Below are 54,815 nucleotides of genomic sequence, written 5' to 3'. Positions count from 1 at the left end.
ACGCACTCGCCGGACTCGCCGACGACGCCCCCAACCGCGGACTGCGACAGACCTGCATCGACGTCCTGTGCGCATACCTACGCCTCCCATACACCGCCGAATCCGACCTACCCGCGAACGACGCGGAGGCCCGCCATGCTTACCTGGCTTTGCGGGAAGTCCGTCGCACCATCGTCAGGCTCATCCGCGACCATCTCCGCCTACCCCTCCGCCATCACCACTCGTGGCAAGGCCATGACTTCGACTTCACGGGCGTCATATTCAGCGGCGAGGACTTCAGCGAGTCGGTGTTCTCCGGCGGCACGGTCGACTTCGGCGGGGCGACGTTCTCTGGCAACGCGGTCGACTTCAGCGAGTCGGTGTTCTCCGGCGGCACGGTCCGCTTCGGCGGGTCGAGGTTCTCAGCGGCCGACTTCAGCGGGTCGAGGTTCTCCGGCAGCGCGGTCGACTTCAGCGGGTCAAGGTTTGCCGACGGCGCGGTCGACTTCGGCGGGGCGACGTTCTCCAGCGGCACGGTCCGCTTCGGGGCGTCGGTGTTCTCCGGTGGCGCGGTCGACTTCGGCGGATCAACGTTCTCCGGCGGCCAGGTCCACTTCAGCAGGTCGACGTTCTCCGGCGGCACTGTCGACTACGTTGCGTCGACGTTCTCCGGCGGCGCGGTCGACTTCGGCGGGGCATCATTCTCCGGCGGCACGGTCCGCTTCGGCGGGACGGAGTTCTCCGGTTCCACGGTCCACTTCGATGGGTCGGCGTTCGCCAGCGGCGCGGTCGAGTTCGGCGGATCAACGTTCTCCGGCGGCACGGTCCACTTCAACAGGACGACATTCTCCGGCGGCACGGTCCAGTTCCGCGGGACAGCGTTCTCTGGCAGCGGCGCGGTCGAGTTCAGCGGGTCGACGTTCTCCGGCGGCACGGTCCACTTCGGCGGATCAACGTTCTCCAGCGGCGCGGTCGACTTCAGCAGGTCAACGTTCTCCGGCAGCACGGTCGACTTCAGCAGGTCGAGGGGGGTCGCCCCGCCCGGCCTACTTCCGGCAGCAGGCTCTCCCCTGCCGTATGGGCTCATCCTGCCAACGGCGTGGCAACCGACAGGTCCTCCCGTCTGAACGCACCCTTCTCCTAGCTCCTCGGGAAGCGGCGCATCCACGCCCGCAAGTCGTGAGTGGTAGTGCGGAGCCGTCGGACAATCGCGAGAGCTGTTCGGCCAGTTACTCAGCGAGGCGGCCCAGCTCACTTCTTTGCGCCGGTGTCCTCGGGCGCGGGTCCGAGCCTTGGGCTGTTGGCGTTCATGACGGCTCCTCGTGCTCGGCGAGTGCGCGGTACAGGGTCGAGCGGCCCACCCCGAGATCCCGCGCGATCTCGGTAACGGGCTGGGGCGGGTTCCGCCGGCGGCGGGCCAGGAGAACGGCAAGGGTGTCCTCGTCGACCGCGCGGGGGCGCCCGCCGAACCTGCCGTTGGCCTTGGCCGTGGCCAGGCCGTCGAGCCTGCGGTCCTGGATGAACTCGCGCTCGGCCTCCGCGAACGCCGCGAACACGGTGAACACCACCCGACCGGGGCCGCGCGGGTCGTACATCCCGGCGAGCGGCCCTTGTAGGATCTCCAGCCGGTTGCCCCGGTGCTCGATGTCCTGGGCGCTGGTGATCAGTTCGAGGGCGTTCCGGCCCAGCCTGTCCAGCATGGTGACCGTGAGAATGTCGTTCGGCCGGAGTGCGGCCAACGCGTCCTTGTACCTGGACCGCTCCGCGTGGCGGGTGCTGACCGTCTCGACGTAGAGCGGCTCGATGCACCCGGCCGCCCTCAGCAACCGCTCCTGTGTTTCGAGGTCCTGGCCGCGTCCGGAGACTCGCCCGTACCCGATGCGGTCGCCGGGCCGGTCGACGGCCGTCGGCTGCGGGTCGAGGTGCGGGACCACCCGCCAGGCCTTGCCCGGCTGCCGGTCCTTCGGCACCCGGATCGGCGGACCCGACCGAAGTACCGGCACCGTGTAGTACCTCACCGAGTGGTACACCGTGGCGACGGTGCCCATCCGGGTGCGGCACGGCGAGCCGGGCGGGACTCTGCAGCGCGGGCACTCCTGCTGCTCGACCAGCGTGGCGCGCTCGGCCTCGCCCAGCTCTTCGCGGTTCATCGCTCCGCCGAAACGGCCGTGCGCTTGCCCATCAACGCCTTCCCTGCCGGGCACGGCTCCGGGCCGGCGATGAGGGCTCGTAGGTCGCCGGCTCGGGGCACGGCTTCAACCAGTCCTTCACCAAGTCCAGCTTGTCCCTCACCACGCCCATGAACCGGAATGCCCGTTCGCTTTGCTCGGGAGGTCCGTACAGCGCGGTCAGCACAGTCGCGGCCGCCAGTGTGATGGCCGTATAGGCAGCAACCGCGCCCGGGCCCGTGTGGGTGCCTGCCGCACGTTGGTCTGCGGTCTCCATCGCAGTCCTCTCCTGTCATTTGAGTCAGCCCTGGTGCTGGGAGTTGCTGATCATCTCCGCGGGCACGACCGGGCCGGGGGCTCCGGACATCATCCCAAAAACCTGTCCCGATTGCTCCGGAGTCGACAGAGTTTCGGGACGGGTTTTGGGACACTATTCCCCGGCGTGTCGCCCGCCCGGCTCGACCGTCCCAAAACCGACCGTTTCGGGACGGCTTAGCGTGCACACGCGAACGTGGAGCTCTTGACCGAACGCAACGGATTCGGAACATCAGATTCCGGGAGGCGGCACGTAGGACTGGCTACTTAAGGAGAGCGTGCAGGAGCCCCATGGCTGCGATGCCCACCAGGAGGGCTACGCCAAGGCTGGGGTATAGGTAGGCCAAGTACGTGGCACCACCTCCCGCCAGCAACAGCACCAACGTGCGCAGATCGAGGTGGCCATTCATCGCGCTTCGCCCTCCCAGGAATGACAGCTTCCGCATGCCCCGTCTATCGGGCCATGCGTGCACCTACTGGGAAGCGGGCAACTCTGAGCACGCCTCGCCATTAGGAAGCAGCGCTCAAAACCGCAGGCACAAAGAGTGATCGGGGCTGGGTTGGCACGTCAAATTCAGGTCTGCTTTTATGCTAGTGACGCAGATCACACCTGGTCACACCTGACTGACCTGGGGAAACGGGCGCAAACGACTCGCCGATGATCGAGATTTCACCGGCTGGAAGCGGACTCGACGGGCACCTGAAGCGTGGTGCGGTTTAGCTGAGTTCATGGACATTCCCGTACGAGTTGCTCTGGCCAAAGCCGCCACGGCGCTGCCGACTGGTAGGGGCTGGTGGTACGAGCCGAAATTTCGACGGTCACCGGGCCGTACTGGTCCGGGACTCTGACGGCGTCCGGCTGTTCTCGCGGTCGGGTCGGGACGTCACGGCTGTGTGGCTCGATGTCGCGCTGGCCGGGATGGCCCTGCGGCCGGGCACAACGGTGGACGGCGAGTTGGTGATCTGGCGGGGCGGGGCGCTGGATTGGGGTGCGGTGCAGTCGCGGGCGGCTTCGACGCCGGCGCGGGCCCGCACCCTCGCCGCAGAGCTGCCCGCCAGTTAACTGGAGTACGCACGGGTTCCTGAGCGGACCCCAGGGGTGCGATCGGCTGAAGTCACCAGGTAGGACACCGGTGTTCGAGGTGTCCCACGAGGGTGTGAGATTTTCGCAATCACTCGCAGATTCTGCGAGTGATGCTCGTAATCTGCGGGTTCATGGGGGAATCCGAAACCCGTTCCTTGGCTCCTGGGCGCGATGCGGTCGGTCTGGCGGAGGTCTTCTCTCTCCACACGTATCGGTCGAGCCGCTCGGGTCAGCGGGATGAGCGGTCGTACTTCTTTGACACGCTCGCGGAGTACCAATGGGCGCGGGACGCGGCAGGGCTGATGCCGGCGTCGATCGACCAGCTGGTCAAGCCGGTGATCGAGCTGTGTGAGCACTACGACGTCGTGCCGTGGCAGCTCACGCCGACCGCGTTGGACCGGTACTTCGCGGGCCCTGGCAAGCGGGCCCGACCGACGGTTCTTGCGAAGATCAACAAGATTGACGCGTACTTCGCGTTCCTGGAGCAGCGGTACGCCGGGGAGATCCACCGGCTGTTCGGCGTGGTCGTGGAGTCGCCGGTCGATGTGTTCAACCGGCCCCGTCACCGTGGCGACTTCGGGCTGCGGGTGCCACCGTCGCAGCGGGCGATGCGGGAGTTCTTCACCGCGTGGCGGGCTGCTCTGCCTCAGTCGCGCAAGGAGGCGGTGGCGTGCCGGGACTACGTGATGGCGAAGATCGCCTATCTGTCCGGGGTCCGGGCGGCGGAGCTGTGCGGTGTGGCGCTGGGGGACGTGCACTGGGAGTCGGGCCGGTGGGGCCGGTTCGTTGTCCAGGGAAAGGGAGCCCGCGGGTCCGGTCCAAGGCCGAGAGAGGCGTTCCTGTTCGAGGAGGGCCGCGAGCTGTTGTGGTGGTAGGTGGAGGAGGTCCGTGGCCTGTTCCGGGATGATCCGGAGCATCCTGCGGCGCCGTTGTTTCCCTCCGAGCGGTTGCCGGGGCCGGTGGCCGCGCTGAACATGCCGGTCGCGCCGGAGGTCGTCCCGGCGACGTTCCGGCGGGCGCTGAAGGCGGCGTCGCGGCTGTATCTGCCGGGGCCGGTGCCCGAGCTGTTTCCGCATCTGCTGCGCCACGCGTGCGCCACCCACAACTACGAGCGCGGGATGACGTTGTGGGAGGTGCAGCGGATGCTCGGGCATATCTGGACGACTACGACGGTCAATTATCTGGCGACGGCCCAGGCCGATCCGGAGCAGGCGGATCGCTGGCGGGCGTCAGCGGCGCGGGCCGGGCAGCGGCTGGTCGCGGACAGGGGGAGTTTGCGGTGAAGTGGAATCTGCGCTGGGCGGCTGCCAAGCGTGACATCTGGCGGCCGGTCGACTTGCAGGCGGCGTTCGCGAAGGTGGGGTTCACGCCGTCGCTGAGCAAGGTCGCCGCTCTGTGGGGCTGCACTCCGGTGACGGTGCGGCTGGAGGACCTGGACAAGATCTGCGCGGCGCTTCAGTGCACGGTGGCCGACCTGCTGGAGGCCGAGCCGGTGGCCGCCGCGGCGGACCAGGAGGAGCGGGAGCGGGCGGTCGGCGGCGAGGCGGGGCCCGTACGGCCGGTGCCTCGCAGGGACGGACCGCGCCGGCTCCGGCCGCCGAATTGACGGCAGGCGCTGTGGTGTTGGTGCGGCAGTGCGGGTTGTGTCTGGACTGGGGCGTGCCCCGTCTGGTGAACGGGCTGTGCTGGAGTTGTCGTGGCTGGCTGGAGAACCGGGAGACGGCGCGGTGTCCGCGGTGCTGCCGGATCGGTGCGGTGGATGGTGACGGGCTGTGCCGGCCGTGCGTGATCGCGGTGCGTGAGGAGATCCGGGCCGGCGTCGACGCCGTCTTCCCCGCGCCCACTCAGGTGCACGTCTTCGTGCTGGGTCTGGGGCAGCAGGGTGCACGGAACCTGCCGCGTCCGCGGGGCTCGGCCGCTCCCTTTCTGGGGCCGCGCGAAGTGCGAGGTCTGGTCGACGATCCGAGGATCTGCCCCGCGGTGATGCGCGGGCAGCTGCCGTTGTTTCCGGTCCGGCGGCGCTTCGAGCGTGGCGATGCCCGGCGGATCAGCGGTCGCACGTGGCCGGAGGAGGAGGTCCTGCAGAAGCTCGCCGGGCAGCGGGCGGCGAGCGTGGGGCTGTCGGGGACGTGGCCGCAGATGGTGTTGCGGCTGATCCGGTGTGCGCTGGCGATCCGGGATGCCGAGGGGGAGGTCCTGGTCTCGGAGGAGATGCTCGATCAGGTGCGGTTGCCGCTGAAGGCTGCCGCCGGTGAACTGCTCGCCCAGGCAGGATTGTTGAAGCCGCGCACCAGCCCGCCGCCTGTGTCCTGGCCCGTGCGGTCCTGCGCGGACTGTGGGTGCTGGGGCGTGACGACGACCCTGTGCCGCGGCTGTGACGAATGGCGCAAGAACCGGGATCGCTACCGAGTGGGCCGGTGCTCGCGGTGTCGGCGGGACGGGCTGCCGCTGCACGCGGGGAAGGACTCGTGCCGCGGCTGCCTGGCGTATGTGCACGAGATCGGCCCGCAGGCGGCGGCGGCGTCATTCACGCAGCTCGCTTTCGCCGGGCCGCTCGCGCACCAGCTCAAGCGGCGGGCCGGGGAGCTGGGCTTCGTGGTGCACCCGCGTTCCGGTCCGCTCTCGCGTGCACGCGCCCGGGCCCGCGAGGTGAGCGCCCCGGCCGGCCGGGCAATGCCGGTGCTGGTCGTCGCGGGGCAGCTGTCGCTGTTCTCGATGCCGCGGACCTGGCGTCGCGAGTTGCACGCCCCCGTCCTCTCGCTGCCCCCGCTGCCGGCTCCGGCACAGGAGTTGTTCGATACCTTCACCGCTGGCTATCCGCGGGCCTGGCTCGCCGACAAGCGCAACGTGCCCGGTGGTGCGGCCCTGGTCCTGCATACGCTGCTGGCCCGGCTGGGGGCGCACGAGCCGATCCCCGAGCGCGACGTACGTTCCCTGGCCGGGACCGTCGCGGCCGGTACCGCCGCCACCTGCCGTGTGATCTCCTTCCTGCGCGCGCACGCCCTGCTGGAGGCCGATGAACTCTTCGAGACCCCACGGCAGCTGCTCGCCGACGTTCAGCGCCAGGTGCACCCGCGCCTGACGGACATGGGCCAGGAGCGGCGCGATCGGCACGACGAGAAGGCCCTGCACACGCGGATCGCCCGGCTTCCCGCGCCGATGGCCGACCAGCTGAGCGCCTGGGTGCGGGTCCTGCGCGGCCAGGGCCGCTACCGGCATCCCCCGGCAGACTGGAGGCTCATTCGCCGATACCTGGGCATGGCCTGGCCCGTCCTGACCTCGTGGACGGCGGCAGGGCTGGACCTGCGGCAGGTCACCGCCGGTCACATCGAGAGTGAACTCGCCCGCTACCAGGGCAACGTGGCGCGGGGTCTACTCGGCGTGCTGCGCAGCATCTTCCGGGCCCTGAAGCAGGAGCGGGTGATCTTCCGCGACCCCACGGCCGGGCTGCAGCAGCCCGCCGGGGTACACCTGCCACGGCCGCTGTCCAGCGACCGCCTGGCCGGCGTCCTGGACCAGCTCGACGGTCCCGCCGCGCGGCTCATCGTCGGCCTGGTCGCCATCCATGCCGTGCGCGCCGTGGAGGTCGCCCGGCTCGGCCTGTCAGACCCTGACCTTGCCCGCCGGATCCTGAGAGTGCGGCGGGGCGAGCACACCCACCTCGTCTACCTCGGCGACCTGAGCACCGACCTGGTGGCCGACTGGCTGCGCGAGCGCCGCCGCCGCTGGCCCCAGGCCACCAACCCGCATCTGCTGATCACCGCCCAGACCTACCGGCACCCCGCTTCCCCGCAGGTCAGCTACTGCGCGATGCGGGCCGCGTTCGACCAGATCGGGCTGCTGCCAAGGCAGGTATGTGCCGACCGCATCCTGGACGAGGCCCGGGAGACCGCCGACCCGGTCCACCTCGTCCGCCTCTTCGGCATCCACCCCTCCATCGCCGTGAAGTACGTCCACGCCGCACACCCGGACAAGGCCCTGCCCCGGATCCGCTGACCGGGCGATACGGCCCCGCACACCCGACGCATGGCGGAAGACGTCGACCATGTCCTCGACCTGGTCTCTGCCGGATCCGATGCTCACCACTCCCACCGCCGATCCTGCGCTCGCGCCAGATCACGCGGCTGGGCCGAAGTCATAACAGGGGTTACTCCTGTGCGTTGTCCATCGGGCAGCGGGCCAGGCAGCGAATGCCGACTCGTCCATCGAACTCCTAAAGATTCGTCAGCTGCTCCCCAATGCGAGAAGGGCCGCTCCGGCGGAGGCCAGCGCGAGCACCACGAACAGGCTGGGGTATCCACCGAGCGGCCCGGCCAGGGCTGCTCCCGCGAAGGGGGCAAGAGCAGAGGCGATGGTGGCCGGGGCGGCCAGCAGTCCGGACAGGCGCCCGTAGTGGGTGGTGCCCCACCGGTCGGTGACGGCGGTGGCTTGGAGGAGGGTGAGGTTGCCTCGCACCATGCCGGCCGCGATCGCGATGCCCACGAGCAGGGGGAAGGGGCCGGAGACCATCGCGAACGCGGCGGTCGTGGCCCCGCCGAGTGCGATCAGGGTGACGGTGCGGGTGGTGACGCCGGTGCGGCTGGCGAGGGTGGCGTACAGGGTGCGGCCGAGGGTCTGGCCCGCGCCGCCCAGGCCGAGGGCCCAGGCGGCGGCGGTGGGGCTGGCGCCGCGTGTGATCAGCAGGGGTACGAGGGCGATGACGACGGCGTACATGGCGAAGCTGTTCAAGGTCATCGCTGTGGCGAGCATCAGGAACGGTCGGCTGCGGGTCACCGAGCCGCTGCTGTCGGTGTGCCGTTGAGACGGTGGCGCTGGGGCCGGTGGCCAAGGTCCTCGTAGGGCGAGGGCGTGGGCTGGGATGGTCACGAGGGCCAGGAGCACCGCGAGTACGGCGTACGTGCCGCGCCAGCTCAGGTGTTCGGCGAGTGTGGCGGTCAGGGGGGCGAAGGCGGTGGAGGCCAGGCCGCCGGCGAGCGTGACGATGGTGAGGGCGCGGATGCGGTCCTCGCCCCACCAGCGGGTGAGGGCGGCGAAGGCAGGCTGGTAGAAGGTGGCGGCCATGGCCACGCCGGCCAGCAGCCAGGCGGCGGTGAAGGCGATCAGGTTGGGCGCGGACGCGATGGCCAGTACAGCGGTGACGCCCAGGACGGAACCGGTGGTCATCACGGCGCGAGGGCCTCGGCGGTCGAGGATGCGGCCGACGGGTATGCCCGCGACGGCGGAGATCAGGAGCGCGCCCGAGAAGGCGGCGGTGGTGGCTGTGGTCGACCAGCCGGTGGAGGCGGTGATCTGCGGGTTGAGGACGGGGAAGGCGTAGTAGACGATTCCCCAGCTGGTGATCTGGGTGGCGCACAGGGCGGGCAGCGCGGCGCGGGGCCGTGACAGGACCCCCGTCCCGGTCACGGCCTCGCTGGTGCGGAGGTCGGTCATCGGCGGGTCAGCAGCAGCCGCCCGCGGCGACCGGTTCCTTCGCGTCGGTGTCGGCCTCGGCCGTGCCGGTGCAGCAGGTGCTGCCCTGCTGCTTGGCCAGGGAGTCGGCATCGGCCTTGACGACGTACACCTCCCAGGGTTCCTGGCCGGGGCCGTGGACCCAGACCTTGTCCTGAAGGGCGTAGCAGCAGGTGGTGTCGTTCTCGACGTCGGTTGTCAGTCCGGCCTCGCTCAGGCGGGCGGTGGCGGCGTGGACCGCTTCGGTCGTCTCGACCTCCACCCCGAGGTGGTCCATGCGGGTCGCCTCGTCCGGGGTGCCTTCGATGAGGACGAGCTTGAGCGGGGGCTCGGTGATGGCGAAGTTGGCGTAGCCGTCGCGGAGTTTGGCGGGCTCGGTGCCGAAGAGCTTCGTGTAGAAGGCGATGGACGCGTCGAGGTCGGGGACGCGCAGGGCGAGCTGTACGCGGGATGTCATGGCGAACCTCCTGGGGTGGGTGGGGTGTTCAGCAGCCGCCGGAGGTGGCGGCCGGGGCGCCGATGCCGATCTGGAGGGTGGAGGGCGCGGCGCAGCAGCCGCCGCCCTCGCTGTTCTGGGCGGCGTCGGGGTCGTCGAAGAGGCCCGCGCCGCCGCACACGCCGGTCTCCGGGAGGGTGAGTTCGACGCGCTCGGCGGCCTCCTGGTCTCCGGCGATCGCGGCGGTGATGGAGCGGACCTGCTCGTAGCCGGTCATGGCGAGGAAGGTGGGGGCTCGGCCGTAGGACTTCATGCCGACCAGGTAGACGCCCTGCTCGGGGTGGGAGAGCTCGTTCACGCCGTGCGGGTAGACCGTGCCGCACGAGTGCACATTCGGGTCGATGAGCGGCGCCAGGGCGATCGGGGCCTGGAGGCGCTCGTCGAGGCCGAGGCGGAGTTCGGAGAGGAACGACAGGTCGGGGCGGAAGCCGGTGAGGACGATGACCTCGTCGACCGGGTCCAGGCGGCGGCCGTCCTCGGCGACGAGGACGAGCCGGTCGCCGTCGCGTTCCACGGCCTGTGTGCGGAAGCCGGTGACCGCGCTCGCGTGGCCTGCGTCGACGGCCGCCTTGGCGCGCAGGCCCAGGGCGCCGCGCGCGGGCAGCTCGTCGGCCTCGCCGCCGCCGTAGGTGCTCGCGCCGATGCCCCGGCGCAGGATCCACGCGGCGTGGGTCCCCTTCTCCTCCTTGGCGAGATCGGCGAGGTAGGCGAGGGCGGTGAAGGCGGAAGCACCCGAGCCGATGACAGCGGTGCGCTTGCCCGCGTAGCGGGCGCGGACGGCCGGGTCGCCCAGGTCGGGGACCTGGTAGGAGATGCGGTCGGCGGCCGTCTTCTCGCCGAGGGCGGGCAGGCCGTCGGCGCCCATCGGGCTGGGGGTCGACCAGGTGCCGGAGGCGTCGAGGACGGCGCGGGCGGCAAGCAGCTCCTCGCGGCCGTCGGCGAGCTGGATGTGGACAGTGAAGGGCTGCTCGTCGCGGCCGGAGTCGACGATGCGGTCCCGGCCCGCGCGGGCGACGCCGGTCACCTGCGTGCCGTAGCGGACCTTGTCGCCGAGAACGTCGGCGAGCGGCTGCAGGTACCTCCCGGCCCAGTCACCGCCGGTGGGGTAGGCGGCGCCGTCGGGGCGGACCCAGCCGGTCGGGGCCAGCAGCTTCTCCGCGGCCGGGTCGGTGACCTCGGCCCAGGGGGAGAACAGCCGCACGTGCGACCAGGCCCGCACCGCGGTGCCGGCGGACGGTCCGGCCTCCAGGACGAGCGGTTCGAGGCCGCGCTCGATGAGGCGGGCGGCGGCGGCCAGGCCGACCGGGCCGGCTCCGATGACCACGACGGGCAGCTGGTCGGTGGTGGGCGCGTTCACGAGATTCCCCTTTGCTTCGACATTCGTCGATGGCTTGCGCGCCCCAGCATGGCACCTGTATTGATGGGCGTCAACATAGACATTCATCAAATCCAGGGGGTTGGGGTCATGGAACACGTCGACGTCGCGGTGATCGGGGGTGGCCAGTCCGGGCTGGCCGCCGCGCACGCTCTTCGCGGGCAGGGGCTACAGCCGGTGGTGCTGGAGGCATCCGTGCAGGCGGCGGGGTCGTGGCCGCGCTACTACGACAGCCTCACCCTCTTCTCGCCGGCCCGATACAGCTGTCTGCCCGGGCTGCCGTTCGGCGGCGACCCGGACCGCTACCCGCACCGCGACGAGGTCGTCACCTACCTGCTGCGCTGCGCTGACCAACTGGACGCCGAGATCCGCACCCAAACCCGGGTACGCGACGTCCGCCCCGGCGACGGCGCGTTCATGCTGGGCCTGGAGGGCGGCGGGCGGCTCGCGGCGCGCGCCGTGATCGCGGCGACCGGCACCTTCGGCCGCCCGTACCGGCCGGACCTTCCGGGGCTGGAGACCTATACCGGAACCCTGCTGCATGCCGCCGACTACCGCACGCCCGAGCCGTTCGCCGGGCAGCGGGTCGTGGTCGTCGGTGCCGGGAACTCCGCGGTGCAGATCGCCGCCGAGCTCGCCGGGCGGGCGCGGGTGACGCTCGCGGCGCGGCATACTGTGCGCTTCGCCCGCCAGCGAACTCTGGGCCGGGACCTGCACTGGTGGCTGGCCCGCACCGGTCTCGACACGCTGCCCGCCGGCCGCTTCCTTTCCGCGCCGCCGACCCAGCTGGTCATCGACGACGGCCGCTACCGGGCCGCCGTCACCTCCGGGCGGCCGGACCGGCGACCGGTGTTCACCGGCATCGACGGCGCGAAGGTCACCTGGACGGACGGCAGCACGGAGGAAGTGGACGCGATCGTGCTGGCCACCGGTTACCGTCCCGACCTGGGCTACCTCACCCCGCTCGGTGCCCTCGACACCACCGGGCACCCCCGCCACCGTGAGGGGGTGTCGCTGACGCATCCGGGGCTGGCGTACGTCGGGCTGGAGTGGCAGCGCAGCCTGGCGTCGAACTCCCTGCGCGGAGTCGGGCGGGACGCTTCCCGGGCCGCCCGGCACATCGCCGCCTACCTCGCCCGTACCTGAGGCGGTCCGGCCCTCGCCCACTGGTTCGACGTATGTCAACATAGATGTATGTCGAACACCAAGGTGCTGCCGCTGCTCGAACCCGCCGGCGAGGCGGTGGCGCCGTGCTGCCCGCCGCTGACGGAACGCCCCTTCACGGCGGAGGAGGCCGAGACGGCTGCGCGGATGTTCAAGGCGCTGGGTGACCCGGTGCGGCTGCGGCTGTTCTCCGCCGTGGCCTCGCACGAGGGAGGCGAGGCGTGCGTGTGCGACATCTCCGACGTCGGTGTCTCCCAGCCGACGGTCTCCCACCACCTGAAGAAGCTCAAGGAGGCCGGGCTGCTGTCCTCCGAGCGGCGCGGCACGTGGGTGTACTACCGGGTGGAGCCGTCGGTGCTGGCTGCGATGGGCAAGCTGCTGACCATAGCCCCGGTAGCGGACTGACCCGAGGCGCGCCCCGCGCCGAAGAATCCGCAACCCCCTGGGCGCTACCCGAGCAGGCCGGCGATCTCGCGGGCGGTCTCCCGTGCGGGGCGTCCGACGCCGATGAGGGTGGCGGAGGCGGGGCCGGTCCAGTCGCCGTAGCCGAGCAGGTGCAGGCGGGGTTCGCCGACCGCGCGGGTGCCGGTCGTGGCGATGTGTCCGCGCGGGCCGCGGAGTTGGAGCGGGACGAGGTGGGAGAGGGCGGGGCGGAAGCCGGTGCACCAGATGATCGCGTCGGCCTCGGCGCGGGTGCCGTCAGCCCACTCCACGCCGCCGGAGTGGAGCCGGGTGAACATCGGGCGCCTGGCGAGCAGGCCGCGGTCGCGGGCTGCGCGTACGGGCGGGACGGCGACGATGTCCCCGAGCGAGGCGACCCCGCCCGAATCCGTGCGCCCCTGATCGAGGGCGCGGCGGCGGGCCGTAGCGGCGTCGAACAGCGCGCGGCCGTCGATGTCGTCGGCCAGGAAACGGGGCGGGCGCTGGGTGACCCAGGTCAGCTGGGTGTCGTGCGCGAGGTCGGCGGCGATCTGGGCGCCGGAGTTTCCGCCCCCGACGACGATTACGCGGCGTCCGGCGAAATCCTGCGGACGCGCGTACTCGACGGAGTGCATCTGTCGGCTCATAAAGGCTGCGCGGCCGGGGACGGCGGGCAGGAAGGGCCGCCACCAGGTCCCCGTCGCGCTGATCACGGCGCGGGCCTGCCACATCCCCGAGTCGGTCTCCACCCGCAGGAACGCGCCGTCCCGGTGGACCCCGGTCACGCGGACGGACCGCTCGACGGGGAGTTCGTACCGCGTCTCGTATTCGGTCAGGTACTCCACCACGTGCCGGGCGTCGGGGTAGGTCTGGCCGGTCTGCGCCGGCATGAGGCGGCCGGGCAGCGAGGAGTACGCGGCGGGGGAGAACAGGCGCAGTGAGTCCCAGGCGTGCTGCCAGGCGCCGCCCGGTGTGGTCTGGGCGTCGAGGATGACGAAGTCGATGCCCAGGCGGCGCAGGTGGTAGCCGGCGGCGAGCCCGGTCTGGCCGCCGCCGAGCACCACCACCTGCGTTCGGTGGCTCATTCGGCCGATCGTCCGGGCATGAAGATGAGGGCCACCAGGGCCAGTCCGACCACGCCGCCGATGAGCTGCATGCCGATGAATCCGACGAGCGAGCTGGGGGCGATGCCCGCGAAGGTGTCGGTGAAGGCACGGCCGATCGTCACCGCCGGGTTGGCGAACGACGTCGAGGACGTGAACCAGTACGCGGCGCCGATGTAGGAGGCGACCGCGACGGGCGCGAAACGCAGCTGGTTCGCGCGGGCCAGGCCGAAGATCAGCAGGACCAGACCGGCCGTCGCCACGACCTCACCGAGCAGCAGATGCCCGGCCGAGCGGTCGTGCGTGGACCACTTCACCAGCGGCTCGCCGAACATCGCGTCCGCGAGGATCGCGCCCGCGATCGCTCCGACGATCTGCGCGGGCAGATACACGGCCACCTCGCGCGGGGTGACTCCGGGACCGCCGCGTCGGGCGGTCCACCACTCGGCGAGAGTGACGACCGGGTTGAAGTGGGCGCCGGAGACCGGGCCGAGCAGGAGGATGAGGACGCCGAGGCCGAAGACGGTGGCCGTGGAGTTGGCCAGGAGCTGCAGGCCGACGTCCTTGGTGAGTTCGGTGGCCTGGATGCCGGAGCCGACCACGATCGCCACCAGCAGGGCGGTGCCTATGAGTTCGGCGGCGGCCCGGGCGACCAGCGGGGTACGCGGCGGGGTGGCGCCCGGAGCGGGCGCGACGGAGGCGTCTTCAGCGGCGGCTGGCGCGGACTCCGCGGTCGGGGCGGCTTCGGCGGCGGTCATGGGCAGGCCCTCTTGTTCTCGGCGGCGGTGCGAGCGGACTCGGCCAGGTCGGCGAACTGCCCGGCGAGCGAGGCGAGGACGTCGGACTTGAGCCGGTAGTAGGTGAACCGGCCGCACGGCTCCGTCTCGACGACTCCGGCCTCGCGCAGCACTCTCAGGTGGTTGGAGAGGTTGGTCTGCCGGGCACCGGTCTCCTCCACGAGGTGGGTGGTGCACAGCATCTCTTTGGCGAGCAGGGTCACGATCTGGAGCCTGAGCGGGTCGGCCAGCACCCGGATCAGGTCAGTGTCGACTGACGTCATCATGGGCTGATACTGTCACATCAGTGGTGGCTGACACCACCGGGTGCTGACATCATTTGCACCTGATCCGGTCGTGAGACGAGAGAGACCTCTGATGTCCGACAAGCCCTCTGTGCTGTTCGTCTGTGTCCACAACGCCGGCCGTTCCCAGATGGCCGCCGCGTGGCTGACCCACCTGGCGGGGGACCGTGTCGAGGTCCGTTCCGCCGGCTCCAACCCGGGCGCGGGTGTGAACCCGGCCGCGGTGGCGGCCATGGCCGAGGTCGGCATCGACATCTCCGCCGAGGTCCCGAAGATGCTCACCGTGGACGCGGTGAAGGAGTCGGACGTCTGCATCACCATGGGCTGCGGCGACACCTGCCCGGTCTTCCCCGGCAAGCGGTACCTGGACTGGCAGCTGGAGGACCCGGCGGGCCAGGGCGTCGAGGCCGTCCGCCCGATTCGGGATGAGATCAAGGTGCTGATCGAGGGCCTGATCAAGGAGATCGCGCCGGAGCCCCAGGCATGAGCACGGCGGGGGACATACGCAACGTCATCGTCGTCGGCTCCGGCCCTGCCGGATACACCGCCGCCCTCTACACTGCCCGCGCGTCGCTGAAGCCGCTGGTCTTCGAGGGCGCGGTCACGGCCGGTGGCGCGCTGGTGCAGACGACCGAGGTGGAGAACTTCCCCGGCTTCCCGGGCGGCATCATGGGCCCGGACCTGATGGACAACATGCGGGCCCAGGCCGAACGCTTCGGCGCCGAGCTCGTCCCCGACGACATCGTCGAGGTCGACCTCACCGGCACCGTCAAGACCGTCACCGACAGCGCGGGCACGGTTCACCGGGCGAAGGCCGTCATCGTGGCGACCGGCTCGCAGCACCGCAAACTGAACCTGCCCGGTGAGGACGAACTCTCCGGCCGGGGCGTGTCGTACTGCGCGACCTGCGACGGCTTCTTCTTCCGCGAGCACGACATCGTGGTGGTGGGCGGCGGCGACACGGCGATGGAGGAAGCGACCTTCCTCTCCCGCTTCGCCCGCTCCGTGACGGTCGTCCACCGCCGCGACACCCTGCGGGCCTCCAAGACCATGCAGGACCGCGCCTTCGCCGACCCGAAGATCTCCTTCGCCTTCAACCGCGAGGTTGCCGAGATCCACGAGGTCGGCGGCAAGCTCGCCGGACTCACCCTGCGCGACACCGTCAACGGCGAGACCTCCCGCCTCCCGGCCACCGGCCTCTTCGTCGCCATCGGCCACGACCCGCGCACCGACCTCGTCACCGGCCAACTCGACCTGGACGGCGAGGGTTACCTCAAGGTCGCCTCCCCCTCCACCCACACCAACATCCCCGGCGTCTTCGGCGCGGGCGACGTCGTCGACCACACCTACCGCCAGGCCATCACCGCCGCCGGGGCTGGCTGCGCCGCCGCCCTGGACGCCGAGCGGTACCTCGCCGCCCTGGCCGGCACCGAGCAGACAGCCGAGCCGGACAAGATCACGGCTGCGGCCTGAACGACACCCGCACGAACCGGCAAGAGAAGGTCCCCATGGCCCTCAAGAACGTCACCGACGACTCCTTCGAGCAGGACGTCCTGGCCAGCGACAAGCCGGTCCTGGTCGACTTCTGGGCCGCCTGGTGCGGCCCCTGCCGCCAGCTCGCCCCCTCCCTGGAGGCGATAGCCGCCGAGCACGGCGACAAGATCGAGATCGTCAAGCTCAACATCGACGAGAACCCGGCCATCGCCGCCCGGTACGGCGTCATGTCCATCCCGACCATGAACGTCTACAAGGGCGGCGAGTTCGTGCAGAGCATCGTCGGTGCCAAGCCCAGGGCCGCCCTCGAACGAGAACTCGCCGACCACCTCGCCTGACACCCGACGCCGGTGAGGGCGCCCGCAGGGGCATCACCGAAGCCGTACGTCTGTGAAACCGATGCCCGTGCCGCAGGGCGGCACGGGCATCGCCATTGACAGGCGACATTGCCTCAATGAAAATTGAGTCAATGAACACTGAGTGGTCTGCATCGGTGGTGGCGCGAGCGCAACGGCACGCGGCACTGGGGGAACCCGCACGCCTGGCGATCATCGACCGGCTGCTGCTGGGCGACGCCTCACCCGGCGAACTCGGCCAGGAACTGGGCCTGCCCAGCAACCTCCTGGCCCACCACCTCAAGCTGCTCGACCAGGTCGGTCTGGTCGAGCGGTCCCGCTCCGAGGGCGACCGCAGGCGCACCTACCTGCGCCTGCGTGTGGAGACCCTGGCCGACACCGTGCCCGCACCCCTGCGAACGGCGCCCCGCGTGGTGTTCGTCTGCACCCACAACTCCGCCCGCTCCCACCTCGCCGCCGCCCTCTGGAAACGCCACAGCACCATCCCGGCCGCCTCAGCGGGAACCGAACCCGCGCAGCGCGTCCACCCCCGAGCCGTCGCGGTCGCACGCAGGCACGGCCTCTCCCTGGCTCCCGCCCGTACCTCGCACATCGACGAGACGCTGCGTCCGGACGACCTCGTCGTCGCCGTCTGCGACAACGCCCACGAAGAACTCGGCCCCCGCCTCCCCGACCGGCTGCACTGGTCGGTCCCCGACCCCACCCGCACCGGCACCGACGACGCCTTCGCCGACGCCCTGAGTGATCTCGCGAGCCGGATCGACCGGCTGGCGCCCGCCGTCCGCCCTCCTGGAGGCAGTGATGACTGAGACCGCGCCCGTCCCGCACCGCAACCTGAGCATCGACCAGCAACTCGCCCTGCGCACCGCCGCCACTCACCTGTCCCGCGAGTTCGACGGGATCTTCGGCGAGGAGACCATCGAACGCTTCCTGCACACCAGCTACGACCAGTTCGCCGGCCGCAGCACCATCCCCAACTACCTCCCGCTCATCGCCGAACGGTTCGCCCGCCAGCGGCTGCGCGCCCTGGCCAAGGTCGAGGGCCACCGCACCGACGGCAAGCCCGTCGTGCTCTTCCTCTGCGTCCACAACGCCGGCCGCAGCCAGATGGCCATGGGCTTCTTCCAGCACCTCGCCGGCGACAACGCCGTCGCCTGGTCCGGCGGCTCCGAACCCGGCTTCGAGGTCAACCCGTCAGCCATCGCCGCCATGGGTGAGCGCGGCATCGACATCTCCCGCGAGTTCGCCAAGCCCTGGACCGACGAGGTCGTCCGCGCCGCCGACGTCGTCGTCAGCATGGGCTGCGGCGACGCCTGCCCCGTCTTCCCCGGCAAGCAATACCTCGACTGGACCCTCGACGACCCCGCAGGCCGGACCGTCGACGACGTCCGCCCCATCCGCGACGACATCGAGCGCCGCGTCCGCGGCCTCCTCGACGACCTCGGCGTCCCGACACAGCACTGACCACGTGCACACGCCGTGCCGGGAGGTACGACAGGGCCGACGGGGGCTTCAGCGAGCACGGCCAGCGGTGTGACACTGGCCCCGTCAAGCCGCCGTTCCACCGTACGGCGAGTTCCCTGAGCCCAGTGGTCAGGTGGTGAAGGGCGGCGTCTCCTGCGGGGTGAGGTCATCGCGCAGACGAAGGAAGCGAACCGGGTGGCGGTAGCGTCCTGCGTCGACGGCGGTGTCAGCGACGAATTCGACGACCAGGTCCGGACGGACGGGGCGGTACTCCAGTTCGCCACGCGTTCCCCACCCGGCGCTGAAGTGCCGCCCATGCCAAGAATGTTCCGCTCCGGCCGGTGCCAGCCGCCGGCCCAGATCGCGCCGGGCCGCGGCATTCAGCGGAGTGGTGCGGGCGACCAGACGCAGGACACCGGCCTCGTCATAGCGGCCCAGCAGAAGGGTGAGCGGATTCTTCAGATGCCCGGTGACACCGCCGATCACCGCTTCGGACGTAGCCTGCGCACGCACCTTGATCCAGGCCCGTCTGCCCGGCAGGTAGGGCTGCGCAAGCCCCTTGAAGACCACTCCCTCGATTCCAGCCGTGCCCCAGGCCGGGTCCAGCCAGTCCTGTGCCGTAGCGCGGTCAGTCGTGTTCGGACACAGCGTAAAGGGGGCGCCGAGCACGTCGCGGGCGAAGAGGTCTTCCAGGACCGCGCGTCGCTCGCGATACGGCCGGGCCAGCTGCTCGGTGCCGTCGGCCTCAAGAACGTCGAAGACGATCACGTAGGCCGGACGGCGTGCGGCGGCCAGTGCGGCACTGGGGCCCCGGCGGCGCGCGCGGCGCTGGAGTTCGGGAAGTCCAATCGGCCTCCGTGGGGCACGACGAGTTCGCCGTCCAGGACGAGTGGCTTGCCCAGACCGGACGCCGCCGCGGCGATGTCCGGGAAGGCGGGGGTCAGGTCCGATCCCCGGCGGGACTGGATCAGCACCTGGCCGGGACGCGCGAAGAGAACGGCGCGGAACCCGTCCGCCTTCTGCTCCGCGATCAAACCGCCGGGCAGGGCCCCTTCCGGGGGCAGGGCCCGCCATGTCTCGGCAAGCATCGGCTCGATCGGAGGGGTCAGTGCCACACGGCCACATGTACGCGGCCTCACTGCAGTCCGCGCGCTGAGCGGCCCCGAACGGACGCAAGGGGATGGACTCCGGGACGTGACGACCCATCCGCCGCGCCACTGACGGCCGCGCCCGCGCGAACTCGTGGCCCGGCTGGGCAGAATGAACCGAACAACGGACGGGTTCGCGCACAGGGTAGTCCGGGAATCTGCGAACCTGCGCGCTTCGGTGTGGGACTGCATCAGCCACCCTGTCCACGGTGACCTGCGCGGACGGCCGTACGTCGTCCGCAGGGGCTGGCTCCTGGACGCGCTCGGCGATCTCGGGCCCCCGATTCAGGCGGTGCCCGCGACGGACGACGTGGAGACGGCCCGCGACTGGTACGAGAGCCTGCGGCCGCTGAACATCGAGGGCCTGGTCTGCAAGCCGGGGTCGAGCCTCTACAGGCCGTCCAGGGTATGGAACAAGGTAAGGCATTCGGAACCACTTGATGCGCCGGTGGTCGGCTACACCGGCCCCCGGTCGCGTCCGCGCGCGCTGGTGGTCGAACTGCCGGGCGGCCTCCGTGCCTTGTCGCAGCGGCTCACCGGGCCGCTGGCGGCGGATGCGGCCGCGCTCCTGGTCGACGAAGAGCCCCGGCATCTCGAAGCGACCCACGACGGCACCCGTTACGTCGCGGCCGGTCACGCTCAGGCGGAGGTGATGGCGGGCAGCACCCGGCATCAGGTCGTGACGGTCACCCGGCTGCGGCCTGCGGAGACGGACTAAAATAGAACGCGTGAGCGATACCGTGTCGGAGCCGAGGGAGGCGCGGCCGTGGCGCCCGGAGGACGGCCCGCACCCGGTGGTGTGGTCGTGGCCGCCGGGGGACCGGCCGGCGTTCTGGGTGTGGTCGCGGGGCGCCTGGCGGTGGTCGGCGGTGCGGGCCCGGCAGGACTGGCCGGACGGCCGGACCGCGTATCAGGTGCTCATCGACCTCGACGGATCGACGGCCGTCATGGCCCGCACGTACTGGTGGCCGCACGAGGGACTGATGCCGGCGCACCGCAGCTCGGTGCAGCCGTCGACCGGGCCAGGGTGGCGGGACTCCCGGCCCTCCTCGACCTCTGCGCCTTGAGATCGAGAACCGGACAACCAGCGAATCAGCAGGTCGGCCCTACCTAGCTCTAGTTAGCCGGAGTTCGCGGATACTCACCTGTGGCCATGCGCGGACACCTGATGACGTGCGGAAACCCGCCAATGGCCGAGATTCGCGACACGCTCGCGCCCTGGTCTTCCGGCTGTCCTACGGTGAGTCACGTCCCGCCCAGGGATGCCTTCTTGATGGTCCCGGACGACCTACGCCTGAGTGATTTACATCACGCGCGAAGGAGAGAGGAGACAGCGGGGTCCTCACGCTTGGTGCCGTCTCGTCGCGTCTCGTCACGTCTGGTCCCGAGTCTTGCCGAGAACTCGGCCTGCGACGCGACTGGTGTACGCGGGACACTCCGCGGAAGGTCTTGGTCGAAGCCTAGACTCCCGAGACAACGCAGAGGGAGCACACACCCGACTCGGTTCCTAGGCCATTGGTCGGGAGGGCTCCCTGTGCGGACACCCGAATCACGAATCTCACGTAAGAGAGGCGCCTGATGAACAGTAACAAGGACAGCGGTCATGGAGACAGGTGGTCGAGCCGACTGGCCCGCTACCTGTGGGAATGGCGCGTCCGGCATGGCCGGACCGTACACAGGCAGATGATCCGCGGAGCGTCGTACAGCCTCGGCAGCGGGGCGGTGAGCCTGCTGCTCATCTGGTTCGAAGCGCGCCGCTGACCCACTGAGTAGGTCAACGAGGGCCCCTACGGCTTCCGTGGGGGCCATCGGCTTTGGTCTGCGGCTCCTGCATCTGAGTGGCAGAACCAGCCGGTCACGCCGGGCCGGACTGGCGTGCGTCGTCCATCGCCTGGGCGAACTCCGGGTCACGGCGGCGGCGTTGGTAGATCGCGACGGGGGTGATTCCGGTGGCCGCGGCGGCGCCCTTCACCGTGGAGGCGGGTGTGCGCAGTTCGTCGAGGAAGCGGGCCACCCGTTCGGGGGTGAGCCGGGTCTGACGGGTGCGGTGGTAGAGGGCGAATGCCTCCCGTGCTGCTGTGCAGGCGTGGGCGTATGCCGGGTCGCGCCCCCGCCACGCGCCCACGTGACCGCTGCCCATGATCTGCTCGGCCAGGCTCGGGGCGACCCCCAGGGCGAGGAGTCGCAGGTACTCGGCGCGGGCGGTCCGCCCCTGCTCGGCGGCCGCGTCCGGGTCGCGGCCCGCGAGGGCGATCACGAGCCGGGTGTCCGTGCGGGCCGTCGCCCACACGGCCGCCAGGTCGAGCCGCAGGTCTGCGGCCGCCTCGTCCAGCGGTCGGCCGTGCCGTAGCGCGGTGATCAGCTGTACTGAACTGTCTGGCGGTGAGTCGGGCGGTTCCGGTCATGCCCGCACCCTACGAGCGGGATGCGGCTTGCAGTCTCTGGCAACGGCCTGGGATGTGGCCGTGCGCCGCCGGGTGTCACGTGAGGGGCCTGGCGGGGCACGGCTGTGTCCGACGAGGAGGGGGTCAGGCGGCGAACGCCACGTAAGAGCCGACTGTGAGGCCGGAGAAGGTGACGAGTTGGCGCGGCTTCAGGGCCGTGAAGGCGATGTGCATCGTGATGCCGGCGATGATGGCGTACGGCATGGTCTGGGGGATGAGCAGTGCGGGGGGCAGGGCGATTTCCGCGGTGATGACGGTGGCGGCCACCATGCGCCAGAGTCGGACGTCGCGGTCGGTGAGGTTGCCCATGTGGCGGCGGACGACTCCGGGGATGGCGTGTTGGCCCCGGTAGGGCAACTGGTCTTTGACCTGGGTGTAGGTGTGGACCCATTGGGCCAGGTAGAGGCCGGTGCGGAACTGCTGGCTGCGGAGTTTGTGCCAGGCGCTGTTCCAGTAGACATCCGTGGTGATCAGCACGAGGAGACACAGGGCCCAGGTGTTGGCCGTGCTGGAGCCGTGCGCGATGCCGACGCCGTGCCCGAGGTCGCCGGCGACCAGCAGGCAGCCGCCCGTGAGCAGCGTGTAGCGAACGGCGTTGGGGCTCTTGAGGTAGAGAAGCTCCATCGCGGTGCCGGCCAGGACCATCATGAGCGCGGCCCGGGGGGCCAGACCGGCCGCCAGGGCGACGGCGGCCGCGGTGCGGGCGATCAGTACGGGGCGGTAGGCGCCGGTCAGGAGTCGGGCCCGTGCGGGGCCGAAGCGCTGTTCGGCGGTGTGGCTGCTGAGTGAGCCGGGGGCGAACCGGTCCCATCCGCCCTGTCCGAAGGAGAGGGCGGACCGCAGAGTACAGACGGTGCCGTAGACGATGCGGAACAGGTGCAGCCGTCCGGGGTCGGTGGGGTGCTGGAATCCGGATGCGAGAGCGTCAACGAACCACACTGTTCCTCACCTCGATCGTCTGCTCGCCCTGTGCGGACAGGACGCGGCCGCGGCCGTCGATCCGGTCGTACCGGCCGGTGCCGGTCAGGTGGGTGATGATCGTCTGGAGCCGTTCGGGGCTGAGGAGGAAGCTGCCCGGGGAGAGGTACCGGTAGGGGTTCACCGGCTCGGTACGGCCGTCCGTGGTGCCGTCGAGGGTGATGATCGTGAAGCGGGCGCGGCAGAACATTTTCCAGCGCAGCCACTTGCCGGGCAGGCTCGTGAACCCGGTGAGCATCCACCCCACGAGAATGGCGGTGGCGGCGAGTTGGGCAGCGGACAGCACAGAAGTCGCGTGCATGAAAAGGGCCTCCGGGATGGGGAGGGTGAAGTGGTGGGGCGCCCCTTGTGCGACGGGGCGCCGGGGGGTCAGTGCTCGGGCTTGGGGGGCCGCTGCATCAGTGCGGCGGCGGCCTGGGCGAGCGTGACCTTCTCGTGCAGGAGCGCGGAGATGACGTCCGTGATCGGCATGTCGACCCCGTGGGCGCGGGCGAGTTCGAGGACCGCTTCAGCGGACTTGACGCCCTCGGTGGTCTGCCGGGTCGCTGCGGCCGCCTCGTCGACGCTCAGACCGTGGCCGAGATGGGTGCCGAAGGTGCGGTTGCGTGAGCGCGGGGAGGAACAGGTGGCCACGAGGTCGCCGAGTCCCGCCAGGCCCGCGAGGGTGGCCGGGCTGGCGCCCATCGCCACGGCCAGGCGGGTGGTCTCCGCCAGGCCCCGGGTGATGAGCACGGCCGTCGCGTTGCAGCCCAGGCCCATGCCTGCGGCGATGCCGCAGGCGAGCGCGATGACGTTCTTCACCGCGCCGCCCATCTCGCAGCCGACCACGTCGGTGCTGGTGTAGGGCCGGAAATACGGGGTGAGGCATGCCGCCTGGACGCGCTCGGCAACGGTTTCGTCCGGGCAGGCGATGGTGGCGGCGGCCGGCTGGCCCTCCATGATCTCGCCCGCCAGGTTCGGCCCCGACAGCACCGCGATCCGCTCCGCGGGGACGCCGGTCACCTCGGCGATGATCTGGCTGGCCCGCAGCCCGCTCGCGGTCTCGATGCCCTTCATCAGCGACACGATCACGGTGTCCGGGCCGATGTGCGGCGCCCACACGGTCAGGTTCGCGCGCAGGGCTTGAGCGGGGATGGAGAGTACGAGGTAGTCCGCGCCGTCCAGGGCGGCGGCCGGCTCCGTCGTGGCCGTGAGGAACGCGGGCAGCTCGATCTCGGGGAAGTAACCCGGGTTGCGGTGAGAGGTGTTGATCGCGTCGGCGACCTCGGGGCGGCGGGCGTGCATGGTGACGTGTCCGCCGGCGTCCGCCATGACCTTGGCCATGGCGGTGCCCCAGGACCCTGCCGAGAACACCGCCGTACGGCTGTGCTGGCTCACTGCGGGGTCCTCTCGCTGGTCGCGGGGCCGTCACCGGGGCGGCCGGGCTCGGGCATCCTATCGGCCGCCCCGGCATCGTCGTGCCGTGTCGGGGGGCGTCGCAGGGTCAGCAGAACGGCACGGCGGCCGTGGAGGGCGGGCATCATCCGGTGTGCCTTGCGCAGCATGTTCCTCGCCTGGATGTCGCCGAGTTCGCGCTGCAGGTCGTCGGCGTGCTCCATCCACAGCTGATAGAGCCGTCCCCACATCGCGGGCTCGCCGGGGCGCTCGTCGATGTGCTCCACGGTGAGTCCGGCGGCGTGGGCCTGGTCCTCCCACACGGGTGTGGCGCCCTGCTTCACCGACCGGGTGAGGGTCAGCCGGCCGCCGGGCGCGAGGATGCGGCCCAGTTCGCGCACCGCCTCGCTTCGGTCCTGGGTGAAGGAGAGAACGTCGACGCAGACCACGCCGTGGGCACAGCCTTCGGGCAGGCCGGTGGCGTCCAGGGAGGCGACACGGAAGGCGGCGCGGTCGGCGGGCACGAACCGGGTGCGGCGCTTGGTGGCCTGGGCGAGGGCGACGGGCGAGATGTCGATGCCTTCCAGCCGGACGGCCAGGGCGCGGGCCAGCCACAGCCCGATGCCGCCGGTGCCACAGCCCGCGTCCACGAGCATCTGACCGGGCCGCATCCGCAGCCGGGCGGCCATCAGTCCCAACAGCGGCCAGTCGCACGAACTGGAGGCGGCGACCTCGTGCGGGTAGTCCTCGCCCATCGCCGCCGCGTACAGGCGGGCGACGAGATCGGTGCGGGCCCGCGCGGCGTGGAAGGAGTCGAACTGGGCCGCCGGATCCGCCGCGGTGGGCGGCAGGGGTGGGGACGGGAGGTTGGTGGGGTGTGTCATCGGGGCATCGCCCTCCTGATCCGTGAGCGGGTACCGGGGCATACGGCCTGCACGGCGTGGACGGGCAGGCCCGGCGCGGACAGGTCCAGGGCCACCGGCTCGTGTCCGGTGACGGCTTCGATCCGCTCGGCCACGTCCTTGATGAGGTCGGCGAACCCGCCGCCGGGCGGGGTGAAGTGGGCTGTCGCCTGCGGCCACGGCACACGCGCCTGAGGCGTCGCCGGCCGGTGCGGCGGAATGCCGAAGTCGGGGCTGTCACTGGGCAGGTCGTCGCGGGTGCCCGCGATGACGGTCACGCGGGACTGTGCGGCCTCGGTCAGTGCCCGGGTGGCCGCGATGCCGGGGCTGGTGTGACACCCGCCGCCGGCGAACACATACGGATGGTCCTCCGACCACAGGTACGCCACGCACACCGGCAGCCCGTACGGGCCGTCGACGAGCGCGAGTTCCACGTCCATCCCGGCGTCCGTGAGCCGGTCGATCACCTCCCGGCCGTCGGTGTCCCCGATGGTGTGGGGGGCGATCAACGTCCTACTCCGCCCGCCGGCCTGCCCGTCCCGGTACAGCACGTCGCGCTCGACCACCTCGAACAGAGCGTGCAAGAGCGCCTCGTCCCTCGTGTTGCCGCACGCCAGGCCGGTACTGGTCGACCGCAGGAGATCAGGGGCCCAGTCCGGGCGCTGGGCTCTGCGGCGGACCAGATCGACCGGCACCAGCGCCGTCGTCCCGCTGAGCACGCGGGTGCCGGGGGTCCACTCCCACACGACCCGAGTGAGGACGTCCGCGCTGTGGGGCACGGTCAGCGGCAGCTCGGCGACGGGGCAGTCCGGGGCGACCTCGGCGGCCGGGCCTGACGCGACGACCGGCAGCGGCTGCTCCACGTGCCACAGCTCGATGGCCTCCATGACCGCCGACAGCTTCGCCAGGTCGTCGGTGAGCCCCTTGCCCTGGGAAGTGCTCAGGGTCAGGGAGTCGGGCCGGATCGCCGTCCACACCGGCAGCCCGACGCAGTCCAGTCCGGTCAGCCGGGCCACGCGGGTGATCCCGAACCCCGGCAGATACGGGGCCAGGACCTGCCACGTCTCCTCGGGCCGCCGGGCCCGCAGGGTGCCCGGCAGGACCACCATGTCGTCATCGCCCGTCACGGGCCGCCTCCCTCTGCTCGTCCATGAATCCGGGCATCAGCCGCTTCGCCGCCTCGACGGCGCGGGCCCCGCGGACGAGTCCCCGGGCGGACGCCTCGGCGTCGAACTTCTCGGCGGGGCACCGCCAGACCTGCCGGAGCGTCCGGCCGGTGAGGTCGTCACACACGGCTGCGGTCGAAAACCCCGGCACGCCGCGGCGGGCCCGGTCGAGGGCCTCGGCGTACCGGGCGACGGCCTGGCGGTCCTCGGGTGTCTCCTCGGCCAGCAACAGGGCCACCGTCTCCTCGTCGCGCAGGTCGACCGCCGGGTGGAACACCTGATGGGCGGCCAGGCCCCCGCCGGTGACGTACCCCAGTCGCGTACCGAGAGGCAGCCTCGGGCCCCGCCCTCGAAGCAACGAGCGGTGTTCGAGGTAGGCCGTCCATGTCGTGCCGAACTGCGGGGCGAACACCTGCTGATAGATCAGACGGTCCTCGGTGGACAGGTCCAGCCCGTCAACGCGGCTGCGGGCAAAGGCGTTTGACCAGCGCAGGAAGTGCGGCGTCCGCCACATCAGCGTCCCGGCGTTGATCCTGGGAACCGGACCACGCAGGGCCGTGCGCACGGCGGCCAGGGCGTCGGTGCGCTTCAGGTCGCCGAAGTGCCGGTCGTGCGCGCGCTGCTCGTCCAGCCACCGGGCGAACTCGCCCTCACCGTGGCGCCGGCATACGGCCCGCACGGCGGCCGCGGTGCGCTGCGGGTAGTAGACCTCGCGCAGGGCCTCCAGCAACTCCACGCCCCGTTCGATGCCCAGGACCCCGGCCTCGTCGGCCAGCCTCAGGACGTTCCAGAGGTTGACCAGAGGCCAGGTCAGCCCGTCCTCCTCGCCGTCCGGGGACTGACCCACCGCGACCTCGTCGTCTCCTTCGATGTCGCCTCGCACGTAGGCGGTGTAGATGTTGCCGACACCGAGCATTCCGTGCAGCGAGAGTTCGGCGGCCCGCAGGGCGCCGATGCTCGCCGCACCGATCACCTGCACCCCGCGGCCCATCGCGGCCAGGATCTCCTTGTGCCGCAGCGCGGGGGCCTGGTGGTACACCCCGTCGATGATCACCACGGTGTCGCCGTCGGGGACCGACTCGGGGAACAGGTCACCGTGCCGCACCGGCGGCCGGCTCCTCACCTCCGGCGCGGTCAGTAACGCCTCGGACCGTGACAGGGTCGGCCCGACAAATACATGGATCACTGCTGAAACCTCCTCCAAAGGGAGGGCGTCCCTCCCCGGCCACCGTCAGCCGGGGAGGGACGCCCAGGTCAGAACAGGCGGTGAGGCCTACTCCTCGTCGTCGACGTCGATCGCGACGACCACGGGTTCGACGTTGATGTCCTCGGGCGCCTCCACCGTCGAGAGAGCGGTTCGCGACTTGGCTTCCATGGGCTTCTCCTTCGTTGCTTGCGGCGGTGCGGGCCGGTTGCCCGTACCGGTGGTACTGCGGGGCCCTCGGGGCTCTCGCCCGGCGGGTCCCGCCTGCCCGCCCAGGCAGGGGCGGGAAGCTTGGGGTCAGACCTCGATCCGTGGGATTCGCCGGGCGAACCGAATAACCGCGTAGGCGTCGGTGTCGCCCACGTGCCCGCGTACGTCCCAGGTCGAGGGACAGGGCTGGAGGCTCATCGCGGACTCGGCGCTCGCGAGGTCCTCGGCGGTCCTTACGCTGACCATCGCCTGGTGATCGGCCCAGCCGACGGCCACCTTCACGTAGGCGCTCCGGCGGAAGCTTCCGGCGAACTCCCACGCGAGATCACCGAGGAGGTCGGCCACGGCCGGACTGAGACCCCACTGCGTGAACGCCTCCGTGGCGCTGCCGCGCACCAGCTCTTCGAGCCCGGGGCCCACGGACCAGGTCCACCGCAGGCTATTGCCCTGCGGGGAGGCCGGTCCTGCCGTGTGCACAGGGGAGAGCGCGAGCGGCTGGTCAGTGACGTACATCGGCGGCGTCCTCGTCGGCATGGGGGTGCTGGCGGTGCTCTGGGGGGAGGTCGAGGTGGGCCCGCACCGCGGTGCCGCAGGCCGTGGGGAGGGTCTCCCACAAGGTCGCCAGGGCCTCGACCAGTGCGAGCCCGCGGCCGCCCTCGGCGAACTCGCCGGCCTGGCGGGCCGTCAGCGGCCGGTAGGGGCTCTGGTCGGTCACGGCCACGGAGACCCGCTCGCCGGTGAGGTAGAGACTCACCTCGATCTCGGAACTGGCCGTGTGTGTCACGGAGTTGGTCGCGAGTTCGGACACGATCAGCGTCAGGTCGTCGGCCACCACCATCGGCACACGCCACAGGCGGCACCTCTCGGCAACCCGGTGGCGGGCCTCGGTGGGCGTACGCGGGTCCCGGCCGTCGAGCGTCCACGTGACGCCGAGATGGGGCACCCGCGGTGCCGTCGACGCGGTCGTGTCCGGCTCGGTCGAGGAGACGGCTCCGGTGTCGCCCCAACCCGGGGCCACCGCATCGCTGTTGGGGGCGCCGCAGTCGTCCACTCGTCCCTCCTCCAGAGCTTCGTCCAGCGCCGCGGAGTCGTGCTCGCGGCCGCGGCCCGCCCAGCCGAAAGCGGCCTGCACGTCACTGATCGCCTCAGCCAGGGCGCCGGGATCGGTGGCCGCCTCCTCGCCAGGCGGCACGAACCAGGTGCGTCCGTCCGTACGGCGGCCCTTCAGGGCCGTGACCTCGGGCGCGGGCGCCCGGACCACCGCCCCGGCGATGCACGTGGTGAGCGGCAGGCCCGGCCAGGTCCGCGCGGTCCCGGCCGGCACGACAATCTCGACGGCTTTCCGGGGGTCGGTGTGCAGCACCGGGCCGAGCGGTATGCCCTGCTGCATCAAGAGAGCGAGCGCCTTCACTCCGACGCTCGTCGTCACCCGCAGGACGTCCGCTCCCGTGACGGTGACCGGCTCCGTGCGGCCCGTCGCCCAGGCCTGGCGCAGCTTCGGGCCGGGCTCCTGGCCAGGGGTCCACGCCTCGGGGCTCATTGGGTGCACCCCGTACTCCGGTGGTCCGGGCACACCCGCACCGGCCAGGCCAGACGGCCCGCGTCCTCGGGGTCGCTGCGGGTGTAGACGTATCCCCCCGGCTGCAGACCGTCGGTGCGGGGACAACGCGCACACGCCATGCCGCCGAGCTGGAGGCGCTGCCGGGGTGTGAGCCCTATGAGATCCAGCGCGCCAACCCGCACGTCTCTCTCCGCCGGGTAGGCCCTGAGCAGGGCGATTCCCTCACCACTCGACTGCGTATACGGCGCCATGTGCGCTCCCGATCATCGGACGACCAGCAATCGACACAGCGCGATTGGGTCGCTACCTGATGTGTCCAGCGACCTCTAGAGTGCCTCCTTGCGCACTTGTCGCGCAAGTGATGCGCAACTTGCGCATCGCTTGCGCGTACATGTTTGAGCGTGTGGAACGAGGAGGCCTGGGATGTGTGCAGCTCGGAGGGGTCGTGGGGCAGACTGGAGGCAGGAAGCTGCGCAACCGCGCGGCAAGCAAAAGGTCAGGGGGCGGCGGCGAGTGGCTCGCGTTACGGCACCGAGCGTGCAAAAACGGCAGCTCGGTGCGGAATTGAGGCGTCTGCGAATCGCCCGCGGGCTCCGACTGGAGGACGTGGCTGCCCGGCTGAGCTGTTCGGAAGGGCGCGTTAGCCGCCTGGAGACGGGGAACGGGCGGGCGACACTGCGCCCTCACGAACTCGAAACTTTGTGCGATCTCTTTGGGGTCACGGAGGATCGCCAGCGGAACATGCTGCTCGGCATGCTGTCGTCCTCGCTCCAACCAGGTTGGTGGGACTCCTTCCGTGACGTGCTGCCGAGCGGGCTGGAGGTCTACTTCGGGCTGGAGACGGAGGCCCAGGCAGAGCACGCGTGGGAGCCGGTCCTGATCCATGGCCTGCTGCAGACGGCCGACTACGCCAGGGCTGTGCTGTCCGGCCATCCGGGCAACCGGCTGCACGACGTCGCGGCGCTCGTGTCAGCCCGGATCAAGCGGCAAGAACTGTTGACACGGGTGGACCGGGACCCCCTCGAACTCTGGGCGATTCTCGACGAACAGGTCGTCCGTCGTCCCGTCGGCGGCCCTGACGTGATGCGGAATCAGATCCTCCATCTCGTTGAGGTGGCGGCTCTCCCGAACGTGACCGTCCAGATCATGCCGGTGGCCAAAGGAGTGCACGCTGGTCTCGGAGGAGCTTTCTCGATCTTGGACTTCCAGGACAGTGACCCCGTCATCTACATCGACAGCCCGGCCGGGAACCTCTACATGGAGAAGAAGAGCGACATCCGGCATTTCGGCGCGTCGTTCGACCTCCTCAAAGCCGAAGCCCTCGACCCCGACGATTCAACTGCGCTGCTACAGCGCGTCGCAGAGGAGAGCTGATCATGACCGGCGACGAACACCTGACAGCCGACGCGGATCTGACGGATCTGGACTGGTTCAAGGCCTCGGCGTCCTCTGGCACTGGCGGGTGCCTCGAGGTCGCCATCCTGCCCAACAGTTCTGGTCGCCTGGCAGTACGGGACTCCAAGGTCACGAACGGGCCTAGCCTGGTCCTCCGCTCGGTAGCCTTCGCCGCGCTTGTCAACGGGGTGTCCGCCGGGACCATCTGAATCACCAAGCGCAGTGAAGGGGGCGACCTCGTACAGCCCCTTCGCCATGCACACCGCCGTGCAGTGGTGACTGAGCGACAGCCGCGGCTTCTGTGGGATGGCCAACCGGGTCCCGCCGGCTGATCTGCGGCGTTGTCGCTCAATGACGATCTGCCGCGGGCCACTTACGGACACGCGACGCTGTGAGTCGTCACGAGCTCGGCATCCTCATCGCCCCGCCTTAGCTGGTGCTCGGTTGGACGGCACCAACTTCATGGCGCATCGCAACTAGCGGACCCTGCGCGTCGACGTGCCCGAGCCGGTGAGGAGTTCGTGGATGAGGGCCTCGGTCTCCGTCTCCAGCGAGCAGTCCAACGACCGGTTGACCTGTTGCACGCGTGTGATGGCGGTATGCAGTCCTTGCCGATTCCCGGCCGCATGCTCGATCCGCAGCCAGTCCCGATACAACAGCTCTGCTGTGTCGTCGACGTCGAGGCCGGTCGCGACGGCCTGACGAGCCGCACTGAGGTCGTGGTGCGGACCTGCGGGCGTGCGGTAAGTGGCCACGGTGTGCGCGACGTCGATGATGCGCGTGATCATTTCCTGCTGGTACGGCTCGGCCCAAGGCAGGGGCTTGCCGCCGAACGGCCGACCCCGCACCAAAGTCAGCGCCCTCTCCAGATCGGTCAGGCCAGCCGGCCCCAGCGGCAGGGCACGCTCGACGAGTTGAAGGAAGCGGGTCCAGTCGCAGCGCACGCCGGGGGAGAGCTGGTAGGGACTCTCGCCGGTCTTGCGGCGCGGCACATAGGGGTCGCCGGCCGGGTCGTTCCCCAAAGAGCGACGCAGGCCCTGCATCCGGGCGTTGAGGGTGCTTAGCGACCAAGGGCTGACGGGATCCATGTCTGAACACAGGGCGTCGGCGCTTCGCCCGGGCCGGAAGAACAACAAGGCGGCGAGTTGCGCCATCCGCGGGCCGTGGCCGGTGCTGTCCACGCCGGTCACCTCGACCGGGCCCAGGACCCGGATCTCCGGTGCGTGCAGGTCGTGCGTTTCGCACTCCTCCTTGCGTTCCTCGGCGGAGTCCTCTTGGTCGCCAGCCTTCGCGGCATCTTCTCCAGTGGTGTCCGCGGCTGCTACGGGCTCGGGGTCCGGGGGCGCTGTTGTGGTGTCTGGGCCTGGCTGGGCGTCGGCCTGAGCCGACGTCGTGGGCAGGAGACGAAGTCCAGCGGGATCGGAGGTGGCGGCGAGCAGAGCAGGGAACACTTCGCCGCCCACGTCCGCTGCCGACGAAGGGCTCGGGGTAGCGGACGTGGGCGCGATGGGGTCCTCCGATACGGCAGGATCCGGCTGCTGCACCGTGTCGGGCTCGTCCGGGACCTCCTGCCAGGGACCCTCGGCCGGGTGGGACGGTTGCCCGGACACCCTCAGCGCGGTGGTGATCTGCACGTAGGCGGCATGCTCCAGGCGCTGCACCGTGATGTCGATGCCGGCGCAGTCGAGGTTCTGCGGCTCGCTGAGTGAAGCGTTGAGGATTTCCGCCTCAGAAAAGTGTGCGGCCGCTGAACTGGCCGGAGCGACCAGGGTGACGGGCACCGTGCCGGACTTGTCGATGACATCGGCGAACTGCCAGGCCGTGTCCGCGTCCAGCGACGACGCGCACAGCAGCAGATACGGCTGATGCTGGGTCTCGGGCATCTGGTGCGCTTCCAGCAGCCGCTCGGACAGATCGCGCAGTGCGTGGGCGGCCTGCCGCATGTGGGCGATCCGCGCAGTGGGCAGCAGCTGTGGCAGGTCCTCACCGAACCCGATCGTCACGACCTCGACTTCACTCGCCCACGGGCTCATCCCGAACTCCAGGGCGAGAGAGGTGCACACCTCGGAGATGTGGACGGGGTTGCCGTCCAGCAGCAGCGCGGGCAACTGCGCGAGATTGAGCAGCAGAAGCTCACCCGCCTCGGTGCTGCCTACCGTGACTAGCCCTGGATATGGTGCCGGCACCTCGCGGGCGGCCTCCTCGTCCAGGAGGACGGCATCAGAGGGCACGACCCACCAACCGGCCTGTCCGGAGACGAAGGGCGCCTGCGCCTCCTGGGAGAGATCCTCGGGCAGCACCTCCACCGCGCGTGCGCCGATCCGTGCGGCCCGCAGCGGCGGCACGAGCGCAGGGTCCTCCTTCTGAGCCGCCCGGTGGGCCAGGGTCCGCAGCGCCACGTCCAGGCGGGCAGCGCCGCCCGGCTCGGCGGCCGCCGCCAACTGGGCCTCTGCGGTGGATGTCTCCGAGGCGATGGCGATCTTCTCGCCGGGCTTGCGGCGCCGGCGCTGGAGTGTCCTGCGCAGGGCGAGGGCACCGGTGATGGCGGCGGCCAGCAGCGCGCCGGCGCCGAGCACGGTGTGCAGGTTCAGCCGGCTGCTGGACGGAGCCGTCACCGGAGTCTCGGACGTTGTGCTGGTCGGGGAGGCAACCGAGCCGGATGCATCAGTCGGCACCGACGGCGGGGCAGTAGAAGGCGAGAGGCTGACGCCGGGCCCGGGCATCGCTGGATCCGATACGGAAGGAGACCTCTGATCCTGGCCGGGTTGTTCGGCAGGGCGGCTCGCCGGTGCGCTCGGGGCAGACGACTCTGGTGCAGGCGCTGCGGTGTGGCTGGGTACGGGCGCCTGCTCATCGCCCGTACCTTCGTCGGGCTTCTGCTCGCCGTCGGGCTTCTGGGTGTCCGGGGGAGGTGTCTCCGGGCTGCCCGACTCATCACCCTCATCGAGGTCGGGGGGCATCTGGTCGGGCTGGGTGTCGGGCACAGAGACCTGCTGACCTGTGTAGATCACATCCGGGTCGGAGATCTCGGGCAGGCCGTCTGGTTGCGGTTTGCCCTTGCTGGCCTCGAACAGCTGAGGCCACCTATTGCCGTCGCCGAGCTCCTCCTCCGCGATCTTCGACAGATAGTCGCCGGAGTGGACCGTGACGACGTGCTCGCCCTTCTCATCAGCAGTCGGGGCACCGTCACCCAGCTGCGTACGGGTTCCTCCCACGACAGCCGGGGAGCTGGAGGACACCTCAGGCATCTGCAGCCTCCACCCGGGTTGCAGAAAGCTGTTGCTCTTGAAGACCTGTCCGTCGGTCATGGGGCGGCCCTCGTTGAGGGCGGCGATCTCCCGCCAGCGCTCACCGTCGCCGAGTTCCTGCTCGGCGATGCTCCACAGGCTTTCCGCCGGACGCACCTCCCTCACCGTGTACGCACGGGGTTCCGTCGCGTTCGTGGCGGCCACCGAATCTGCAGCCGCCCCGGCGGTGTGCTGTTCTCCTGGCGCCTGCCCGGGCACCCGGGCGTCGCTGATGGCCGGTGCTGCCTGGGCAGGGGAGGCCAGAGCCGAACTGGTGGGCAGCAGGACCAGAATGCCGCCGACCAACGCGGCCGCGGCCCGCTGGGAGGAGCCCAGGCCTCGGGGGGCATGCCACGTCCGGCCGCGCAGCTGCGCGGCCAGCTCTCGTACGACGCAGAACGTGAACTGCGCCCACCCGATCCAGCCCACCGCGACGAGCAGCAGCAGGAACACCGCACCGGTGTCCTGCCGGTCCAGCAGGTGCGCGAGATCGTCGTGGCTGGACGCCCAGATCACCGGGGTGGCCCAGGCCAGCAACAGCGGCAGACCGGCGACCACGGTGGCCAGGCCCAGCAGACTGCCCAGGGCCTTAAGGACCCGGGCCATGGCGGAGCCCGCGGTGGTGGGGGAGTGGGAGTGGGTGGTGCGCATTCAGTTTCCTTCGGGAGCGGTGACGCCGTGCAGGAGGGTCGCCGTGGCGTGGCCGGTCACCGCGAGACTGCCAATTCCGACCACGGGCAGGAACTTCGTTTCGTACGTGTCGGCGACGGTGACGGTGAGCGTCGTGCCGTCCCCGGAGACGCTGACCGTGCCGCCGACGCCGGCGGCGGCGAGGTACGCCCGCGCTGCCGCCACGGCAGCCTGCGGGTCGACGACGATGGCTTCGCCGGGGATGGCCTGAGCCGGGTCGATGGCCTGCCCGCCAGCCCGCGCGGCCTCCCCGGCGAGGTAGTCGGCGCGTTCGGTGGCGCGCATCTTGCTGCCGCCGTCGACGGCGACCCCGATGATCCCGATCAACGCGACGACACAGACGGCGACGAACACGGTGACGCCGCCCCGGTCGTCGAGCCGCTCTAGGCGGCGAGCCAGCCAGTGGCCGTTCATCAGTCCCCCCGCTGCCGGTACTGGTCCACCACCGAGGTCGCCGTCGACGTGAGCGTCCGCGCCCCGGGCACGCCCGGCAACAGCAGGTCGGCGAGGTTGACCGTGCACGTCACCGTCGCGGTCACGGTGCCGACCTGCCCCACCGGCACGCTCAGGCCACCCGCGTCGACGCTGACGCTGGTGGACGCACACGTGATGCCCTGGTCGTCGAGGGAGTCCGCGGCCGCCGTGTGGGCGGCACTCTGGGCGGCCGCCACCGTGCGGTGAATGGAGGCTTCCCGGGCCGCTTCCTCGGCAGCGGCATCGATTTTCGATCCGGAGGTGACGATCCGGCCCCCGGCGATCGCCAGACACACGAACATAATCAGTGCCGGCACGATGATGGCGGCCTCGATCGCGGCGCTGCCCTCATCGCCCCGGATTCGCTCGGACCACCGGGCCCTGTTACGCACGTTGTTCACTCCCCTGCTACCTAAAAGGCCAGGTTCGGGCGTGTGCGGTCTTTGCTGGTCAGGGTGGGTGGGCTCCTGGTCGGGGGTGTGGTCGGTTGTTCGACATTCCTGAACTTTCGTCGTGATTGCGGGCGTTGTGGCTGCAGCCTGGGTGGGTGATGGCTGCGGGTGTGATGGCGGACGGCGACGGCGGGGCCGGGTGGGTGGATGAGTTCGTGCTGGCGCTGGCCGCGCGGGGTGCGACGGACCGGTGGGTGGGTCAGCAGCGGTCGTGGCTGGGGGAGTTGCTGGCGTTCGCTCAGGTCCCGGTGTGGGAGGTGGGGCCCGGGGATGTGGACGGCTGGCTGGCCGCTGCCCGGGATCGTGGCGCGGGCACGGTCACGCGGGGGCAGATGGCGCAGGCGGTGTACCGGTTCTACGCCTTCGTCGAGGCCCGGCACGGGCGGCTGGTCCGGGAGGTGACGGGCGGGCCGGTGCCGCGGCCGGTCGATGAGTTCAACCGGCCCCGGCGCCTGGCCCGGGTGGGGGTGCGTATCCCGCCCTCGGCGGGGGAGGTGGAGGCTCTCTTCGGCGCGTGGCGTGCGTCGCTGCCGCACACGCTGGGTCGGGGCTTTTTGGTGGCCGCGCGGGATTACGTGGCGGCGTCGCTGTGGCGGCGGGTGGGCTTGCGGATCAACGAGACGGTCCGCCTTGAGGTGGGGGACTGGTATCCCCAGGTGGGCGCGCACGGGGTCCTGCACGTGCGCTGGGGCAAGGGCGCCAGGGGCAGTGGGCCCAGGCAGCGGCTGGTGCCGGCGATCGACGGGGTTGACCGGCTGCTGGCCTGGTGGCTGGCCGAGGTACGGCCGCAGTTCGGCGACGGGCCGGCGGGTGGGCGGGCGGTGCTGTTGCCGAGCCGGCGCCGCGCGCCTGGCGGCGGATGGGGTGCGGCGTGCGCGGTGACCTTGCGGCAGGGGCTGGCGGGAGCGGTCGCGCGGTGGCTGCCGGCGTGGTCGGGCAGGCTGACGCCCCACCCGCTGCGGCACTTCTGCGCCACCCATCTGTACGAGCAGGGCCTGGGGCTGGAGGCGGTCGGGGCGTTGCTGGGGCATGTGTGGCTGTCGACGACGGCCCGGTATGTCCATGTGCCTGCCGAGCGGATCGAGTGGTGCTGGCGGGAGGCGAACGCCCGGGTCGCCGGGCGCCTGCTGGGCCCGGATCCGTATGCGGCTGCGGGCCGGCTGTGAGCGTGGGGAACGAGGAGGCGGGTGGGGCGGGTGCGGTGGGAACTGCGGCTGAGGGCGGCCGAGCGGGGCGTGTTCAAGGCGGTGGAGATGCGCCGGCTGCTGGCGGAGGCGGGGCTGGAGATCAGCGCGGGGAAGATGTCGGTGCTGTGGTCGGCGACGGTGGCGCCGGTGTCGGTGAGGCTGGACGATCTGGCCGTGTTGTGCCGGGTGCTGCGCTGCGACGCGGCCGGCCTGCTCGTCCTGGATCCGCCTGCCGGCCGGGCGCCGCATCCGGCCGGGCCGCTCGCAGCAGCGGAAGACGTCTTGGCGTGGTCCGGTGGCGAACCGGCCATCGGCGTCCGGGGAACAGGGGAGGGTATCGGCGGATGCGGCGTGGTGCGGCCGTCACTGCCGCCGGTGTAGGCAGCTCACCCTCCAGCGCCCTGGGCGGCTCCCAGAGCTGCAGGAGGGTCGGGGTGTGCCGCCCTGCCAACTGCTCCCGGCCGGGCTGCGGGAGCGTGTCCGCGAAAGAGCGGGTGGTTCCACAGCGGGGAGGGGGCGGCTGATGCGGCGCCGGGCCGAGCCTGCCGGACGTGCGGCGCTGGGTGCGAGGGGCAGCGGGCGGGAGGCGGAGCCGGTGAGGGAACTCGTCCGCCGCTCGGGCCGGCCGGCGGTGTGTGCGTGGTGTGGGATCCGGCCGGTGGCGTTCACCGTGCCGCGGGTCGATGTCTGCTTCACCTGTCTTCCCGGGGGACCGCATGTTCCGCCGCCGTGCGCGGCATGCGGGAGGGCAGGCTTCTTCTACCACCAGGGCTTGTGCGCCGGCTGCCATCCCTGGTCACCGGAGCGCCGAGGGTCGTGTCCGGACTGTTTCGCGTGGGGGACGAGCAGGGCGTCGCGGTGGCGGTGCTGGGGCTGCCTGAGCTGGCACCGCAAGTTCTCCAAGTCCGGGCCGGGCGGGCCGTGCGTGTGGTGCGGGCGCACCGTCGCCCTCAACCGTGACAGGGCCTGCCGGATGTGCTGGCTGCAGCGCGCCCGGCTGCGTCGCACGACGGGAAACGTGCACCTGTCCTACGCCCGGGCCCTCGAGGGCGGCTGGGTGCAGCTGTCCATCGCGGGCACCCGCCCCCAGGAACGCCGCCCCGCCCCCGGCCCGGGGGCCGGCCCGGGCGCCGACGGCCTGCTGGCTCCGCTTGCCCCGGCCGTGCACCGGCAGTTGGCCCTCTTCCCTGCGCCGCCCCGCGACCTCGCGGCGGGCGGGCACAACGCGGTGGCCGACCCGGTCCTGGCCCAGTGGCTGGGCCAGGAACTGGCCGCCTGGGCCGCTGCCCGCGGCTGGGCCCGCAGCACCACGGCCCGGGCCCGCACCGGGCTGCGTCTGCTGCTGACCCTGCAGGACACCCCTGGCGCTCCCGTCCCGGCGAGCCTGATCCACCAGCTGACCGGCATCGGCCTGCCCGCCCGCCTCCTGCACGAGTTCCTCGCCGCCCACCATTTCGACGAGGACGACCGCACCCCGGCCATCGACGCCTGGTTCGCCCGCACCACCGCCCTCCTGCCCGAACCGATGACCGGCCAGCTCCTCCACTGGATGACCATCCGCCTGCACGGCAGCCTCCAGCCCCCGCGCAGCCTGCCCCGCTCCCCGAAAACCGTCCGCCATCAACTGCACTTCGCCCTGCCCGTCCTCACCCGCCTCGCCGACGCCGGCACCCACGACCTCACAGACGTCACCCCCGCCCAGCTCCGCGACCACCTGGCCGCTTGCCGCCTGACCGGCACCGACCGCGTCCACACCGCCTCCGGCCTGCGTGCCGTCTTCACCGCGCTCCACGCCCACCGGATCATCCGCTGCAACCCTGCCGTCCACCTCCGCGTCGGCACCGCCCCCCAGACCATCCCCCTGCCCGCCGACACCGCCCCGATCCGCCAGGCCCTCACCTCACCCAAGCCGGCGACAGCCGCGATCACCGCCCTGATCGCCTTCCACGCCCTGCGCGCCGCCGAGATCCGCCACCTAACCCTCAACGACGCCCGCGACCTACAGGCGGGCCGCCTGCACCTGCCCGCCCGCACCATCACACTCGCCGAACCGGTCCGCGTACGCCTGGCCGCCTACCTCGCCCACCGCAACCGGCGCTGGCCGAACACCGCCAACCCGCACTTCTTCGTCACCAGCCGCACCGCCCTGACCACCACGGCCGTCAGCCATCCCTGGCTGTACCGCCAGTACCCCGCCTCCAGCGACCTGCTGCGGGCCGACCGCATCCTCGACGAGGTCCGCTCCGCCGACGGCGACGTGCCGATGATCTGCGAGCTGTTCGGACTCAGCGTCCAGGCCGCCACCCGCTACACCTCCACTGGAGGCCTTGCCGCCGGGTGACTGCCAGTCGCCGCAAGGCCCCGGGCCGGCCGAGCCGGTACAGGCGTGGTGACAGAGTCATCCGTCCCTGAGCCGGCGGATCTCTTCCTGAAGTTCCCTGATGTGCCGCTGGGCGGTTTCATGCCGGGCGCTCAGCAGACTGAGCTGGTCGCCGGGGTAGGGGGAGGAACGCAGAGCGTTCTCGTGCAGCTCGAACAGGCGCTCTTGTGCGTGCTCGGAGAGCGGCGCACCGGACTCCCGGACTGTGCGCATCAAGTCCTCGATGAACGACCGCGGGGGGACGCGTTGGCCATTGAGATATCGGGAAAGAGTGCCGGGAGCCACATAGGTGTGGGCGGCGTAGCGTCGCACCGATATCTCCAGCGAGGCGAACAGCGAGCGCAGTGCGCCAGCGAGTTCCTGCATCTCGGGCCGGATGCTGCGGTTCGTGAGGACCTCGTGTCTGTCGATGAGCCCGACGTACTGCTGCTCCTTGACCGTGCCGGACTCTTCCTCTGCTGGGCGGACAGGCGGACGCGTGGGCCTCACGGTGGCTGAAGGGCGGGGCGTTGCGGAGATACCGGTTTCGGACACGTGACGCCGGGCGAGTTCCTGCGAGGCGATCTGGTGCCACATGTGCAGGAAAGCGCGTTGTGCCTGTTCGGCGGTGACGGCGATCGGCACGTCCTGACTGAGCCATGACCGGTTCGCGTAGGCATGGCGCATGCATGCGAGCACCAGACGGGAGGCGACGTCGCGGCTGGGGAGACTGGCGCGCCCGGGGGCCAGCGCGTCGCACAGAGTGGTGCGGCCCAGTCCGGCCAGGCGGGCGAGCTGGGTGTAGGAGGGCAGGCCGGCCCACAGCCTCAGCTGGCGCAGGGCTTCGACGAAATCTGCCGCAGACGCCGCTGTGCTCGCGGTGGGCGGCACAGCGGCCCAGGCGCCTGCCTGTGACGGCAGAGCGTCTCCTTGCGCGAGCAGCCACTGTTCCGTCCAGTGCTGCTGGTTGCCGTGGCACGCCGTCGCGTAGGCGAGAGTCACCTCAAGTGAGGGAAGACGGTCGCCGGCGGCGGCCTTGGCGAGCGTGGTCACCGACACCATGCCGTCGATCCGCCGATACATGGCGTCGTAGGTCGGGTTGCCCGCCTGTCGGCGCAGAGCGCGCAGCTGCAGAGCGAAAGCGGCGAACGGAGCATCAAGGGCGATAGGTTTTTCAGGTCGTGCCATGGATGGCCGCACCCCTTTCCCGGTATGCGACAAGCGGCGGTGCCACCACTGGTGGCACCGCCGAAGCGGACATCAGACCGAGACGGGAAGACTCAGGCGGTGCGCCCGAGTTCCCGGGCAGCGGCTCCCACGGCGATCACCGCGGCGATGGCTGCGCTGATGTCGTAGCCGAGAAGGACGAAGACGACGACGATGACGATCACCGGCAGGTAGCCGGGAAGGTCGATACTGCTGCCTTTGGGCAGGTGAATGCGGCACGTGTGCATGAAGAAAGATCCCTTGGTCCGGACATAGTTGACGTGGCGTCATGAGTTGCCGCTCGCGACGCATGGTCCACTTTTGCAGGTGGGCAACCCGGCCGACAGCAGATCGCCCACCCTCGTTTTCCGGATGCGTACTGCCCCCGGGGCTGGCGTGTTCGCGCTGTGTACCCGTTGTCCGCCACCGTGACAGCCCAGCCGGACAACCCCGCACATCTGCGCAGATCACAGCCTAGGTTGTCTGCGATCGTCCGCCGGCATTCGGCAGCACGTTGCCGCTGTTGCAACACCTTCGCGGAACCGAAGATAATTCCAGTCGCCGCCCTCGGGCTGAGAAGCCGGGCGACGCGGCCTGTTATCCCTTGGTCCGGACAGCACGCCGCAGCGTCGAGGGGAATCACGTCCGTTGCCGCGGATGCCCCGTGCGCGCCTGGGGACAGGAATCACCGCCTGCCCCCAGGCGCCACGCACCGCTCACGTTTCCTACTGGCATCGGGAAGTCGGCCTCACAGCAACTCCCATAATCAGTCGGCCTCACTCGTTACGGGTCACCAGCCACGGCTCGACGGGGAAGCAAACTCGGGGCTACTACGCCCAGTCGATGCCGAGTGCGGTGAGTGCGGTGCGCTGGTCGTGGGTGAGCTTGTCCCGCCTGGATTTGGTGTTGCTCATAAACACCCCAAGCCGGACCGCTACAGGCGCGGCCTCGCCCTCTACCGCGATCTCCTCTGAGTGCCCCCTCGGGACACGATGGTGTCCCTCGCGGTCGATGTACTGGGCGAGGGCCTGAACACCCCGCTTGAAGGCCGTGGAAGCCTTCCCTCCGCCCTTGGCCGCAGGGGCCGGAGACGGCGGCTGGACGGGCTTCACGCCCAGTTGGGACAGCCGTTCCTGCTGCTCGGTGGACAGCTGCGCCCAGGTGCTCGCCTCGCGTTTCCGTGCCAGCCATTTGCCGAGGTCGTCGCCTTCGTAGAGGACGCCGGGCTGGATGTCGGGGAGGGTTCCGTGGGGTTCGTCGGCGGCGAGGTCGGTGAGGACGCGGTGGTGGCGTTGCCAGTCCAGTGGCCAGGGGCAGTTCCAGTCGGGGTCGATCGCGGCCAGCTGCGTGGCCCGCGTTGCGGCGCGCTGCGGGTTCTTGCCGAGGCCGTCCTTTCGGCGGAGGTTGGCCATGTGTTCCCCGACCGGGACCAGTTCGCTGTCGGCGTCGCCCCATACGGCGTCGCGTCTGGGGGCGAGGTGGCCGTGGGCGCGCCGGTAGGAGCGTAGGGCGGCGAGTTTGTTCTCCCAGGCTTCGTCGCCGGGCTCCCACACCATCCCGGCTTCGTCGAGCAGCATCTTGCGGTGGGGGTCGAGTTCACCCGCACGGTAGGTGCGCCGCTGCTGGTGGACCCACCGCCCCAGCGGGAACGCTTTGGTGACGCCGGCCTCGGTCTCGGTGTCGTACGGGACGGCGTACAGACCGGTGATTCCGTTCTCCTTGCGCCAGCGGAGCAGGGCCTGGTAGCCCTCCAGCCACACCAGCGACTCGGGCCGGTAGACCCGGGTGCGCAGGAACGCCGCGATCGTCGCCGCGTCCCTCGAGGTGGAGAAGTGCAGCAGCGCTGACTCCACCGCGCCCTCGGCCTCGTCCTGCCCGCCCTCTTCTTCGGACGTGGTGCCGATGATCCGCCCGTCCTCGTCCCGCTTCACGTGCACTTGCCGCCGCCCGCTGCTCAGCGCCCGGCTGGCGAGCTGCTCGACGAGGCGTTCCGAGTGCGAGCGCAGGCCCTGGAGGACCGCTACCAGGGGTGCGAACGAGGCGGAGGCGACCATGTCGGTCGGGTCTTCGCCGGGCTTGAGGAAGACGGGCACGATGATCCGGGCGATCTTGTTCGTGCCGTCGGGGTTCGGGCGCAGGGCGCGGCCGATGTTCTGGACGATCTCGACCTGGGAGCCGCGGGTGTCGGCGAAACAGATCGCCTCCACGCCGCGCTCGCCGACGATGTCGACGCCTTCGCCGAGGACCCGCACGGAGGCGAGGAAGGCCCGGTGTACGCGCTTGTTGCCGGCGTCGATGCCGTCGGCGAACTGCCGCAGGACCTCCCGGCGTTCGGCGACGAGGTGGTCGCCGCACAGCCAGGCCGACCACACCCTCTCCGGGGGCACGTGGCGGCCGGCTTCTAGTTCGTAGAACTCGGCGTCGATCGACGACTTCGGCAGGGCGTCCGCGTCGGCCAGGGCCTCCTCGGAGACCTCGGCCGAGTACAGGTCGGCGGCCGCCCGCGGCATCTTCTCCGCGAACGCGGCGGCTTCCTCGACCCGCTGGTGGAACGTCATGACGGTGCGGAGGTTGCGTGCGGCGGCGTGTTCCAGGAGGGCGGTCTGCAGCAGTGCCAGGCGCCGCCCGCGCAGTGCTTCCTCCGGCAGTCCGGGGGCGGGGGAGGGGTCGCGGATCTCCAGCACGTCGATCTCGAACCCGGCGAGGATGCCCCGCTCGACGGCCTCCGACAGCCCGAGCTCGAACAGCCATTCACCGTACGGCCCGTCCGGGTCGCTGGCCATCGTCGCGATCTCCAGCTCGCGGCCGTCGGTGCCCTTCTGCGGGCGGGGGGAGGCGAGAATGCGCGGGGTCGCGGTCAGGTAGAGCCGGAAGTCCGCGGGGATCCGGCTGTTGTCGTGGATCGCCGCCCACGGCCGCCCGAGATCACCGGTGGTTGAGTGGGCTTCGTCGACGACGGCGAGGTCGAACGGAGCCATTCGCTGTCCGTACAGCCGTTCCCCGCCCGCCAGGGCGGCCTCCAGCGGCCCGCTCACCTTCGCCCGGCCCGTCACATCTTCGGGGTCTTCGCGGTCCACGAGCGAGGCGTACGTCGCGAACACAACCACAGGCCCCTTCCCCGCCCACAGCGCCAGCTGGATCGCGTTCGTGGTGGTCCGCACACCGAGCCGCTCCAGGACCTCGTCCTTCTCCAGCGAACACATCGCGGCCATCGGCCCGTTGTGGCCGACCCTCCGCCACGCCTGGGCGGTCTGCACGAGCAGGTCGAGGGTGGGGACCATGACGAGGATCCGCCCGCCGCGGAAGCACTCCAGCGCGGCCCACGCGGCCGTGATCGTCTTTCCGGAGCCGGTCGCGGAGACCACCGTGACACGGAGTCCACGAGCGGGCGCGGACGCCCGTACGGGGAACCCCGCCCACTTCCGGATCCGCGAGACGGCCTCCGCCTGGTGTTCCCGCAGACTGATCATCGCTCGTCTCCCGCCTGGCCGACGGGCTCCGGGCCGTCCTGCGGCAGCGGGTTCTCGGTCGGCGGCTGTTGGAGCGCCAGGGTCTGCTGTCTGCGACGCCGGCGCAGTTCACGCTGCGCCTGGGCGCGGGCGCATTCGCGGGTGCAGTACTTGATGCCACTGGTGCGGTTCTGCCCGTACTCGGCGCGCCCGCGCTGGCGTACGAAGCTGCGGCGGCAGGTCTCATTCGCGCACTCGCGGATCGTGGCGTCCTCGGCGAGGTGGTTGTACAGCTGGAGGAAGACAACCGAGAGGACGCTGGGGTAGCGGTCCGTCAGGCCGCCGATGCCGATACTGAACGGCGAGAGCGCGGCGTTCAGCTCATCCACCAGGCCGCTGATCCTCATTCCCAGGACGATCTCCCGCATATGGTCCAGGTCGCGCGGCCACACCTTGTCCCCGTCCGTGTTGTCGGACTGCCACTGCGCCAGTTGTTCCTCGGAGACCTCGGCTTCGACGAGCGCGTCGAGGCCGCCCTCGCGCCGCAGGGCCAGCCAGGTGGTGATGGCTGCCTGGGCCTGCGTGACGTAGAGGGTGGCCAGTTCGCCGTGCAGGCAGAACGGCCCGCGGACCGGGTGTTTGCGCTCGGTGAGCTTCTTGAGCCGCTCGTACTCCTCCTCGCCCCAGCCGCCTGTCGTGATGTTGCCGCCCAGGGATCCGTAGGCGCGCATCACGGCGGCCACGGCGTCGAGATCCGCAGGGTCGAGTTCCATGAATTCACGCAGGTAGAAGTCCTCCGGCAGCGCAACGGCCTCCCCCTCGGATCGGAGATGGGGCTCCCAGACGATCCATTCGCCGTCGGCCCGCGCCCCGAGCACGGGCCTCAACTCCGGTGCGGGCACAGGAGTTCCCGGCCAGAGCGTGGGACGAAAGCGTGGGTCAACGTATGCCGCCATGAGGGGCATCATAGCCACCGGATGGGTAGTACGAACAGTGAGCACTTCGTATCACTCATGTGGGTTGCTGAACTTACTCGAGGGGGCACCGCGGTGAGGCAGTGGCAGGACCGCAAAGCGATAGGCGATGCGCACGAACACCGGGTAGCGGCCGCTCTGCAAGCACGCGGCTGGACCGTCCATCCCTGCGGACAGGGCACCTACCCGCCCGCCGTACGTGACGCCCTGCGTCGAACCTGCTCCGCCCTGCGGCACTTCCCCGACCTGATCGCCGCCCGCGGCAGCGATCTGATCACCATCGACGCAAAAGACCGCATGCCCAGCACCGACACCGACCGCTACGCCATCAGCACCGACACCGTCAACGCCGGCCTCTTCTTCACCGCGGCCCACGCCCCGACCCCGCTGTACTACGTCTTCGGCGACCTGAAAGTCCTCACCCCGGCCGAGGTCATCCACTACACCGCCCACGCCATGCGCCACCGCAGCGGAGCCTTCCACCTCGTACGCACAGAGCGAGCGCACCGCTTCGACGACGTCTTCGGATCGGCTGGCGCAGCAGCTGCGGCATGACGGTTGCTGAGCCCTGCTGCTCGCAAAGGGCGATTTGCCTGGTCGTGCGCTCGGGGTGGGCGAACGTCGCGACCCCGGACCGGCCCCCGAGGGCTGATATGCCAGCCGCCGGCGTTTAGAGGCTGCGGGTGTTTCCCTCGGGATGGTCCGCGGCGGTGAAGAAGGCGTCGATGATGGAGCTGTAGGAGTTGCGGGGGCTGGCATGGTCTCGCGGGGTGGGGCGGGCCTCAGGGTGCCGGGCGGGTGGGCTGTTGAGGTAAGTGTTAAAGCGAGGGCTGTCGCGGAGGACGTCGGGGAGGCGTTCGTAGGCGGGCAGGCGGGTGGCGTTGCAGGGAAGGCACAGGAGGCCGCGGACGCACCGCCCGCATGAGCCGCCGGCCGGGCAGCAGCGGTGGTCGTGGTCGATGTGCCAGAAGCTGACGGTGTCGGGGGAGTAGTCGATCGGCGGGGCTTCCTTGCACAGGGCGCAGACGTCGCTCTGGAAGCGCATGATGGCGTTCATCCGTGGCACGGTGATCCGGTACCGGCGGACCTGCCGCTCGGTTCTGTCGCAGCGGACGCACAGCGTGTTGTCCTGACGCGGGACCCGCGGGTTGGGGGTGTCGTCGTCGCCGCACCCGCCGCAGAAGAAGAGCTCGTCGTCGGTGAAGTTCCAGTCCATGACCGGACGGTAGTGCCGGTCATCGGCGCACCTGCGGGGGGCTGGGGCGGTCGCGAGTCTGGCCTTTGGGCGCCGGGCGGATGGCGTCACTGTGTTCAACCGGGGTGCGGACGCGATGCTGCTCAGACGATGTGGACTCGTTCTGTGTTGCCCTCTTCGTCGCGCAGGTAGATTTCCTTGCCCTCGGCCATTTGCTGGGCGAGGAAGGCATAGACCTGTACGGCCCGGTTGATGACGTCGGTCTTTGACAGGCCGGTGATCTGCATGAGCCTGGCGACGGCCTGAGCTGCTGTGGCGATGAGCGTGACGGTGAAGCGTTCACTCTCCGTGCGTACGGCATGAAGCTTGTCCGCTTGACGTGTCATATCAGCCTCCTTAAGAGCGCGGGCGGGTGCCTGCCGGGCACCCCTTGCCCCTCCATCATGACATCACTACACCTGAAAGCCACCATATTGGTGCTCCGAACTGTCAGGATGGGTGCGCTCCGCTAGTCCATGGCGTCCCCGACCAGGCAGGTGTATCGCCCCATCCACTCGGTGAGCCAGTCGAGGGCCCGACCGCCCGAGGACACGGCCGATGTCCTGCAGACGCCAGCTGGGGCGTTAAAAAGCGGCCGCTGCGGCCTCGGTGCTGGTCGATCTTCGGTGACCCCTGCATGCGACGCAGGGCCGCCGGTCAGGAGGGTCCCCACAAGAGAGCGCACCAATCTGGTGATGTACGGGTGACTTAGCGGTCCTATTGCCTGTATGCTGTGACCGCGGCAACCGCCGTGCATCGAAATTGATCAGAAGGGATCCGACATGCGGCTTCATTCATGCCAGCGGTTGGGCGGGAGATTCCTAGCCCGCTACTCGGCCCTCTACGACACGTAGGGGCGAGCAGCTGGCTGGGATGACTGATCGAGCTGAGTCGCGCGCCGATTCGCGGTGCGCAGTTCGATCACCGCCTTGGAGGACCCAGCCCTATGATCGACAATTCTGCACAGGCCGCTGTTCCGGGCCGCGGCGGCGAACAGCCGTCGGCCCAGGCCGAAGCGCAGACCTGGACGACCCCCGTCGGCCAGGAAGAGATGCCCAGCAGCGACGCCCAGGTGGCCATCGAGGTCACGAAGGCGCAGTTCAAGGCCGCAATGCGTGTGCCGGGCCCTCACACCGGACAGATGATCAACGCCTCGACCCGCATCCTGGGCCTCGTGGGCTCCGTCGTCGGCCCCCTGGTGTTGCTCAAGATCTCCGTGGACCTCCAGATGCCCTGGCAGGGAATCTGGACCCTGGCTGTGGTGATCGGAGCCCTGCCCGTTGTCCACATCCTGTTCGGCAACCGCCACGACAAGCGGTAGCCGCAGAGAATCAGCGCCGGACTCAACGTCCGGCGCTTTTTCGCGTCTGCTGCTACCTACCCAGGTGGACAAGGCTCGCGAGCATGTGGTGGGTGGTGGCGTCGGTGGTGTGGATGCGGGTGGTGTGGGTGCCGCGGGTGAGGAGGACGCGGTAGGTGTTGAGGGCGTAGGGGAGGTATCGCTCGGGGGTGAGGTGGCGGAGGTCTTTGTCGCGGCTGTTTTCGGGGTGGGCGTGCCAGCGGCCGTCTTTCCAGGTGAGGTCGGGGCCGATGATGACGCCTGAGTGCTGGTATTCGAGGCCTTGGGCGGTGTAGATGCAGCCGATCTGCTGGTGTCCGCCGGTGTGGCTGGCCCACAGCTGGCTATGGGGGGCGAGGGGGTTGCCGTCGGGGTCGGTAAGGGCGGTGGCGGCGTTCCAGGCGCCGCGCCAGATTCGAGCGGGGCTGGGGCTCGTGGCGGGGACTTCGATCTCGATGTCGAGGGGGAGGGTGGTGGCGCCGCGGGTGCGGGTGCGGGTCCAGGGCCAGCAGAAGCCGGCGGTGGTGCGGGCGGTGTGCCCGGCGGTGGTGGCCTGTTCGATCCACTGCTGGAGCTGGAAGGGGTCCTCGGCCAGGGAGAGGTCGTAGCCGGCCTGTCCGGTCCATGGCATCGGCTCGCCGTACAGCAGGGCATCCACCCAGGCGGTGTAGGCGGCTGAGCCGCTGCAGCGGAAGGAGCCGGTGAGCTCCAGGTGGTGGTGGACACGTCCCAGTTGCCGGGCGGCGGCGTGGATCTCGTCGACGGTGGTGCCTTCGTCGGGGCGGATGATCTGCCGCTCATCGAGGAAGATGACGGCCAGCGGCACGTGTTCCACGACCGTGGCCAGGTCCGGTGGCAGTGCGCTGGCACCGCCCCGTTTGATGCGCTGCGCCTCGTCGATGACGAGGGCGCCCGCCTGGCGCGCGGCACTGTGCAGGGAGCCGGCGGGAGGGAAGAGCTCGCGGGCTGCGGCGTGTCCGCGGGTGGCGTCCAGGAGGTGGGCCCGCAGGGTGCCGGAGGGGGTGATGAAACGGGGACGGGTCCCGGAGTGGGCGCGCATCAGACGACCGAGCAGCCGTACGGCGAGCGCGGTTTTGCCGCTGCCCGGGCCGCCGCGCACCGTGATGACGGCCCCGGCCTCGTCGGGTGCCTTCGGTGAGCCCGGGGCGGGCAAGTGGCGGGACGCGGCGGCGTTGATCCGTACGAACGCGTCTTGCTGATCGCCCACCAGGGCGAAGGCACTGTTGCCTTCGAGGACGGAGCCGACGTGGTCCAGCAGCCGGTTCGAGGGCGTCCACCGGACGCCCTCGAACGCGCTGACCTCGGCGCGGCCCGGTGCACGCACGTCCGCGCACCGCAGCATCCCCGCCAGCTGCCCGGCGGGCGCGGACAGGTCCTCAGCGCTCAGCACGGGAATGTCGGCGACCGCAGGGGCGGCAGGCCGCAGCACTGCTGCTTGCGCGGCGGTGGCGTTGTGCAGCACCACGACCGCACGCGCCTGCAACCGTGGCGCGTCGGCGGGCAGCCAGTGCTGGAAGAAGCTGCGGTAGGCCGCCACCTGGTAGACCGGGTGGACCGTCACCTCCCCGTCGCTGCGCATAACCCGCTGGCCGTCCAGGATGCGGCAGGTCTGCCACTGCTTGAGCTCGACCACGACCAGGACAAGCGCACCGTCCGGGCCGACTCCCATCAGCAGGGCGTCCAGGCGCCGGCTCCCGCCTGGCGTCCCGTATTCCAGATACACCTGCAGATCCGCCAGCCCCGCCCGCACTAGCGCCTCCATCAGCGGCGGCCACGAGCGGCGCCAACTGCGCGTCTCCGCATCGCCCGGCACCCCGAACCCCGACGCCTGGTACCGGGCTGCGCACTGGCCGAGGAACGACGCATCACTGACTACCGCGGCGATGTCCCGCACCCGGCCCGCGGCAGCACACGCCACTGCCGCCCCCGGCCATGCGGCCGAGGCCGTCTCCACCGGTGCCACACGCGTGACCCCGCCCGCCACAGCTGCCATCTGCTCCGCCACGTCCCCTCTCCATCCCCAGGGCGGCAGCAGCAACCCACCATCACCACGCCCCCTCGCTGCTTGAACCGACGCCCCGTCAGCGAAGTTCCCCAGCACAGCGATCGACCGGCTCAGCCACGGTGACCCGCCCCTCGGGCAAGATCAGAACCATATCGACCGCTGCGTAGTGACTCCATTATGATGCCCTGCATGGCAACTCCCAGTCTCTTCCTCATGGTTCACGTCGGTCAGAGCACCGAAGCCCAGCGCAACCTCGAGTACGGCATCGAAACCTGCTCCTGGGGATTCCCCGAGACCAAGCCCGAGTACGACGGCGCCCGCCCGCGCTTCGCCGTCCTGGCCACCGGTGCCTCCCCCCGCGTCCAACTGGAGAACTGGCTGAAGGAGACCGCCACCTTCTACCTCTTCGAGGTCCGCAGCGACTTCTACACCGGCACCGCCTGGCACTGGCCCGACGAAGAAGCAGAGCAGCGCATCAAGTACCCCTGCCGCTTCGGCATCGAGCCCCTGGCAGTCCTCCCCGACGTCCCCCTGGGCCCCGACGGACCCCTCACCGAAGCCGGCAGCGACGCCATCCGCCGCTCCGGCACCGACCGCGGCATGGGCAAACTCGTGCCGATGCCCGCACTGCCCCTCCTGCAGCGAGCCGGCATCCCCGTCGACCCCGCCAAGCCCGAAGTCGTTCCCCTCGACAAGTCCCCCGGCTTCACCGCCGACCAGGTCGACGGCAAGAAGAAACCCCAGCGTCGCCGCCGCGGAGCCGGCTACATCTCCGACCCCAAAAAGCGCACCGCCATCGAGAAGCACGCCGAAGACCACGCCGTCGCCCACTACGAAAACCGCGGCTGGACCGTGGAACGCCTGGGCAAGCCCTACGACCTGCGCTGCACCCGGGGCACCGAGGAACGACACGTCGAAGTCAAGGGCACCACCGGCGCACCCACCAGCGTGGAACTGACCATCAACGAGGTCCTCCACGCCCGGGACGCGAACAACACGGTCGACCTGTATGTCGTCAGCGACATCAAGGTCGACACCCGCACCGACCCCTACACCGCCACCGGCGACACCGTCACCCTCTACCCGAACTGGGAACCCGCCGAAGAAGACCTGCGGCCCCGCAAGTACGAGTATCGGCTTCCCTCGCAGCCCAACTGACACCCACAACACCTGACCGCGGGAAGCGAGTCGAAGGGCAACGCCCGGTCACTTGTCCCGCGGTCAGCAGAGCACATGCCCCCCGCCACCGCAGCGACGCGGACAACGAACGCAATCGCTCACCCACGCACCCCCACCCAGGTGCGCCTCCCGCTGAGAGGAACCCGCCCCCATGTCCACACTCACCATGCTGGTTGGCCTGCTGCTGATCTTGGTCAGCCTGCTAGTCGTCGGCGCTGTGGCGTACGCCGTTCACCGTCGGCCGGTGCTTACCCAGCCGGTGACGGTCGCCCTGGCCACCGCGGCGATCCTCATCACCGCCGTCACCTCCATCGTCACCGCCGGATCCCGGTGACGGTGCTGTGCGATGTGCCGGTTTGGTGTCAGTGGGTGGGTGTCCCCGAGCAGTGACCGCGGCCGTGACCGACGCGGTGACACCGGGGCTGTGACAGCCGGGCCAGGCCGCCCCGTACCCAGTGGCGGCTTGTCAGGCCGGGGTGTTTTCGCTGGTTGGGCAATGAGCCGGGGGCGTGGTCACTGTCGTGGGGCGGTGCACGCGTACGTGCGCGTGAGGGCGCGCCCCATCGGCACCCGCCCCGGTGCCCAGGGCGCGGCGTCCGGCCGGCCGTGCGGGTGCCGGGGCCGTGGCTGCTTGGACGTCGAGGCGTTCGGCGGCGAGCCGGGCGCGCGGCGCGTCCGGCAGTTCGGTGTCTCCCGTGCGGGACAGGTCGGCTCGGTCGCATCCGGTGCCCAGCGGGCGGCGGTCGGTCATCCGCCCATCCTGGCCGCCCCCGCTGCCAGCTCCGCACCACCGCGCCGGGTTCACCTCCGGCGGCTCCTGGCGGTCCGCCGGGAAGCGGGCGGTGAAGTTCTTCTTCACCGCCCCGGCCTGGCGCGGTGGCGGGTCCCAATGAGCGCGCGTGTCGTGCGCGTGCGAGGCAGTGAACTTCCCGCTCCCCGAGACCGGCTTGGCCGCAGGCGAGTACCTCACGTTGTTGGTGGGCCCGCAGGCGGGGGAAGAGTCGACGCCACCCGCCACGTCTTGCCGCCCTGTGGCCAGGACCGCCAGGCCGTGAACGGGCTGGTCAGGGCTGGGTTGCGGGGCTAACTCCTGCATCCGTGATCCTGGCGCCGTCCTGTCTGGGCCTCCTTCCTTCCCGTGGCTCAAGGGGCCCCGTGGCACAGGGGCGCAGTGGAGGGAAGATCCCCACCGTCCAACCACCGCACGTCCTCGTTCCGGGGCGTGCCCGAACCCTGAGGGGCAACCGACTTGTCCTCGTTTCCGGTGGAGCAAGCCGCCTACGTCACCCGCGCCCCTCGCCACGGCGGGCAACAACCGGTCCTGACCTGCGCATAGGTCTTTGACCTGCGGTCGCGCACTGTATGCCGGGGTGAACTCCGGTCCGCGTACGCATCCATGGCTCGACAGTCCTTCTGCGGCCAATGCCGCGCTATTCCTGCGGCGGCCTCTTCCGGTGACCGGGTGAGGATGCCATACGCCCCCCGTCTACCTGGGGCGTACCGGACCGGCGGCAGGCATTCAAGAGTTTCAGGCGAGCGTTTTTGCAGGTCAGAAGCATCGAATGGCGGCCGCGTGGGTGCCATGGTCGGTCTTGTTTTCAGCGGAGCAAGTCGCTTACGTTCGCCACTCCTGTGACCAGGAACACACGCACTGTAAACGGCCTGGTCAGAGCGGGGTTGCGGGGCTAACCCGCGCGCCAGGCACCCTGAGCCGCCCTGTCCGGGACGCCTCCACGCCCCGCAAGGGCCAAGGGAGTTCCGCCCCTGTACCGCCCAACCGTCCGCACGCCTCCTCCGGGGGTGTGCCCGAATCCCGAGGGGGAACCGTTCGTGTCCACGCTTGCTCTGCTCGTCGCGCTGCTCCTGGTCGTCGTCGTGGTGCTGCTCGCGGTCGGCGCCGCCTACGTCGTCCACCGCCACCCGTCGTGGAGTCAGCCGCTCGGCGCCGCGTTCGGCGCGGTGGCCGTCATGGCCACGCTGGTCGGCGCGATTCTCGCCCGGTGAACCGGCCCTGCCTGTGCGTGGTCGGGGGCCTCGGGAGCCCAGACCCCGCAGGTTCAGCCATGAGCGGGCGCACCCGTCTACAGCGCCCGGACGGAGCCTGGCAAGGAGGTCTGGCGAAGAGTAGCCAGAGTCAGCACGAAAGTTGCGGGGCTAACTACCGCGCGAAGCACTCTGTGCCCGCCACGTCCCGGAGCCCTGCCCGCCCTCGCCGGAATGATCTTCACCGCCGCGCGCGGACCCCTGCTGCCGAGACCCACATCCGATCCCAGGGGGAATCCCGTTGTCCACGCTCGCGCTGCTGGTCGTCCTACTGCTGGTGCTGGTTGTTCTGCTGACCGTCAGTGCCGTCGTCTACCTGGTCCACCGCCGCCCGTCGCTGAACGGTCCGGTCACCGCCGGCCTGGCCACCGTGGCCGCCCTGGCCGCCGTCCTCACCGTCGTGCTCGGCGTCGCTGGCGGCCGCTGAAGGACGGCGGCGCCCGGCTGCACAGCAGCGCTCTGGGCGCCGGTCCGACAGCGGCCGAGAGCGGGGCGACGGTTCTTGACCTGCGGTAGCGCTAGTGCGTACGCAATTGCGTACGCAATAACTCAATAACGTCGGACCTGACCTGCGCAGACTGCCCTGTAGGCCACGCTACAGAGGACGGGTACGATCGAAGGCGGGTGTAGATACACGGTCTACACACCAGAGGGCCCCTTCCCCGGGCTGCAACCCAGGTCAGAGGCCCTCCGTAGCGATACAGCAGTGAGCCCGGTCGTCTGATATCCGGCCGGGCTTCCTGCTGCCCGGGCCTGGTACGACCGCGCCCCTCGTGCTCTCCCTTAGAAGAGCTGCTGCACCACGTCGATGGCGACGTCCGCCAGTGTTGGCGACAAGTTGATCAGCAACTGCCAGATGAGCTGGCGCCGTTCCCGGCGCCGCTCGATGGCGGCCTGCTCGTCACCCTCGTCAGCGGTCGTCTTTTCTTCCATCTGAACCTCCGTGGCGCCTGGGAGTAGCCCGGCCGGGCTAGCGCCGGGCCCTTCACCGGTGGGTGAAGCGCTGGGCAGGTGCCTTGGAGGAACGGGACCAAGCATAGGCCGACCCTCGGAAACCTAGGACCCGGGGGACCACAACTTCTGGGCCATTGTTACGTTCTGACCTGCAACGTTGTATCTGCCGCACCACTAGATCTAGGGCTGCAGCACCTCATCGCGCGCCCACGATCCTTTCGCGCGCGTCGGCGGGGCCGCGGGCGGGCAGCCGCAGCTCCTCGGCCCAGGATCCGGTCAGTTCCGAGCGCTGCGCCTGGTCAGCGCCTACTTGTGGCGGATCATCACGATGCTGGACTCGGCCTCCTCGAAGAGCATGGCTTGTCCAGGACACGGGCTCGGCGGGCGCGAAGATGAACTTGAGGTGCTCCGTCGGCTCCTCGATCACCTTCAGCAGTGCGTTGAAGGTGGCCGACGTGACCTTGTGCGCCTCGTCGATGTTCTAGATCTCGTGCGGGGGTCCCCGCCTCTCGACGGCTTTCTGCCGAGCGCCTCGTCGATGGTGCCCGTTGTCCTCATGCGCACGGGAGCGCTTCTGGTGCCGGCTGCCCGTAGAGCGGGACGCAAGGCTGTGCTGGGGCCCCGAGCACACACCCGGGGCCCCAGCACGTGTCTTACTTCTTGCGATTAACGAACTTCTCAAACAAGCAAATTAGATAATAAATCGTACCCAATAGGTACATCATTGCGCTCAATTCGAACACCTATAGTCTCCTTCGTGAATTCATTAGTCATGGCATATTCCTTCCCTTTGGGGGTTAATGCCTTACCTCTATATTATAGCAGGACTTTGTTTATGAGGCGGAATTAAGAAAGGCCAGAAGGGGATTATGGTCGCGCTTATATAAGGGCTGAAACGGCGTTTCGGGCGACCGACCGAATTCGCCCGAGGCGGGTGACGGTTCGTCAGATGTGGCCCGTGCGGGGGTGTGGGGCTTCGGTGGGCGGGTGGCTGGCCTCCCGCGCGGAGCGGCTCGGCGAGCCCGGCGAGAGGTGGCACGCAACACGGCCAGGACCACGCCCATAGCGAGTGTCTACGCAGGTCATCGCGCTCCGCTCCCTCGGTTCGGGCCCACCCTCGCGAGGCCCGGAGACGGGCGCACAGCGTTGCGCCGCACCCGCGCCCGGGTGTTGACAGGCCCGTGTTCACCCCGCAGGGGGTGTCCACAGGAGCCGCCAACGCTACATAGGTCCAAGCTGTGATGCAGAGTGATGCAGCCTCCATTCCAGAGTCCATCCTGGGCCCAAGATTGAAGCACCGTCAGTAGTCAGGCCAGTGACGGCACTACGGCCTGCCGTCATGACGGCAAGATCCATCCTGGCCGATCCGGACCACCGGCCGCACCCCCTCCTCTTGTTGCCAGCCTCCCCCCGCAGCGCAGCGGAGGGAGTGGCCCGAAACCCCAATACCTACACAACGCCGCAGGTGATGCACCGAGTTGAGCCATCCCGGGGCGGTGCCGCGCAGCGGCCCGCCCCCTGCCCGCGCAGCGGGCCCCGGCGCGTTCGTGTGGTCCAGGTCCTCCTGGAGCTTGCCCATCTCGTCCATGAGGGCTTCCGAGTAGTCGGTCGCCATGAGCTCCGCGACCTCGTT

The 54,815-nt window shown here is 70.3% G+C and carries 58 protein-coding genes and 2 pseudogenes (1 of these 60 running past the window's edge); 27 read left to right on the top strand and 33 right to left on the bottom strand.

Going from position 1 to position 54,815, the window contains the following annotated elements; translation table 11 throughout:
• Positions 1–1,106, top strand: the 3' portion of a protein-coding gene (locus ABT147_RS33215) for a pentapeptide repeat-containing protein (RefSeq protein ID WP_351413140.1). It extends 382 nt beyond the left edge of the window; the window shows 1,106 of its 1,488 coding nt (coding positions 383–1,488); the start codon falls outside the window, past its left edge; it ends in the stop codon at positions 1,104–1,106.
• Positions 1,107–1,286: 180 nt separating this feature from the next.
• Here the strand turns inward: ABT147_RS33215 and ABT147_RS33210 are convergent, their stop codons facing one another.
• Both ABT147_RS33210 and ABT147_RS33205 read right to left on the bottom strand, forming a co-directional pair.
• A complete protein-coding gene (locus tag ABT147_RS33210) occupies positions 1,287–2,129 on the bottom strand; it encodes a recombinase family protein (RefSeq protein WP_351413137.1) in 843 nt (280 codons plus the stop codon).
• A gap of 31 nt (positions 2,130–2,160) precedes the next feature.
• On the bottom strand, positions 2,161–2,424 hold the full coding sequence (locus tag ABT147_RS33205; protein WP_351413135.1) for a hypothetical protein: 264 nt from the start codon (positions 2,422–2,424) through the stop codon (positions 2,161–2,163).
• A 786-nt stretch (positions 2,425–3,210) separates the two neighbouring features.
• On the opposite strand from ABT147_RS33205, the gene ABT147_RS33200 reads away from it, so the two are divergent.
• From ABT147_RS33200 to ABT147_RS33185, 4 genes and pseudogenes are all read left to right on the top strand, one after another.
• On the top strand, positions 3,211–3,525 hold the full coding sequence (locus ABT147_RS33200) for an ATP-dependent DNA ligase (protein WP_351413133.1): 315 nt from the start codon (positions 3,211–3,213) through the stop codon (positions 3,523–3,525).
• A gap of 152 nt (positions 3,526–3,677) precedes the next feature.
• Positions 3,678–4,829 (top strand): annotated as a pseudogene (locus ABT147_RS33195) (tyrosine-type recombinase/integrase).
• Complete coding sequence (locus tag ABT147_RS33190) at positions 4,826–5,152, top strand: helix-turn-helix domain-containing protein (RefSeq protein WP_351413131.1); 327 nt, start codon at positions 4,826–4,828, stop codon at positions 5,150–5,152. Before ABT147_RS33195 ends, ABT147_RS33190 begins: the two are co-directional and overlap by 4 nt.
• 179 nt (positions 5,153–5,331) lie before the next feature.
• Positions 5,332–7,542: a hypothetical protein gene (locus ABT147_RS33185; protein WP_351413129.1), complete on the top strand. Its 2,211-nt coding sequence runs from the start codon at positions 5,332–5,334 to the stop codon at positions 7,540–7,542.
• Positions 7,543–7,770: 228 nt separating this feature from the next.
• Here ABT147_RS33185 and ABT147_RS33180 read toward each other — a convergent pair whose 3' ends face one another.
• The 3 genes from ABT147_RS33180 to ABT147_RS33170 are packed head-to-tail and all read right to left on the bottom strand — an operon-like array spanning position 7,771 to position 10,847.
• Entirely contained in the window at positions 7,771–8,976 is a 1,206-nt protein-coding gene (locus tag ABT147_RS33180; protein WP_351413127.1) for an MFS transporter, read from the bottom strand.
• A gap of 7 nt (positions 8,977–8,983) precedes the next feature.
• On the bottom strand, positions 8,984–9,451 hold the full coding sequence (locus tag ABT147_RS33175) for an ArsI/CadI family heavy metal resistance metalloenzyme (RefSeq protein WP_351413125.1): 468 nt from the start codon (positions 9,449–9,451) through the stop codon (positions 8,984–8,986).
• Positions 9,452–9,479: 28 nt separating this feature from the next.
• On the bottom strand, positions 9,480–10,847 hold the full coding sequence (locus ABT147_RS33170) for an NAD(P)-binding domain-containing protein (protein ID WP_351413122.1): 1,368 nt from the start codon (positions 10,845–10,847) through the stop codon (positions 9,480–9,482).
• Positions 10,848–10,955: 108 nt separating this feature from the next.
• Between ABT147_RS33170 and ABT147_RS33165 the strand changes: the two genes are divergently transcribed.
• Positions 10,956–12,011 carry a flavin-containing monooxygenase gene (locus tag ABT147_RS33165; RefSeq protein ID WP_351413120.1) on the top strand — a complete coding sequence of 352 codons (1,056 nt, stop codon included), beginning with the start codon at positions 10,956–10,958 and terminating at the stop codon, positions 12,009–12,011.
• 48 nt (positions 12,012–12,059) lie between these two features.
• The gene (locus tag ABT147_RS33160; RefSeq protein WP_351413118.1) at positions 12,060–12,434 is read left to right on the top strand and encodes an ArsR/SmtB family transcription factor; all 375 of its coding nucleotides are present in this window, start codon (positions 12,060–12,062) and stop codon (positions 12,432–12,434) included.
• Positions 12,435–12,478: 44 nt separating this feature from the next.
• Here ABT147_RS33160 and ABT147_RS33155 read toward each other — a convergent pair whose 3' ends face one another.
• From ABT147_RS33155 to ABT147_RS33145, 3 genes are read right to left on the bottom strand one after another with little or no spacing between them, the layout of a single operon-like run.
• On the bottom strand, positions 12,479–13,534 hold the full coding sequence (locus ABT147_RS33155; protein ID WP_351413116.1) for an ArsO family NAD(P)H-dependent flavin-containing monooxygenase: 1,056 nt from the start codon (positions 13,532–13,534) through the stop codon (positions 12,479–12,481).
• Positions 13,531–14,310 carry an aquaporin gene (locus ABT147_RS33150; RefSeq protein ID WP_351413114.1) on the bottom strand — a complete coding sequence of 260 codons (780 nt, stop codon included), beginning with the start codon at positions 14,308–14,310 and terminating at the stop codon, positions 13,531–13,533. Before ABT147_RS33150 ends, ABT147_RS33155 begins: the two co-directional genes overlap by 4 nt.
• Positions 14,307–14,615 (bottom strand): ArsR/SmtB family transcription factor, encoded by a 309-nt coding sequence (locus ABT147_RS33145; RefSeq protein ID WP_351413112.1) that lies wholly within the window; start codon positions 14,613–14,615, stop codon positions 14,307–14,309. The genes ABT147_RS33150 and ABT147_RS33145 overlap by 4 nt, the downstream gene beginning before the upstream one ends.
• Positions 14,616–14,706: 91 nt before the next feature.
• Here ABT147_RS33145 and ABT147_RS33140 point away from each other — a divergent pair, with 91 nt between their 5' ends.
• From ABT147_RS33140 to ABT147_RS33120, 5 genes are all read left to right on the top strand, one after another.
• Positions 14,707–15,120: an arsenate reductase ArsC gene (locus tag ABT147_RS33140; protein ID WP_351413110.1), complete on the top strand. Its 414-nt coding sequence runs from the start codon at positions 14,707–14,709 to the stop codon at positions 15,118–15,120.
• Entirely contained in the window at positions 15,117–16,106 is a 990-nt protein-coding gene (gene trxB, locus ABT147_RS33135) for a thioredoxin-disulfide reductase (RefSeq protein WP_351413108.1), read from the top strand. Before ABT147_RS33140 ends, trxB begins: the two co-directional genes overlap by 4 nt.
• 35 nt (positions 16,107–16,141) lie before the next feature.
• Positions 16,142–16,465 (top strand): thioredoxin, encoded by a 324-nt coding sequence (gene trxA / locus ABT147_RS33130; RefSeq protein ID WP_351413105.1) that lies wholly within the window; start codon positions 16,142–16,144, stop codon positions 16,463–16,465.
• Between the two features lie 131 nt (positions 16,466–16,596).
• Positions 16,597–17,292 carry an arsenate reductase/protein-tyrosine-phosphatase family protein gene (locus tag ABT147_RS33125; RefSeq protein WP_351413103.1) on the top strand — a complete coding sequence of 232 codons (696 nt, stop codon included), beginning with the start codon at positions 16,597–16,599 and terminating at the stop codon, positions 17,290–17,292.
• Positions 17,285–17,947 (top strand): arsenate reductase ArsC, encoded by a 663-nt coding sequence (locus ABT147_RS33120; RefSeq protein WP_351413102.1) that lies wholly within the window; start codon positions 17,285–17,287, stop codon positions 17,945–17,947. Before ABT147_RS33125 ends, ABT147_RS33120 begins: the two co-directional genes overlap by 8 nt.
• Before the next feature lie 129 nt (positions 17,948–18,076).
• On the opposite strand, the gene ABT147_RS33115 is transcribed toward ABT147_RS33120, so the two are convergent.
• Both ABT147_RS33115 and ABT147_RS33110 read right to left on the bottom strand, forming a co-directional pair.
• Positions 18,077–18,715, bottom strand: coding sequence for an ATP-dependent DNA ligase (locus ABT147_RS33115; protein ID WP_351413099.1), 639 nt, complete (start codon positions 18,713–18,715; stop codon positions 18,077–18,079).
• Positions 18,712–19,062, bottom strand: coding sequence for an ATP-dependent DNA ligase (locus ABT147_RS33110; protein WP_351413097.1), 351 nt, complete (start codon positions 19,060–19,062; stop codon positions 18,712–18,714). The genes ABT147_RS33115 and ABT147_RS33110 overlap by 4 nt, the downstream gene beginning before the upstream one ends.
• Before the next feature lie 211 nt (positions 19,063–19,273).
• Here ABT147_RS33110 and ABT147_RS33105 point away from each other — a divergent pair, with 211 nt between their 5' ends.
• The 3 genes from ABT147_RS33105 (at position 19,274) to ABT147_RS33095 (ending at position 20,856) form a co-directional block, all read left to right on the top strand.
• On the top strand, positions 19,274–19,813 hold the full coding sequence (locus ABT147_RS33105) for a DNA ligase-like domain-containing protein (RefSeq protein WP_351413095.1): 540 nt from the start codon (positions 19,274–19,276) through the stop codon (positions 19,811–19,813).
• A 10-nt stretch (positions 19,814–19,823) separates the two neighbouring features.
• Positions 19,824–20,162, top strand: coding sequence for a hypothetical protein (locus ABT147_RS33100; protein ID WP_351413093.1), 339 nt, complete (start codon positions 19,824–19,826; stop codon positions 20,160–20,162).
• A 511-nt stretch (positions 20,163–20,673) separates the two neighbouring features.
• Entirely contained in the window at positions 20,674–20,856 is a 183-nt protein-coding gene (locus ABT147_RS33095) for a hypothetical protein (protein ID WP_351413091.1), read from the top strand.
• A 94-nt stretch (positions 20,857–20,950) separates the two neighbouring features.
• Here the strand turns inward: ABT147_RS33095 and ABT147_RS33090 are convergent, their stop codons facing one another.
• From ABT147_RS33090 to ABT147_RS33045, 10 genes are all read right to left on the bottom strand, one after another.
• On the bottom strand, positions 20,951–21,385 hold the full coding sequence (locus ABT147_RS33090; RefSeq protein ID WP_351413089.1) for a hypothetical protein: 435 nt from the start codon (positions 21,383–21,385) through the stop codon (positions 20,951–20,953).
• Positions 21,386–21,623: 238 nt separating this feature from the next.
• Entirely contained in the window at positions 21,624–22,478 is an 855-nt protein-coding gene (locus tag ABT147_RS33085; RefSeq protein WP_351413086.1) for a hypothetical protein, read from the bottom strand.
• Positions 22,465–22,818, bottom strand: coding sequence for a hypothetical protein (locus ABT147_RS33080; RefSeq protein WP_351413084.1), 354 nt, complete (start codon positions 22,816–22,818; stop codon positions 22,465–22,467). The genes ABT147_RS33085 and ABT147_RS33080 overlap by 14 nt, the downstream gene beginning before the upstream one ends.
• Before the next feature lie 68 nt (positions 22,819–22,886).
• The gene (locus ABT147_RS33075) at positions 22,887–23,894 is read right to left on the bottom strand and encodes an NAD(P)H-dependent glycerol-3-phosphate dehydrogenase (RefSeq protein ID WP_351413081.1); all 1,008 of its coding nucleotides are present in this window, start codon (positions 23,892–23,894) and stop codon (positions 22,887–22,889) included.
• Positions 23,891–24,775 (bottom strand): class I SAM-dependent methyltransferase, encoded by an 885-nt coding sequence (locus tag ABT147_RS33070; RefSeq protein WP_351413079.1) that lies wholly within the window; start codon positions 24,773–24,775, stop codon positions 23,891–23,893. Before ABT147_RS33070 ends, ABT147_RS33075 begins: the two co-directional genes overlap by 4 nt.
• Complete coding sequence (locus tag ABT147_RS33065) at positions 24,772–25,920, bottom strand: YcaO-like family protein (protein ID WP_351413077.1); 1,149 nt, start codon at positions 25,918–25,920, stop codon at positions 24,772–24,774. The genes ABT147_RS33070 and ABT147_RS33065 overlap by 4 nt, the downstream gene beginning before the upstream one ends.
• Complete coding sequence (locus ABT147_RS33060; RefSeq protein ID WP_351413075.1) at positions 25,907–27,064, bottom strand: TfuA-like protein; 1,158 nt, start codon at positions 27,062–27,064, stop codon at positions 25,907–25,909. Before ABT147_RS33060 ends, ABT147_RS33065 begins: the two co-directional genes overlap by 14 nt.
• A gap of 396 nt (positions 27,065–27,460) precedes the next feature.
• Positions 27,461–27,886, bottom strand: a complete 426-nt coding sequence (locus ABT147_RS33055; protein WP_351413072.1) for a hypothetical protein — start codon at positions 27,884–27,886, stop codon at positions 27,461–27,463.
• On the bottom strand, positions 27,873–28,913 hold the full coding sequence (locus tag ABT147_RS33050; RefSeq protein WP_351413070.1) for an ATP-binding protein: 1,041 nt from the start codon (positions 28,911–28,913) through the stop codon (positions 27,873–27,875). Before ABT147_RS33050 ends, ABT147_RS33055 begins: the two co-directional genes overlap by 14 nt.
• Positions 28,910–29,185: a hypothetical protein gene (locus tag ABT147_RS33045; RefSeq protein WP_351413068.1), complete on the bottom strand. Its 276-nt coding sequence runs from the start codon at positions 29,183–29,185 to the stop codon at positions 28,910–28,912. The genes ABT147_RS33050 and ABT147_RS33045 overlap by 4 nt, the downstream gene beginning before the upstream one ends.
• A 172-nt stretch (positions 29,186–29,357) precedes the next feature.
• Here ABT147_RS33045 and ABT147_RS33040 point away from each other — a divergent pair.
• The 3 genes and pseudogenes from ABT147_RS33040 to ABT147_RS33030 form a co-directional block, all read left to right on the top strand.
• Positions 29,358–29,606 (top strand): annotated as a pseudogene (locus tag ABT147_RS33040) (helix-turn-helix domain-containing protein); the annotation flags it as partial.
• A gap of 69 nt (positions 29,607–29,675) precedes the next feature.
• Positions 29,676–30,308, top strand: a complete 633-nt coding sequence (locus ABT147_RS33035; protein WP_351413186.1) for a DUF5753 domain-containing protein — start codon at positions 29,676–29,678, stop codon at positions 30,306–30,308.
• A 2-nt stretch (positions 30,309–30,310) separates the two neighbouring features.
• Positions 30,311–30,538, top strand: a complete 228-nt coding sequence (locus tag ABT147_RS33030) for a DUF397 domain-containing protein (protein ID WP_351413066.1) — start codon at positions 30,311–30,313, stop codon at positions 30,536–30,538.
• Between the two features lie 267 nt (positions 30,539–30,805).
• On the opposite strand, the gene ABT147_RS33025 is transcribed toward ABT147_RS33030, so the two are convergent.
• From ABT147_RS33025 to ABT147_RS33015, 3 genes are read right to left on the bottom strand one after another with little or no spacing between them, the layout of a single operon-like run.
• On the bottom strand, positions 30,806–34,267 hold the full coding sequence (locus ABT147_RS33025; protein WP_351413065.1) for a hypothetical protein: 3,462 nt from the start codon (positions 34,265–34,267) through the stop codon (positions 30,806–30,808).
• Complete coding sequence (locus ABT147_RS33020) at positions 34,268–34,720, bottom strand: pilus assembly protein TadG-related protein (protein WP_351413062.1); 453 nt, start codon at positions 34,718–34,720, stop codon at positions 34,268–34,270.
• Entirely contained in the window at positions 34,720–35,172 is a 453-nt protein-coding gene (locus ABT147_RS33015; RefSeq protein WP_351413060.1) for a TadE family protein, read from the bottom strand. The genes ABT147_RS33020 and ABT147_RS33015 overlap by 1 nt, the downstream gene beginning before the upstream one ends.
• Before the next feature lie 158 nt (positions 35,173–35,330).
• On the opposite strand from ABT147_RS33015, the gene ABT147_RS33010 reads away from it, so the two are divergent.
• From ABT147_RS33010 to ABT147_RS33000, 3 genes are all read left to right on the top strand, one after another.
• Positions 35,331–36,398, top strand: a complete 1,068-nt coding sequence (locus ABT147_RS33010) for a tyrosine-type recombinase/integrase (RefSeq protein ID WP_351413058.1) — start codon at positions 35,331–35,333, stop codon at positions 36,396–36,398.
• A 21-nt stretch (positions 36,399–36,419) separates the two neighbouring features.
• Positions 36,420–36,800, top strand: a complete 381-nt coding sequence (locus ABT147_RS33005) for a helix-turn-helix domain-containing protein (RefSeq protein ID WP_351413055.1) — start codon at positions 36,420–36,422, stop codon at positions 36,798–36,800.
• Positions 36,801–37,437: 637 nt separating this feature from the next.
• Entirely contained in the window at positions 37,438–38,760 is a 1,323-nt protein-coding gene (locus ABT147_RS33000) for a site-specific integrase (RefSeq protein WP_351413053.1), read from the top strand.
• A gap of 57 nt (positions 38,761–38,817) precedes the next feature.
• Here ABT147_RS33000 and ABT147_RS32995 read toward each other — a convergent pair whose 3' ends face one another.
• The 4 genes from ABT147_RS32995 to ABT147_RS32980 all read right to left on the bottom strand — a co-directional run bounded on the left by ABT147_RS32995 (position 38,818) and on the right by ABT147_RS32980 (position 44,389).
• Positions 38,818–39,966: a helix-turn-helix domain-containing protein gene (locus ABT147_RS32995; protein WP_351413051.1), complete on the bottom strand. Its 1,149-nt coding sequence runs from the start codon at positions 39,964–39,966 to the stop codon at positions 38,818–38,820.
• 92 nt (positions 39,967–40,058) lie between these two features.
• Complete coding sequence (locus ABT147_RS32990) at positions 40,059–40,232, bottom strand: hypothetical protein (protein ID WP_159062920.1); 174 nt, start codon at positions 40,230–40,232, stop codon at positions 40,059–40,061.
• A gap of 582 nt (positions 40,233–40,814) precedes the next feature.
• The gene (locus tag ABT147_RS32985) at positions 40,815–43,454 is read right to left on the bottom strand and encodes a DEAD/DEAH box helicase (RefSeq protein ID WP_351413049.1); all 2,640 of its coding nucleotides are present in this window, start codon (positions 43,452–43,454) and stop codon (positions 40,815–40,817) included.
• Positions 43,451–44,389, bottom strand: coding sequence for a hypothetical protein (locus ABT147_RS32980; RefSeq protein ID WP_351413046.1), 939 nt, complete (start codon positions 44,387–44,389; stop codon positions 43,451–43,453). Before ABT147_RS32980 ends, ABT147_RS32985 begins: the two co-directional genes overlap by 4 nt.
• Positions 44,390–44,482: 93 nt before the next feature.
• On the opposite strand from ABT147_RS32980, the gene ABT147_RS32975 reads away from it, so the two are divergent.
• A complete protein-coding gene (locus tag ABT147_RS32975; protein ID WP_351413044.1) occupies positions 44,483–44,962 on the top strand; it encodes a hypothetical protein in 480 nt (159 codons plus the stop codon).
• Between the two features lie 115 nt (positions 44,963–45,077).
• Here ABT147_RS32975 and ABT147_RS32970 read toward each other — a convergent pair whose 3' ends face one another.
• The gene (locus ABT147_RS32970) at positions 45,078–45,623 is read right to left on the bottom strand and encodes an endonuclease domain-containing protein (protein ID WP_351413041.1); all 546 of its coding nucleotides are present in this window, start codon (positions 45,621–45,623) and stop codon (positions 45,078–45,080) included.
• Positions 45,624–45,745: 122 nt separating this feature from the next.
• A complete protein-coding gene (locus ABT147_RS32965) occupies positions 45,746–45,988 on the bottom strand; it encodes a hypothetical protein (protein ID WP_351413039.1) in 243 nt (80 codons plus the stop codon).
• A gap of 599 nt (positions 45,989–46,587) precedes the next feature.
• Between ABT147_RS32965 and ABT147_RS32960 the strand changes: the two genes are divergently transcribed.
• Complete coding sequence (locus ABT147_RS32960; RefSeq protein WP_351413037.1) at positions 46,588–46,962, top strand: hypothetical protein; 375 nt, start codon at positions 46,588–46,590, stop codon at positions 46,960–46,962.
• A gap of 52 nt (positions 46,963–47,014) precedes the next feature.
• Here the strand turns inward: ABT147_RS32960 and ABT147_RS32955 are convergent, their stop codons facing one another.
• Entirely contained in the window at positions 47,015–49,006 is a 1,992-nt protein-coding gene (locus tag ABT147_RS32955; protein ID WP_351413035.1) for a DNA/RNA helicase domain-containing protein, read from the bottom strand.
• A 189-nt stretch (positions 49,007–49,195) separates the two neighbouring features.
• Between ABT147_RS32955 and ABT147_RS32950 the strand changes: the two genes are divergently transcribed.
• Entirely contained in the window at positions 49,196–50,164 is a 969-nt protein-coding gene (locus ABT147_RS32950) for a protein NO VEIN domain-containing protein (protein ID WP_351413032.1), read from the top strand.
• Between the two features lie 172 nt (positions 50,165–50,336).
• The gene (locus tag ABT147_RS32945; RefSeq protein ID WP_351413030.1) at positions 50,337–50,519 is read left to right on the top strand and encodes a hypothetical protein; all 183 of its coding nucleotides are present in this window, start codon (positions 50,337–50,339) and stop codon (positions 50,517–50,519) included.
• Positions 50,520–50,651: 132 nt separating this feature from the next.
• Here ABT147_RS32945 and ABT147_RS32940 read toward each other — a convergent pair whose 3' ends face one another.
• Entirely contained in the window at positions 50,652–51,044 is a 393-nt protein-coding gene (locus tag ABT147_RS32940) for a hypothetical protein (RefSeq protein ID WP_351413028.1), read from the bottom strand.
• A 971-nt stretch (positions 51,045–52,015) separates the two neighbouring features.
• Between ABT147_RS32940 and ABT147_RS32935 the strand changes: the two genes are divergently transcribed.
• Positions 52,016–52,189: a hypothetical protein gene (locus ABT147_RS32935; RefSeq protein ID WP_351413025.1), complete on the top strand. Its 174-nt coding sequence runs from the start codon at positions 52,016–52,018 to the stop codon at positions 52,187–52,189.
• Between the two features lie 280 nt (positions 52,190–52,469).
• Positions 52,470–52,655, top strand: coding sequence for a hypothetical protein (locus ABT147_RS32930; RefSeq protein WP_351413023.1), 186 nt, complete (start codon positions 52,470–52,472; stop codon positions 52,653–52,655).
• Between the two features lie 356 nt (positions 52,656–53,011).
• Here the strand turns inward: ABT147_RS32930 and ABT147_RS32925 are convergent, their stop codons facing one another.
• Positions 53,012–53,161, bottom strand: coding sequence for a hypothetical protein (locus ABT147_RS32925; protein ID WP_351413021.1), 150 nt, complete (start codon positions 53,159–53,161; stop codon positions 53,012–53,014).
• A gap of 1,345 nt (positions 53,162–54,506) precedes the next feature.
• Positions 54,507–54,815: hypothetical protein (locus tag ABT147_RS32920; protein WP_351413188.1), on the bottom strand; the 309-nt coding region annotated here is incomplete at its 5' end.

Origin of the sequence: Streptomyces sp. NPDC001868 (genome assembly GCF_040297125.1) — a bacterium.
In the GTDB taxonomy this organism is placed as follows: Bacteria; Actinomycetota; Actinomycetes; order Streptomycetales; family Streptomycetaceae; genus Streptomyces.
This window is presented reverse-complemented; position numbering and strand designations above follow the sequence as displayed.

What these genes read in the sequence shown, in the direction of transcription:
- ABT147_RS33210 (WP_351413137.1), bottom strand. Translation starts at nt 2,129, where the DNA reads ATGAACCGCGAAGAGCTGGGCGAGGCCGAGCGCGCCACGCTGGTCGAG.
- ABT147_RS33205 (WP_351413135.1), bottom strand. Translation starts at nt 2,424, where the DNA reads ATGGAGACCGCAGACCAACGTGCGGCAGGCACCCACACGGGCCCGGGC.
- ABT147_RS33180 (WP_351413127.1), bottom strand. Translation starts at nt 8,976, where the DNA reads ATGACCGACCTCCGCACCAGCGAGGCCGTGACCGGGACGGGGGTCCTG.
- ABT147_RS33175 (WP_351413125.1), bottom strand. Translation starts at nt 9,451, where the DNA reads ATGACATCCCGCGTACAGCTCGCCCTGCGCGTCCCCGACCTCGACGCG.
- ABT147_RS33165 (WP_351413120.1), top strand. Translation starts at nt 10,956, where the DNA reads ATGGAACACGTCGACGTCGCGGTGATCGGGGGTGGCCAGTCCGGGCTG.
- ABT147_RS33160 (WP_351413118.1), top strand. Translation starts at nt 12,060, where the DNA reads ATGTCGAACACCAAGGTGCTGCCGCTGCTCGAACCCGCCGGCGAGGCG.
- ABT147_RS33155 (WP_351413116.1), bottom strand. Translation starts at nt 13,534, where the DNA reads ATGAGCCACCGAACGCAGGTGGTGGTGCTCGGCGGCGGCCAGACCGGG.
- ABT147_RS33150 (WP_351413114.1), bottom strand. Translation starts at nt 14,310, where the DNA reads ATGACCGCCGCCGAAGCCGCCCCGACCGCGGAGTCCGCGCCAGCCGCC.
- ABT147_RS33145 (WP_351413112.1), bottom strand. Translation starts at nt 14,615, where the DNA reads ATGATGACGTCAGTCGACACTGACCTGATCCGGGTGCTGGCCGACCCG.
- ABT147_RS33140 (WP_351413110.1), top strand. Translation starts at nt 14,707, where the DNA reads ATGTCCGACAAGCCCTCTGTGCTGTTCGTCTGTGTCCACAACGCCGGC.
- trxB (WP_351413108.1), top strand. Translation starts at nt 15,117, where the DNA reads ATGAGCACGGCGGGGGACATACGCAACGTCATCGTCGTCGGCTCCGGC.
- trxA (WP_351413105.1), top strand. Translation starts at nt 16,142, where the DNA reads ATGGCCCTCAAGAACGTCACCGACGACTCCTTCGAGCAGGACGTCCTG.
- ABT147_RS33125 (WP_351413103.1), top strand. Translation starts at nt 16,597, where the DNA reads ATGAACACTGAGTGGTCTGCATCGGTGGTGGCGCGAGCGCAACGGCAC.
- ABT147_RS33120 (WP_351413102.1), top strand. Translation starts at nt 17,285, where the DNA reads ATGACTGAGACCGCGCCCGTCCCGCACCGCAACCTGAGCATCGACCAG.
- ABT147_RS33095 (WP_351413091.1), top strand. Translation starts at nt 20,674, where the DNA reads ATGAACAGTAACAAGGACAGCGGTCATGGAGACAGGTGGTCGAGCCGA.
- ABT147_RS33080 (WP_351413084.1), bottom strand. Translation starts at nt 22,818, where the DNA reads ATGCACGCGACTTCTGTGCTGTCCGCTGCCCAACTCGCCGCCACCGCC.
- ABT147_RS33070 (WP_351413079.1), bottom strand. Translation starts at nt 24,775, where the DNA reads ATGACACACCCCACCAACCTCCCGTCCCCACCCCTGCCGCCCACCGCG.
- ABT147_RS33055 (WP_351413072.1), bottom strand. Translation starts at nt 27,886, where the DNA reads ATGTACGTCACTGACCAGCCGCTCGCGCTCTCCCCTGTGCACACGGCA.
- ABT147_RS33050 (WP_351413070.1), bottom strand. Translation starts at nt 28,913, where the DNA reads ATGAGCCCCGAGGCGTGGACCCCTGGCCAGGAGCCCGGCCCGAAGCTG.
- ABT147_RS33045 (WP_351413068.1), bottom strand. Translation starts at nt 29,185, where the DNA reads ATGGCGCCGTATACGCAGTCGAGTGGTGAGGGAATCGCCCTGCTCAGG.
- ABT147_RS33035 (WP_351413186.1), top strand. Translation starts at nt 29,676, where the DNA reads ATGCTGCTCGGCATGCTGTCGTCCTCGCTCCAACCAGGTTGGTGGGAC.
- ABT147_RS33030 (WP_351413066.1), top strand. Translation starts at nt 30,311, where the DNA reads ATGACCGGCGACGAACACCTGACAGCCGACGCGGATCTGACGGATCTG.
- ABT147_RS33025 (WP_351413065.1), bottom strand. Translation starts at nt 34,267, where the DNA reads ATGCGCACCACCCACTCCCACTCCCCCACCACCGCGGGCTCCGCCATG.
- ABT147_RS33020 (WP_351413062.1), bottom strand. Translation starts at nt 34,720, where the DNA reads ATGAACGGCCACTGGCTGGCTCGCCGCCTAGAGCGGCTCGACGACCGG.
- ABT147_RS33010 (WP_351413058.1), top strand. Translation starts at nt 35,331, where the DNA reads ATGGCTGCGGGTGTGATGGCGGACGGCGACGGCGGGGCCGGGTGGGTG.
- ABT147_RS32995 (WP_351413051.1), bottom strand. Translation starts at nt 39,966, where the DNA reads ATGGCACGACCTGAAAAACCTATCGCCCTTGATGCTCCGTTCGCCGCT.
- ABT147_RS32990 (WP_159062920.1), bottom strand. Translation starts at nt 40,232, where the DNA reads ATGCACACGTGCCGCATTCACCTGCCCAAAGGCAGCAGTATCGACCTT.
- ABT147_RS32985 (WP_351413049.1), bottom strand. Translation starts at nt 43,454, where the DNA reads ATGATCAGTCTGCGGGAACACCAGGCGGAGGCCGTCTCGCGGATCCGG.
- ABT147_RS32980 (WP_351413046.1), bottom strand. Translation starts at nt 44,389, where the DNA reads ATGGCGGCATACGTTGACCCACGCTTTCGTCCCACGCTCTGGCCGGGA.
- ABT147_RS32970 (WP_351413041.1), bottom strand. Translation starts at nt 45,623, where the DNA reads ATGGACTGGAACTTCACCGACGACGAGCTCTTCTTCTGCGGCGGGTGC.
- ABT147_RS32965 (WP_351413039.1), bottom strand. Translation starts at nt 45,988, where the DNA reads ATGACACGTCAAGCGGACAAGCTTCATGCCGTACGCACGGAGAGTGAA.
- ABT147_RS32960 (WP_351413037.1), top strand. Translation starts at nt 46,588, where the DNA reads ATGATCGACAATTCTGCACAGGCCGCTGTTCCGGGCCGCGGCGGCGAA.
- ABT147_RS32950 (WP_351413032.1), top strand. Translation starts at nt 49,196, where the DNA reads ATGGCAACTCCCAGTCTCTTCCTCATGGTTCACGTCGGTCAGAGCACC.
- ABT147_RS32945 (WP_351413030.1), top strand. Translation starts at nt 50,337, where the DNA reads ATGTCCACACTCACCATGCTGGTTGGCCTGCTGCTGATCTTGGTCAGC.
- ABT147_RS32925 (WP_351413021.1), bottom strand. Translation starts at nt 53,161, where the DNA reads ATGGAAGAAAAGACGACCGCTGACGAGGGTGACGAGCAGGCCGCCATC.